The 57,671-nt window shown below is 45.1% G+C and carries 47 protein-coding genes and 1 pseudogene (2 of these 48 only partly in view); 26 read left to right on the top strand and 22 right to left on the bottom strand.

The genetic code is table 11. The annotated features are described in order from the left end of the window. From HC752_RS12995 to HC752_RS12980, 4 genes are all read left to right on the top strand, one after another. Positions 1 to 638, top strand: partial view of a DUF4123 domain-containing protein gene (locus tag HC752_RS12995; RefSeq protein WP_190335588.1) — the 3' portion only. Its footprint begins 157 nt before the window's first position; only the last 638 of its 795 coding nucleotides appear in the window; its start codon lies beyond the left edge, outside the window; it ends in the stop codon at positions 636 to 638. Further along, a complete protein-coding gene (locus HC752_RS12990; protein ID WP_190335587.1) occupies positions 635 to 2,746 on the top strand; it encodes a phospholipase effector Tle1 domain-containing protein in 2,112 nt (703 codons plus the stop codon). Before HC752_RS12995 ends, HC752_RS12990 begins: the two co-directional genes overlap by 4 nt. 1 nt (position 2,747) lies before the next feature. After that, positions 2,748 to 3,836 carry a DUF2931 family protein gene (locus tag HC752_RS12985; RefSeq protein ID WP_190335586.1) on the top strand — a complete coding sequence of 363 codons (1,089 nt, stop codon included), beginning with the start codon at positions 2,748 to 2,750 and terminating at the stop codon, positions 3,834 to 3,836. Between the two features lie 162 nt (positions 3,837 to 3,998). Continuing rightward, complete coding sequence (locus tag HC752_RS12980) at positions 3,999 to 4,283, top strand: type VI secretion system PAAR protein (RefSeq protein ID WP_190335585.1); 285 nt, start codon at positions 3,999 to 4,001, stop codon at positions 4,281 to 4,283. Between the two features lie 17 nt (positions 4,284 to 4,300). Here the strand turns inward: HC752_RS12980 and HC752_RS12975 are convergent, their stop codons facing one another. Next, the gene (locus HC752_RS12975) at positions 4,301 to 5,164 is read right to left on the bottom strand and encodes a hypothetical protein (RefSeq protein WP_190335584.1); all 864 of its coding nucleotides are present in this window, start codon (positions 5,162 to 5,164) and stop codon (positions 4,301 to 4,303) included. 154 nt (positions 5,165 to 5,318) lie between these two features. After that, positions 5,319 to 7,421, bottom strand: coding sequence for a sensor histidine kinase (locus HC752_RS12970; protein WP_342029473.1), 2,103 nt, complete (start codon positions 7,419 to 7,421; stop codon positions 5,319 to 5,321). Here HC752_RS12970 and HC752_RS12965 point away from each other — a divergent pair. From HC752_RS12965 to HC752_RS12955, 3 genes are all read left to right on the top strand, one after another. Beyond that, a complete protein-coding gene (locus HC752_RS12965) occupies positions 7,396 to 8,571 on the top strand; it encodes a Mur ligase family protein (RefSeq protein ID WP_190335583.1) in 1,176 nt (391 codons plus the stop codon). The genes HC752_RS12970 and HC752_RS12965 overlap by 26 nt on opposite strands. A gap of 62 nt (positions 8,572 to 8,633) precedes the next feature. After that, positions 8,634 to 10,205 carry a hypothetical protein gene (locus tag HC752_RS12960; RefSeq protein ID WP_190335582.1) on the top strand — a complete coding sequence of 524 codons (1,572 nt, stop codon included), beginning with the start codon at positions 8,634 to 8,636 and terminating at the stop codon, positions 10,203 to 10,205. Positions 10,206 to 10,217: 12 nt separating this feature from the next. Further along, positions 10,218 to 10,895 (top strand): tail fiber domain-containing protein, encoded by a 678-nt coding sequence (locus tag HC752_RS12955; RefSeq protein WP_190335581.1) that lies wholly within the window; start codon positions 10,218 to 10,220, stop codon positions 10,893 to 10,895. A gap of 52 nt (positions 10,896 to 10,947) precedes the next feature. On the opposite strand, the gene HC752_RS12950 is transcribed toward HC752_RS12955, so the two are convergent. Next, on the bottom strand, positions 10,948 to 11,574 hold the full coding sequence (locus HC752_RS12950; RefSeq protein WP_190335580.1) for a response regulator: 627 nt from the start codon (positions 11,572 to 11,574) through the stop codon (positions 10,948 to 10,950). 21 nt (positions 11,575 to 11,595) lie between these two features. Here HC752_RS12950 and HC752_RS12945 point away from each other — a divergent pair, with 21 nt between their 5' ends. After that, positions 11,596 to 11,823 carry a hypothetical protein gene (locus HC752_RS12945; RefSeq protein ID WP_190335579.1) on the top strand — a complete coding sequence of 76 codons (228 nt, stop codon included), beginning with the start codon at positions 11,596 to 11,598 and terminating at the stop codon, positions 11,821 to 11,823. Positions 11,824 to 12,135: 312 nt separating this feature from the next. Here HC752_RS12945 and HC752_RS12940 read toward each other — a convergent pair whose 3' ends face one another. Next, positions 12,136 to 12,939, bottom strand: a complete 804-nt coding sequence (locus tag HC752_RS12940) for a S1 family peptidase (protein WP_190335578.1) — start codon at positions 12,937 to 12,939, stop codon at positions 12,136 to 12,138. A gap of 650 nt (positions 12,940 to 13,589) precedes the next feature. On the opposite strand from HC752_RS12940, the gene HC752_RS12935 reads away from it, so the two are divergent. Continuing rightward, positions 13,590 to 14,915, top strand: coding sequence for a trypsin-like serine protease (locus HC752_RS12935; protein WP_190335577.1), 1,326 nt, complete (start codon positions 13,590 to 13,592; stop codon positions 14,913 to 14,915). Positions 14,916 to 14,956: 41 nt separating this feature from the next. Here HC752_RS12935 and HC752_RS12930 read toward each other — a convergent pair whose 3' ends face one another. From HC752_RS12930 to HC752_RS12920, 3 genes are all read right to left on the bottom strand, one after another. Next, complete coding sequence (locus HC752_RS12930) at positions 14,957 to 15,196, bottom strand: hypothetical protein (protein WP_190335576.1); 240 nt, start codon at positions 15,194 to 15,196, stop codon at positions 14,957 to 14,959. Next, positions 15,193 to 15,441: a nucleoside deaminase gene (locus tag HC752_RS12925; protein WP_190335575.1), complete on the bottom strand. Its 249-nt coding sequence runs from the start codon at positions 15,439 to 15,441 to the stop codon at positions 15,193 to 15,195. Before HC752_RS12925 ends, HC752_RS12930 begins: the two co-directional genes overlap by 4 nt. A 394-nt stretch (positions 15,442 to 15,835) precedes the next feature. Continuing rightward, entirely contained in the window at positions 15,836 to 17,134 is a 1,299-nt protein-coding gene (locus HC752_RS12920) for an aminotransferase class I/II-fold pyridoxal phosphate-dependent enzyme (RefSeq protein WP_190335574.1), read from the bottom strand. 166 nt (positions 17,135 to 17,300) lie between these two features. On the opposite strand from HC752_RS12920, the gene HC752_RS12915 reads away from it, so the two are divergent. From HC752_RS12915 to HC752_RS25285, 3 genes and pseudogenes are all read left to right on the top strand, one after another. Then, a complete protein-coding gene (locus tag HC752_RS12915) occupies positions 17,301 to 18,191 on the top strand; it encodes a dihydrodipicolinate synthase family protein (protein WP_190335573.1) in 891 nt (296 codons plus the stop codon). 44 nt (positions 18,192 to 18,235) lie between these two features. Next, entirely contained in the window at positions 18,236 to 19,441 is a 1,206-nt protein-coding gene (locus HC752_RS12910; RefSeq protein ID WP_190335572.1) for an MFS transporter, read from the top strand. A 67-nt stretch (positions 19,442 to 19,508) separates the two neighbouring features. Continuing rightward, positions 19,509 to 19,595: pseudogene (locus tag HC752_RS25285) on the top strand (hypothetical protein); the annotation flags it as partial. A 57-nt stretch (positions 19,596 to 19,652) separates the two neighbouring features. Here the strand turns inward: HC752_RS25285 and HC752_RS12905 are convergent. Then, positions 19,653 to 20,600 carry an alpha/beta fold hydrolase gene (locus tag HC752_RS12905; protein WP_190335571.1) on the bottom strand — a complete coding sequence of 316 codons (948 nt, stop codon included), beginning with the start codon at positions 20,598 to 20,600 and terminating at the stop codon, positions 19,653 to 19,655. A gap of 411 nt (positions 20,601 to 21,011) precedes the next feature. Here HC752_RS12905 and HC752_RS12900 point away from each other — a divergent pair, with 411 nt between their 5' ends. Both HC752_RS12900 and HC752_RS12895 read left to right on the top strand, forming a co-directional pair. Continuing rightward, positions 21,012 to 21,230, top strand: a complete 219-nt coding sequence (locus tag HC752_RS12900) for a hypothetical protein (RefSeq protein WP_190335570.1) — start codon at positions 21,012 to 21,014, stop codon at positions 21,228 to 21,230. Between the two features lie 120 nt (positions 21,231 to 21,350). Continuing rightward, positions 21,351 to 22,559: an acyltransferase family protein gene (locus HC752_RS12895; protein WP_190335569.1), complete on the top strand. Its 1,209-nt coding sequence runs from the start codon at positions 21,351 to 21,353 to the stop codon at positions 22,557 to 22,559. A 170-nt stretch (positions 22,560 to 22,729) separates the two neighbouring features. Here HC752_RS12895 and HC752_RS12890 read toward each other — a convergent pair whose 3' ends face one another. Continuing rightward, the gene (locus HC752_RS12890; RefSeq protein ID WP_190335568.1) at positions 22,730 to 23,251 is read right to left on the bottom strand and encodes a DUF2058 domain-containing protein; all 522 of its coding nucleotides are present in this window, start codon (positions 23,249 to 23,251) and stop codon (positions 22,730 to 22,732) included. A 129-nt stretch (positions 23,252 to 23,380) separates the two neighbouring features. On the opposite strand from HC752_RS12890, the gene HC752_RS12885 reads away from it, so the two are divergent. Beyond that, complete coding sequence (locus HC752_RS12885) at positions 23,381 to 24,766, top strand: multicopper oxidase family protein (protein WP_190335567.1); 1,386 nt, start codon at positions 23,381 to 23,383, stop codon at positions 24,764 to 24,766. Between the two features lie 251 nt (positions 24,767 to 25,017). On the opposite strand, the gene HC752_RS12880 is transcribed toward HC752_RS12885, so the two are convergent. Both HC752_RS12880 and HC752_RS12875 read right to left on the bottom strand, forming a co-directional pair. After that, positions 25,018 to 26,313 (bottom strand): hypothetical protein, encoded by a 1,296-nt coding sequence (locus tag HC752_RS12880; RefSeq protein WP_190335566.1) that lies wholly within the window; start codon positions 26,311 to 26,313, stop codon positions 25,018 to 25,020. 847 nt (positions 26,314 to 27,160) lie between these two features. Continuing rightward, positions 27,161 to 28,468 carry a hypothetical protein gene (locus HC752_RS12875; RefSeq protein WP_190335565.1) on the bottom strand — a complete coding sequence of 436 codons (1,308 nt, stop codon included), beginning with the start codon at positions 28,466 to 28,468 and terminating at the stop codon, positions 27,161 to 27,163. Positions 28,469 to 29,034: 566 nt separating this feature from the next. On the opposite strand from HC752_RS12875, the gene HC752_RS12870 reads away from it, so the two are divergent. Beyond that, positions 29,035 to 29,253, top strand: coding sequence for a hypothetical protein (locus tag HC752_RS12870; protein WP_190335564.1), 219 nt, complete (start codon positions 29,035 to 29,037; stop codon positions 29,251 to 29,253). 14 nt (positions 29,254 to 29,267) lie between these two features. Here HC752_RS12870 and HC752_RS12865 read toward each other — a convergent pair whose 3' ends face one another. Both HC752_RS12865 and HC752_RS12860 read right to left on the bottom strand, forming a co-directional pair. Beyond that, positions 29,268 to 30,593, bottom strand: a complete 1,326-nt coding sequence (locus tag HC752_RS12865; RefSeq protein ID WP_190335563.1) for a hypothetical protein — start codon at positions 30,591 to 30,593, stop codon at positions 29,268 to 29,270. A 792-nt stretch (positions 30,594 to 31,385) separates the two neighbouring features. After that, on the bottom strand, positions 31,386 to 32,684 hold the full coding sequence (locus HC752_RS12860; protein ID WP_190335562.1) for a hypothetical protein: 1,299 nt from the start codon (positions 32,682 to 32,684) through the stop codon (positions 31,386 to 31,388). 487 nt (positions 32,685 to 33,171) lie between these two features. On the opposite strand from HC752_RS12860, the gene yegD reads away from it, so the two are divergent. The 4 genes from yegD (at position 33,172) to cysS (ending at position 40,690) form a co-directional block, all read left to right on the top strand. Continuing rightward, positions 33,172 to 34,542, top strand: a complete 1,371-nt coding sequence (gene yegD, locus HC752_RS12855; RefSeq protein WP_190335561.1) for a molecular chaperone — start codon at positions 33,172 to 33,174, stop codon at positions 34,540 to 34,542. A gap of 549 nt (positions 34,543 to 35,091) precedes the next feature. Then, a complete protein-coding gene (locus HC752_RS12850; RefSeq protein WP_190335560.1) occupies positions 35,092 to 36,765 on the top strand; it encodes a PKD domain-containing protein in 1,674 nt (557 codons plus the stop codon). 423 nt (positions 36,766 to 37,188) lie between these two features. Continuing rightward, a complete protein-coding gene (locus tag HC752_RS12845) occupies positions 37,189 to 38,949 on the top strand; it encodes a hypothetical protein (protein WP_238930515.1) in 1,761 nt (586 codons plus the stop codon). 361 nt (positions 38,950 to 39,310) lie between these two features. Further along, entirely contained in the window at positions 39,311 to 40,690 is a 1,380-nt protein-coding gene (gene cysS, locus HC752_RS12840; protein WP_190335558.1) for a cysteine--tRNA ligase, read from the top strand. 33 nt (positions 40,691 to 40,723) lie between these two features. Here cysS and HC752_RS12835 read toward each other — a convergent pair whose 3' ends face one another. Both HC752_RS12835 and HC752_RS12830 read right to left on the bottom strand, forming a co-directional pair. Continuing rightward, a complete protein-coding gene (locus tag HC752_RS12835; RefSeq protein ID WP_190335557.1) occupies positions 40,724 to 41,641 on the bottom strand; it encodes a sterol desaturase family protein in 918 nt (305 codons plus the stop codon). A 33-nt stretch (positions 41,642 to 41,674) separates the two neighbouring features. Further along, the gene (locus tag HC752_RS12830; protein WP_190335556.1) at positions 41,675 to 42,703 is read right to left on the bottom strand and encodes a DUF2804 domain-containing protein; all 1,029 of its coding nucleotides are present in this window, start codon (positions 42,701 to 42,703) and stop codon (positions 41,675 to 41,677) included. A 225-nt stretch (positions 42,704 to 42,928) separates the two neighbouring features. On the opposite strand from HC752_RS12830, the gene HC752_RS12825 reads away from it, so the two are divergent. Further along, positions 42,929 to 43,963, top strand: coding sequence for an AraC family transcriptional regulator (locus HC752_RS12825; RefSeq protein WP_190335555.1), 1,035 nt, complete (start codon positions 42,929 to 42,931; stop codon positions 43,961 to 43,963). Positions 43,964 to 43,989: 26 nt separating this feature from the next. Here HC752_RS12825 and HC752_RS12820 read toward each other — a convergent pair whose 3' ends face one another. Next, the gene (locus HC752_RS12820) at positions 43,990 to 44,556 is read right to left on the bottom strand and encodes a histidine phosphatase family protein (RefSeq protein ID WP_190335554.1); all 567 of its coding nucleotides are present in this window, start codon (positions 44,554 to 44,556) and stop codon (positions 43,990 to 43,992) included. Between the two features lie 208 nt (positions 44,557 to 44,764). On the opposite strand from HC752_RS12820, the gene HC752_RS12815 reads away from it, so the two are divergent. After that, complete coding sequence (locus HC752_RS12815) at positions 44,765 to 45,340, top strand: TetR/AcrR family transcriptional regulator (RefSeq protein ID WP_190335553.1); 576 nt, start codon at positions 44,765 to 44,767, stop codon at positions 45,338 to 45,340. 16 nt (positions 45,341 to 45,356) lie between these two features. Here HC752_RS12815 and HC752_RS12810 read toward each other — a convergent pair whose 3' ends face one another. Further along, positions 45,357 to 45,794: a VOC family protein gene (locus HC752_RS12810; RefSeq protein ID WP_190335552.1), complete on the bottom strand. Its 438-nt coding sequence runs from the start codon at positions 45,792 to 45,794 to the stop codon at positions 45,357 to 45,359. A 304-nt stretch (positions 45,795 to 46,098) separates the two neighbouring features. Between HC752_RS12810 and HC752_RS12805 the strand changes: the two genes are divergently transcribed. Then, the gene (locus HC752_RS12805) at positions 46,099 to 48,348 is read left to right on the top strand and encodes a S8 family serine peptidase (protein WP_190335551.1); all 2,250 of its coding nucleotides are present in this window, start codon (positions 46,099 to 46,101) and stop codon (positions 48,346 to 48,348) included. 114 nt (positions 48,349 to 48,462) lie between these two features. On the opposite strand, the gene HC752_RS12800 is transcribed toward HC752_RS12805, so the two are convergent. Continuing rightward, complete coding sequence (locus tag HC752_RS12800) at positions 48,463 to 50,040, bottom strand: S8 family peptidase (RefSeq protein WP_190335550.1); 1,578 nt, start codon at positions 50,038 to 50,040, stop codon at positions 48,463 to 48,465. Positions 50,041 to 50,432: 392 nt separating this feature from the next. Between HC752_RS12800 and HC752_RS12795 the strand changes: the two genes are divergently transcribed. Next, positions 50,433 to 51,362, top strand: coding sequence for a bile acid:sodium symporter family protein (locus HC752_RS12795; protein ID WP_190335549.1), 930 nt, complete (start codon positions 50,433 to 50,435; stop codon positions 51,360 to 51,362). Between the two features lie 87 nt (positions 51,363 to 51,449). On the opposite strand, the gene HC752_RS12790 is transcribed toward HC752_RS12795, so the two are convergent. Next, positions 51,450 to 52,874, bottom strand: a complete 1,425-nt coding sequence (locus tag HC752_RS12790; protein WP_190335548.1) for a sensor histidine kinase — start codon at positions 52,872 to 52,874, stop codon at positions 51,450 to 51,452. Further along, a complete protein-coding gene (locus HC752_RS12785; RefSeq protein WP_190335547.1) occupies positions 52,852 to 53,532 on the bottom strand; it encodes a response regulator in 681 nt (226 codons plus the stop codon). The genes HC752_RS12790 and HC752_RS12785 overlap by 23 nt, the downstream gene beginning before the upstream one ends. Positions 53,533 to 53,692: 160 nt before the next feature. On the opposite strand from HC752_RS12785, the gene HC752_RS12780 reads away from it, so the two are divergent. Further along, positions 53,693 to 54,190 carry a GlcG/HbpS family heme-binding protein gene (locus HC752_RS12780; RefSeq protein WP_190335546.1) on the top strand — a complete coding sequence of 166 codons (498 nt, stop codon included), beginning with the start codon at positions 53,693 to 53,695 and terminating at the stop codon, positions 54,188 to 54,190. A gap of 198 nt (positions 54,191 to 54,388) precedes the next feature. After that, positions 54,389 to 56,083, top strand: coding sequence for a S8 family peptidase (locus HC752_RS12775; RefSeq protein ID WP_190335545.1), 1,695 nt, complete (start codon positions 54,389 to 54,391; stop codon positions 56,081 to 56,083). 420 nt (positions 56,084 to 56,503) lie between these two features. Here HC752_RS12775 and HC752_RS12770 read toward each other — a convergent pair whose 3' ends face one another. Next, the gene (locus tag HC752_RS12770) at positions 56,504 to 57,253 is read right to left on the bottom strand and encodes an HpcH/HpaI aldolase family protein (protein ID WP_190335544.1); all 750 of its coding nucleotides are present in this window, start codon (positions 57,251 to 57,253) and stop codon (positions 56,504 to 56,506) included. A 15-nt stretch (positions 57,254 to 57,268) separates the two neighbouring features. Then, positions 57,269 to 57,671 carry the 3' portion of a TRAP transporter large permease gene (locus HC752_RS12765; protein WP_190335543.1) on the bottom strand. Its footprint extends 1,004 nt past the window's final position, so 403 of the gene's 1,407 nt are visible here — the last part of the coding sequence; its start codon lies off the right edge, out of view; it ends in the stop codon at positions 57,269 to 57,271.

Raw genomic sequence — 57,671 nt, 5'->3', positions numbered from 1 at the left:
CGCTTTCACCTCGGATGATTCCCATTAGAGATAACATCCTATCTCTACCAGAAGACATTTTGCATTTAGGTATAATTATCGCCTCAAGCGCCGAATATCATACACTCATTGAGCATTATTCAAGTTTGTTTCATGCCATATTGGATGGAGAAGAGGTTTTGTTTCGATACCATGACCCAATGGTTATTGCTCCAATGCTCCCTACGATGAGCCAAAGTGACATGAACTTATTCTTAGGCAATGCTGAAAAAGTCGCTGTTTATTTTGAAGAAAAGGTAACTCAGTTTCAAAACTCATCGGAACAATTGTTTCAACCAAAAACTTCACCTTGGTGGGTAATGAAAGATACTCACTTAAAGCCGCTTTATAAAACAGCCATTCACGCCAAACATTTGGAAAGGCACCTATGGCGATTTGTTCCAGAACTCATTCGACAACATGACGACCCAGCTCACCAAATTGACCAGTACTTACAAAGCACACCACACCCCCAATGTACGGAAAGTGACAGGGAAACTTACGCACTCGCGAATCTTCTTGCCACGAGTAAAGACATCACACTAAAAGCATTGACAGAAAAGTTGCACCTCTCAGCTCAAGAAGTCGAAGGTATACGTAAGTGGGGATCCCTATTATGAGCACGTTAGCCTACTGCGCACCTTGTGAAAAAGAATCTAACTGGATTGAAATTGTTGTCAGGGATGAGCACAATCAGCCATTTTCGGGGATAAAAGGAAAACTAGTAGAGGCTACAGGAGTCGAGCACCGGATTACACTTTCAGAAAAGCCCATATTGGTAAAAAACTTGCAAAACGGCCGAGTGACGATAGAACTTGAACACGAGAGTTGGCTAAAAGAGGCTCAAAAGCGCACTCGCCGAGAATCGGATGAATCAGAAGTATTAAAAGAGTGGCTGGGTACTGAAGGCTATTCAAATAGTTGCTTCCAGTATTTGCAAGGCACCGTATCCGATCTGGTGTCTCTAGAGCAAACTCAAAATGAAAAGCGGCTTTCTAGCTATAATTACCTGACTGGACGAATAAAATACATAGAAACCTATGCCTATAAAGAAGAGCAAAAGAGAAACAAGCTCATTAGAGATCTAGGTAGATTCAAACACCATAAAAAAGGCAGCCAAAACAACATTCATCTGGAAGTCAACAATAGTTACGCGATTGAAATAAAAGGCTTCAACTTTTTAAGCTTGCGCATCGGTATGTTTTTTGATGGCACATTAAATAATTCATACTCCGCAACGTGGGGTAAGCAACAGTTCGAAAAATACTACCCGATTTGGAAGTCCTTCTATTTAGTGGAAGGCAATAAAAACCCGACCTATTTATCCCCTCGCTCCTTAAAATACCCTGATGCACTGGAGCCAGGCACCAGTGCCGAAAACGAGCACACGAATATACAAAAGTTGTTCGATCTTTATTTAGATGGCGAATTTTTGGATCATGACCTAGTTGAAAGGGTGTACATTACCGGTATTGGAACCAGTAATGACATTGATATTGCGAGGCCTGCGGAAGAATCAAAGCTAGGATATGCAACTGGGACGGGAGACTTTGGGATAGAGAAGAAGGTTGAAACTGGTATTGATAGCCTGTTAGAACACATACAATTCAACTGGTCACGTTATACAACTGAGTATGGCGTAGATGGACTTGGCTGCTTAAAATTTGATGTCTTGGGTTTTAGCCGAGGGGCGGCGGCGGCACGGCACTTTGTTAATACCGTACACGAAAACACCAATATCCCTTTCTTTAGCCTCCTTGATAAAGCATGCACGGAAAAACGTATTCCTCTGAAAATTGGGTTTAATGGTAAGGAGGATACAGCCATAAAATTTGTCGGTATCTTCGATACTGTGGCGGCCGTAGTGAATGGCTGGTCAGTTCGAAATGGTTTTGATATTTCTGCCGACAATACCGACAATGGCGACGTGAAGCTGTGGCTCGATCCAGAGCGAATTGAGCAAGTCGTCCACCTTGTGGCCGACTCTCAAACGGAATATCGGCTTAACTTTACGCTAAACCAACTCAACGATAACCACAGCCCTCATTTTTCTGAATACACTCTTCCTGGGGCCCATTCAGACCTTGGTGGGGGATATCACTCTCGTTTAGGTTTCAGTAAGAAAGACTACCTGCTGCCAAGAATGGAAAAGAAGGCGCTAAGAAAGGTGAAAATCTTTGGTACAACCAAAGAGAGAAGCGAGAATAAAGCGCTAGCGCGACTTAAGGCGTTCAAGAATATCGAAAACGCATTGGGATGGGGTGACGTATTCAAACACGAACTGCGCACTCAGCCAGTTTACGATAAGTACGGTTTGATTATTATGGGCTATAAAACAACAGGGACGCTGTATATACAAAGGGCGGTCGAAGGGGATCTTTCTCGGCTTTACCTGCGGTTAATGGTAGGTTTGGCGCAATTTCACAATGCCCCGTTTATATTTGATGAATACCTCCTTGAGGATGATGCGTTGCTCGCGGTTGAAGATCACCGCATTGCAAACCTCAGCTTTAAAGAAATATGCCAACAGTGCTATACATTGGCCAAAGACTCAGGGAAAGTACTGCCTTTGTTAAACCAAAATCAAGCGTTTAAGCAAGCGCTGATTTCAGGTGGGCTAGTGCACCATTCCTCGGACGTAGCAAGCGTTGCCTATGGGGCAATTGTTCCTAACCAACCCAACAATGGGCTGATTAGAAAAGTGCTGCCTACTCGAAAAGGGTATTGATATGATTAAACACGCTCTCTTCCTTCTTGCGTTGCTCCTGTTCCCAATGAACTTGCTAGCACAAACGCCTCAAGACAATGACGAAGGCTTGGCTCCGTGGAAAATATCGGTGGTCACTTCGCCATTTTATGCCATATCAGCCAGAAACATTATTGGCATTAACTATCAAGAAGACTGGTCGTCACCCATGATGCCTTTTAGCCAGCAACTGTACCGACGGTTTCGTACTTATGAAAGCGTCACCAAAAAGCGGCTTCCAAACTACGACGGGCTGGGGCTGCCTTTAGACTATCTAGCGGTATCAGGAACTCATCCATTTTTGGAGTACGTTTCTCTGCCAGATGAAATTGATATTCATTGGAATTCCACATTGGAGAGGCGCTCCTTCTTTTACAGTTTTAAACTGACCAAAGAAATCAAAGCGATCATGAGAACACCCAGAAAAAGCCCCAGAAATACCAAATGTTATTACAGAAGATTGGTCTTTGGGCTTATCCCTGGAGGGAGCATTAAAGTATGGTTGGATGGGTGTGGCAAATACGAATATCTGTCGTCTTATACATCAGAAGAGCTCGATACGTATGTCGTGCATGGTAAGTACCAAGAAGGGTTAGCGAAGCGCATTAAAAAGAAAGCGGACGAACTTGGGATCCCGCTGTTCCCTATAGTGAAAGAACGCGTTGAAAAAGTGTATCGCTATCAACCACCTGTTAAACCCTCGAAGCCTGTCAAAATGGTGAACCGATGTTGGGACAATCGACCTACAGAGCCTCTACCCAGTTGGGAATACAAAAAAGAAGGAAAAGTGTACGAGTTTGAAAGGCTGCTTTGGCAACGCATCAAGGAACTGCCTTCTAAGCTGGGGAAAGAAGAACGGCTGCTGGACCTCAACGATGTCATTCGCTATGCCTATCAAGAGGCTGAAGAAAAGCAAACCACCGATGATCGCATCACACTTTGGGCTTTGGCTCGTTTAGCCGCCGCTATTGATTACCCCATAGCCAAAATCATCCAAGCGTTCGAACTTTCGCCTGAATACACGAAGCTCATTCACCAATTTAATGAAGAGATCTGCAGAGCAAATAAATAGATCCACCTCGGAAACACCCCAGTGCTTGTAGCGATTTTTGTGAACTTAATCTAGTAGAAAAATCGCTTTATAAGCGGATAATTGCCTAACTCGCACTCAAACTTGACGGGCATCATTTTCGAGAATATAACCCATACAAAGCATCACAAAAGCGAGGAAACCATGGGTAACGCAGTAGTTTTAGGAAACATTGGCACTGGTCACGACGGTTTCCCTCCGACACCAGTCTGTGGCGCATCTCCCGACGTAAAAGCCGATGGCATTCCCATTGCGCGAGTCGGTGATCCGCTCGTTCCCCATTCAAAGCCTAAGCATCCGCCTCATGGTCGCAGCATCGCGGCAGGCTCTGGTACCGTGTTTGTAAACGGTAAACCTGTTGCCCGCTCTGGAGATGCCGTCAGTTGCGGGGGCTCTGTTGTGGGGGGAGGAACCGTCACCATTGGGTGAATAATAAGTGGTTGACATCAGGTGCCAAAAATTGTCTTGATAGATGCCACAATACCAACGACAAACACAATCCCAAGTAGCACTTGTATATAATTGTTTTCTTTGCATAAGCTTGCCCACTGACTGAATGAAATATCGCCCTGAAGGATACGTTTGAGCAGATTTTTCAAGGTCGTGTTTGGGTTTGCGCCATTGTTGATGTGAGACGCTCGCACTTGAGCCGTCAGTGAAATCAACTCAGAAAATGGCCTGGTGTTCGCTTCTAAGTTCAACAAATAAACGGTGTCTCCGCCTGTTGTGATCCCGACGTCGTTGAAGCCATATTTCGATAAGATGTCTTTAAAATGCCTGTCCCCCGAACAATCCTCGAAATCGCAGCATATCACTTCCTTCAATGCCGGGTTTTGCTCCCTTAATTGATTGATTTTATCGGCCACCCCCGCAAGCAAACAAAACAGTGTGTTGTCTTTCAAGGACGATGGAAAGTTTTTTGAGACGATGGATCCGATATGAATGCAATTGTCTTTGCTGGTGGGGTCAGGCGAAGGACTTATCGAGTTTTCATCCAATTTTCCAAGCTTAAGATTTTCGGCGTCGATTTTTCGAATGATCTGAACATGCACAAAGCCTTGAACACGCCATTGCTTATCCTTACAAAACATCCAAGATGAGGGATTTTTATTCACCACGGCATGCAGTTCATCGAATGAAAGTGTTTCTGGATTGAGTGACTCCGGCTGTGAATAGGCGTTTTTTGCCAACTCATTGATTTGAGTCACTAGCCCACCACGCTTGTCATGGGTGAACTGCGAAAGTTCGTACAAATACGGGTACGGCAATGTTTTTATTCTTCGAATCAACATAGGGGCAATCTCACGCATGGCATTTCCTATCAAATGAATATTAAGCGATTGATTATATGGAATATGAATTCAAATATCAGTCCAATTATTTCATTCGTAAAGCGCTCAAAGACATGACGGCCATTCTTTAACTCTCCGATTCTTTATCTATACCTGATTCTTCATCTCTGCTCTATGTTTCATTTCCACTCTGTTCTTCCCCCCTAGATAGGTACACACTGTGTGGCAGGCTTACCTCCGCCATTCCTCCTTCTTCTCCGAGCTCCAGCTTAAACTTAGCGTTCATCTTTTTTGCTCTTGTTCCGATGGAGGCAAGCCCATACCCACTCGGTTTCGTTTGAACCCTACTGTTTGAATTTTTTCCATTATCCCGAATCTGAATGATGAGTTCTGAACCCAATTGGGTGCAACGAAAACGGACAGAAGAGGCCTGATTGGCGTGTTTGATCACGTTGGTCATGAGCTCTTGCAAAATGCGGAGTAAATCCAGTTTCGTGTGTGGTGAAAGGAGGACTGCGCTGTCTTCACATTCCACCGACCATTCCAGTTTGATATCGGCAGCTTGAAGAATCGGCTCTATGCGCGCTCGCCACTGGCCAAGTAGCACGCTAAACTGCGCATCAAATAGCGGGTTTCGCGAATCCAGAATCAGCCGAAGGTCATTCAGGCATTGTGTGGCCTTTAATTGAATATCGGTTTGATTGGTGGTGGGGGCTCTCAGCAATGTAATCAGCTCCACCAACTGGCTGCCAAGACCATCGTGCATGTCAGAAAGCAGGCTTTGCCGCTCATCCATTAATGCTTGCTTCTTTTCAAACTCGTGGGCAACCGCCTGTTCTTTTTTGTAGAGCGTAACCGCTTCCACCACTTTTTGCTCTAAAGTCTTTTGCAGCTCTTCACTTCGGTTCAGTGCACTGGCATAACGATAGATAAGAAGCACGCACAGTGTTAAAAATATCAGCAAGTTTGCATGGGCGCTCAAAGGAAAATGCATCGACAAAAGCTGCATCCCATCCAAAGAATCCAGCACTCCAGATATCACCCCCATCATCCCTGTCGTCGCAAGCAACAAAGCGCTCCTACTGCGATTGATTAATGCCTGAGCCACCAAGACATAGCCAATGTACACCGAGCTCAACGCCACATAGCCGCGTAAAACGCTCTCGTTAAATCGCCACCAGAGCCAAGTTGGTTCGTATTCGTAGAGCACAAAAGACGATACCGCCACAATCCCTGTTGCAACCCCGGCAACCCACTCGATTGAAAGACGTTTCAACTGATACCAGCGATGCACAAACAACGTCATAAACAAGGTTAGAAAAGGCTGTACCGTGACGGTGGTCATCCAGTAAGTTTGCTGAGAAATCGGCAAGGAAGACACCGTAAACGTCATATTACTCAATGCCCAACACGCAACACCCAATGCGAAGAATAGGTATTCGGTGTTGTTACGCCGGAACCACCACAGCAACAGGTAAAATAGGGTAATCAGCGGAGTGAGCCACTGCATCACGATGTGCAGCCCTATCTGTGACCAGTACTGAAACTGATAGTAAGGCTTCACTTGTGCTGGCGTGCCGTAAAAAATCTCGGGCATTTGCAGCCCGCCGCTGGACGCAATTTTTACAGTGAGTAACCGTTCTCCCCCATCAAATAACGCATTAGGCAGCTCATGATAAGAAGGACGATAGCGAAACCTTGGCATCATAGAATCGCGAGAATGGGCAATTGGCGCAGTCTGCCAGATCAACCGGTCACCCAAATAAAACTCGGCAGTGTCACGAAAAGGCGGCAGAAAGAGCGCCGTCGTCGCGTTCGACGCCTTCTCGACTTTGGGAAGCGAGATCCGATACTCGCCATAAGAAAAGTTGAGGTGCTGGCTGTAATTATGAGGTAGCGCAACATCTATCATCTTGGTGGTTTCATTGTCTTTAAGAACCAAAACGCCCGACTGCACCGAAGGCAGCGACACCTGATCGCCATACTTCAGCAGCGACACTAGGGCATAAATGACCACAACTGGCACCAAAACGATGATCGCCAAGCGCACAAATCCTTCTCGAAATGCGTTTTTAGCCCAGCATGGCGATGTCCTTTCGCTCGATTGCATACCGTTCACTATTTTATAAAAACTCAGTCTACTGCCATTGCTGTCCACTCTGCAACCAAGCCCCCCTAAAACTGGGGATGGTGAATCCCCCCCATCGGCGTAACGTAAATACCCGTCAATTAATCGAAAGGATTCAACGATGAAATGGGCAGCGGTGACCGGCACCAACGGCAAAACCACCAGCGTAGAGTTAGCACGACAGTTGCTTTCTAAACTGGGCATCCATGCTGCCAGTTGGGGCACGTTAGGGGTCGGCTTGGAGGGGGAGTTTGAAGAGGTTCCTTGGTATTGCAATTCCAGCAAACGAGTTCACGAATTTATCCAAGATCTCGCTACTCAGAACCAAGTGGACGTTTGCTTGATGGAATGCTTCAGCCGCTTGATAGAGATTGGGCAATACCAGCATTTCACATTTGATTGCGCCGCGTTTACCAACCTGACGCACGATCATCTCGACTACCACTCCACCTTAGAAGGCTACCTCAACGCCAAACTCAAACTGCTTCAGCATTGCAAAACAGGCGGTGAAGTATGGATAAACCAACAAGATCCCATGCATACAACATGGGTCAAAGCCAGCCAAAGCGCTGGATTGCGCGCTAAGTTGTTTGCCCATTCCACATCCACTCCAGCATGGTTTGGACAGCCAGAGGGATCCGATATAACGCTCAACCTTGACGGCTATGTATGGCAGGGAGAATGCCCGTTCTTTGGCGAGCATAACGTACAAAATCTGCTGACTTCGCTCGGCATCGTCCAGAGCCTTTACGGTAAGGAAGCACTCACACAAGCTTGCCAGTACATTCCAGCACTTTCCCTGCCTCCTGGCCGGTTAGAACCCATCATCACAAAAGGCAATCGACAGGTGTTTGTCGATTTTGCCCACAACCCAGACGGGCTGATCAAATCTCTGAATTCACTGCACCAAGCGTTTGGTAAAAAGCTGGTGGTGGTGTTCGGCTGCGGTGGTGACCGAGACAAAACGAAACGCACACCTATGGCAGAAAGCGTCAGGCAATTTGCTGAGCGAGCCTTTATCACCAGCGATAACTCGCGCAGCGAACCGCCCGAACAGATCTTCGCGCCGCTCAAAAAAGTGCTGCCGGACGCTTTAGTTATCCAAAACCGGACGGACGCCATTTACCAAGCCCTAAAAACACAAAAGCCCGATGAAATCGTAGTGGTCGCGGGGCGCGGCCACGAAGGCATTAACGTGGACACCGCCACCGAACTGATCGCGCCCATTAAAGGGACTCAAAACGTGCGGGACGCCGACATTATCCACCACTGTCTCGCGCAGTTGCCGCGCTGGTAACGCACACGCGAGACGAAGCACACCCAGCAAAATAACCGTCATCGAAACTCAAGGAGGACAGAATGCGAATAGCCGTTATTGGTGATTCCGTGATGTGGGGACAAGGCATTCCCCGTCACTTAACCTATGCAAATCAACTCGTCAGTTGGCTTCGCCAAAACGTGAATAGTGGCGCCAACGTGCGGGATCTTCACCAACCCGTCACGGGCGATCACAAAGCCCATTCCGGCGCCATCATCGGGCATGACAACGAGCACCACCGACGCCCGAGTTACGACACCCACTTACCCCAACCCATTTACTTTGGCGAACTGCCTTCATCGTACCCAACCATTACCAAGCAACTCACCGAGATCGAGCAACCCGACACGGTCGACTTGCTGCTGATGAATGGTATTGCGAATGATGTGGGATTTAAGTCTGCCGCCACCGATTTTGAAAAGACGGTGCAAAAGCTGGATGGGCTGATCGACGACCGCCTGATTCCATTTCTAGTGAAAGCCAGAAACCAGTGCCCCAACGCACTGATCATCTATACGGGTTACTTCCCAGCCGTCTCCCCACATTCAAAATTTGAAAGTGTTGAGCAGGTATTGGATGTGATGGAACAAGCGGGTTCCGTATTGCAGGAAGTGGCCAATTTTCGAACCGGAAACCGTTTTGCCGATACCCTCATCGAATTTGCTGAAGCACTGACCCCTGTGGATGACATTCTTGGTTGGATGGGCAACACGCTGACTGTGCCCGCCAACCAACTCGACATCATCAAACTCAATGCTTACCTGTTCTACACCGCCATGGAACTGGGTGCCATGCGCGCAGCGACCAAAGTCAACCAACGGCTGACTTCCAGCGGCAAAGCACCCATCTGGTTTGTTCACCCCGGTTTGTCGGCCAGCAAAGCCATGTTCACACGGCAATCGCAGGTATGGGGGCTGAGGGGCGACCCTTTGGTCACGCGTGAGCGCGTCAAAATGTGCCCGACATATCAGGCAACATTAAGTTTTTCATCATCGAAAGGCTTGGATTTGGGCCAAAACCTGATCTCTGCCGTGTCTTGTCAAAAAGCCCATATGCTTCACCCCAATAAATCAGGGGCAAACCAATACTTTGCGCGCCTAAAATCCATGATGACCGACCACCATACTTTTAGCTTGCGTAAGGTGATGGGGCAAATCGCGCCGAACTACCGCATTCGCAAAGCGGCAGAGGAACTTGGGATTCCTTTCAATGGTTCGCTGCGAAACCTGATCCCTCATCAAACTCTTGACATGCTGGGTGCAACGCTGACGGTACAGGCGAGAAGCAACGCCAAAAAGCTGGTGTTCAACCTCCATTATGGGGATCGCAAGTTCCCGTTGGTGGTGAAACCACTGGTGAATCAGGGGGCGATGAAGCTCTACGCCTCCGAACAAGTGGTATTGGATACCGAAGCACGAATACCCATGAAATCCGTGAGCAAACTGCGCCTTCGCTGCGCGACATCAGGGGTAAGCAAAGTCGCCAACGTGAATCTGCAAGTGGTGATCAATGGCGCGACCTTCTCATTCGATTTAGAAGAAGCCAACGGCACCCTCAGCAGCTCGGGAACCCCTTTACCATTCGGGCTTTTTTCAACCCCCATTCATAACTAAAAGGACGGAACTATGACTACTGACATCAAACTCGGCACTCGCCGGATCGACAACATCGCTAACCACTTTCGTTTTGGTCAGAAAGCCGAAGAAAATACAGGTCCAGGTATTGAAATTTTAAACGACAATTTAATCATTACTTCGGAGTTTTCTCGCCGCACCAATCGTACGATCATCACGCCCACTCAAGTTCGCACCAAGTCAACCGTATCCGACAAAGTGTTCAGTGAAGAGCAGGAATGTCGGAAAGAAATCCGTGTGGGCAGCTTGGCGGAGGTGACGGAACGTACCGACAACGAAACGGGCTCCATTAAAGTCATTACACCTAAAGACACGCCCGATATCCATGTCGATGGCAACACCGGAGCGATCATGGCGCGTAACTTTCGCCGAACATCGGATGAAAGGCTGAAGAAAAACATCCACCCTATCCTATCCCCGCATCAACTCCTCAACCAATTAAATGGTGTGACGTTTTTGTGGAAAGACAGCCACAGCAACACCCCAGAATACGGGTTGATTGCACAGCAAGTTGAAGCGGTGCTCCCATCTTTGGTGGATGAAGATGCCGAAGGCATGAAAAGTGTCGACTATGAAGGGTTGATTCCTTTACTACTGGAAACCACTAAACAACTGCACCAACAAGTTCAGAGATTGGAAGAACGCATTATGGTGCTGGAAGCAAAATAACAAGAGTAAAGACAGGGGCTTGTGAAGCCGACGTAACGTGACTCAGCGTTCGTTACTTTATCAGCCCCTGCTGATTGGCTTCATACACCGCTTCGCAGCGGCTGTTGACTTCCAGTTTGCGATAAATGGCTTTGATGTGATCGTTCACTGTGTAATGAGAAATCCCCATTACATTGCTGATTTCACTGCTTTTTAACCCTTTTGCCAGCAACGTCAGCACCTCATTTTCCCGTCCGGTTAATGGATTAGGTAACGGCTCTTTTTGCCCAGCTTGAATTTGGTTCAACACATGGGCAGCCACGGCGGCACTCATAGGTGCTCCCCCTGCCAATTGGTTGGCTATCGCCTGCTCGATCTGTTCGAATGGGGTGTCCTTTAGCAAGTAACCTCGTGCGCCTGCTTCAATCGCCTTGAGCACGTTGTCTTCGTCGCCAAAAATGGTCAGCACCATAATTTCGGTTTTCGGGGACTGAGCTCTTAAATGCGCAATAAGCTCTCGTCCGTTTCCATCGGGCAAGCCCAAATCAACCAAGGCTAAATCGTATTGATGTTCTTTAACCAACTCGAAAGCTTGCTCTAAGCAGCTCGCGCTGTCGCAATGACCGATTTGCTCAGACGACGACAATTGCGATAAAAACTGCCTGTAAGCGGGAATGTCCTCTACAATGAGCAAGCGCATATTCAAACAGACGCCTTACTATTGCCAAAAGCCAAAACGCTGCCAAAAGCCAAAACGCTGCCAAAAGCCAAAACACTGCCAAAGACTAAAACTTCGCTAAAGACTGAAACCTCGCTAAAGACTGAAACGCTGAACAATGCCAATGCGTGTTCCATTCATAACCTCGATATTGTTGACCTCATCCAGCGCAACCTTGCTGTTGTTTTCCAACCTATTCATACGTTTGTTTTACGTGATCACCCAAAATAAAGGCATGATGCACACTGACCGATATAAAATAAATCTCATAAATAACCAACACTGTTCGCGTCTAATTTATAAGTTAAATTAATAACTAAAATAATTTTAATCAAAACATATTTATCAATTCCATTAGAAAAGCCGCCAAGTGATGGTCAGCTGACCAACGCCCATTAAGCAAGATATGTATTTTAGAGAGCAATACGCCAACATCAGAGTCGACTCATAGAAAGGACAACGTATAGCCGCGAGCCCTTTCTATGTTCTTTAATGATGAAATGAGATAGGAGGTTGACTCCTAAGAAGGAATGAGTCTAGTGACTATCTTGTTGTTGCCGTCACCGAGTTAATCCAACTTACCATTTTAGGAACGTCTGTATAAACACCATATGTATTAGGCTTCGCGCAGCCGATTCCAAAGCTAACAATACCCAGTTGCATTGATTGAGTTCCACTGCGCAAAATAAGTGGCCCTCCGCTATCACCTGTACAAGTGTCTTTCAGCCCTGCTCCTGTCGCGTCTCCAGCACAGAAGTTCGTTACCCCGATATTAGTTTCATTTAAGAATTCCTGAGAATTAATGCAAGTCTCATTCGATACATACTCTATTGAAACGTGTTGCAGTTTAGAGGGTTTAATGTTGCCAATAACTTTTGTGCCTAATCCAACGGCTTCAAGTGATACTCCTGGAACAACATATTGATTTAAAGGCAAGGTCGGTAAGGTAACCGTTTCTACGCCCTGCAAAACATTGTCTATCTTCAATACAGCAACATCATAAGATTGATCCCCTTGTTTGTTATAACTAGGGTGCAAAATGATTTGTGTAACAAGGACGGTTTTCTCAGGTTCAGACGAATAGTTGTTTGGACTAAATTTAACTCTTATCGCATCTGGGGTTTGATATCGGCTCACACAATGCGCCGCAGTTAACATGTAATTATTACCTATATAACTTGCACCACAACTGCTTTGATCAGTATTTTCACCAATGATTTGTCCAAAAAATCTCCAATTGTTGTAATCGGCGTCGGTTCCACCAACAACCCTTAAATTTTTTGCCTCAACAGCCCCAGATACCAACGACGTGACCAAAACAAAGACTGACGTAGAAAGACATTTCATAGATTATCCTCAGATATAGAATGAGCCGAGAAAATACGTTCGATCGTTTTACATGAATAGCCCATAAGTCAAAACTTAAGAAATACATTCCTATTCATATATCGGAAGGTGTCAATAATTACTAATAATAAGATTTATCCGTAAATAACTCAGAAGAAACAAGCTCTCCATAAGAGATCAACAACGCCTGTCATCTTGTCTACGTAGCAACATTCGTCGGGTTGGTGTGCTATTTAAGGGCTACCTGCCCCTAAAAGGATAAAATGGAGCCTTGAACAACAAACCATCCATATCCATACCTCACGTGTCTAGACAATCAATGCATAATCCATCACGACTAGGATCCCGTCGCGTAGTACAGAGCGAAAGCGCTTAACGATACGTAAAACATGACGAAATTAAGTGAATATTATTAAAATTCAGTGCATTAACTATCGATAATTTCGAATGAAAATCACCCTAACATGTCTGTTCACTGTATTGTTTCAGCTAGCCTTTTGATACCCAGTGCATAATATTTATTAAATACCAATTATTTTCGAAATTTATTTGTTGATGAAAAAACAGGCGACTACCATACCGATTCTCAAAAAAGCACATACCCGAATAGATAAGGGTTTGAGGCAAAAGCAAATAAAAAAGGATAATAAATGAAATCACAGATGAAGCTCAGCTTGATAGCGGTAGCCACCAGCTTTTTGCTGCCTATGACGGCAAACGCTTTCGAAATCACCCCAAGAATTGTAAACGGCATCGATGCGAATCCTGCCGATTGGCCATTCTACGCTCAGCTTATTTACCCTTACCGCGAGCGGACGTTTTGTGGTGGCTCGTACATTGGTAAAGGCTTTATACTCACAGCCGCTCACTGCGTGCGAAATCGAGGGCCTTCCTTTTTTGAAGTGAAACTGGGCGGGTATAAGTATGGAAGTAAAGAAGGCACACGCTTTAAAGTAAAACGCGTGTTTATGCACCCAGATTATGTGCATGAAAAATTTATAAATGACATTGCCGTGATTGAGTTGAGCACCATACCCACAGGCTTTAGTAGTGTAAACTTGGCGCAAAACAGCTTGAACCAGTACGTCCGAGAGGGCGACCCACTGACTGTTGCAGGGCTTGGTCTCTTACAAGAGAAAGGAAAGAATCCAAAAGTATTGCAGGAAGTGGATTTGCCTTTTGTATCGAAAGAAACCTGTAATGCCTTAGGTGGCACTTTCCAAAAGGGCGACATTGGCACATCGGCATTCTGTGCAGGCTATATTGAAGGTGGAAAAGATGCTTGCCAGGGCGACAGCGGCGGTCCTATTGTGGTAAACCAAGGTGGTCAAATCACCCAGCTCGGAGTGAGCAGTTGGGGAGTCGGCTGTGCTCGACCGAATACATATGGTGTGTACAGTAACATCGCACACTTCTACGATTGGATCTCTGGAGTCATAAATGCCCCAGATGACCAAGTGTTCATCAACTTCAAGAACTTGGTTCAGGCTCAAGGGTTCGAGCTTGGGCAAACCAAAAAACACTTCTTTACTATTCGTAATACTGGCACAGCGGAATTTAACATTACTTCCGCAACACTAACTGGTTCAGGTGTCGCCGAAACCCCAGTCATGACCATCGATAAATGTACAACAGCACCACTTCTCCCTGGCAAATCATGTTCTATTCAGGCGACCTTTGGCGCTACCGCGGCGGGCACCGCTGAAGTGAAATTAAACTTCACCGTCGATAGAACAGATAACACAGTTTATACTGCCATATTGAAAGCAAAGGTGAAGGATCCTTCTACCTCTACAACCCTAGAGAGCGACTGTCCAGTAGCGTGGCAAAGAGGAAAAGATTATAAGACCGGTGAATTAGTCAGCTGGAAAGATCGAATCTGGAAAGCAAGACACGGAACCAATGAAGAGCCAGCAGACACAGGCAAATATGGTGCATGGCTAGATCAAGGATCGGCTACTTGTACTGGGGCTTAAAAAATTAATACCTTAGGAACACTAAGCGCGTACCAACGCGCTTAGTTCAGTAGGCTTACCTCCATTTCACCACCAGCACGCATTGCTGAGAAGAAAATCCGGCTAGCATGTACCGTGATGTCACTCGACGCCATTGCTTGGATGTCAACTTCGGGAACAACATCTGCTTCGGGACCAACATCTGCATGAAGAACAACCACTCCAATTCGAATGCGTCTATTCCATCCATCGGGCTTGAACAACCGTTTTACATCATCAGTCACTATAATTTGATCATTCATCCTAGAATTCTCTTGTCTACTAACATTTTAAAAGGCTCAAGTGCACCTTCTGTTTGGTGCTTGCTAATACGCATTGGCCAGCGGGTTGGGAAATCAACCAACATTGAATAAGTACTGCGGTAGTCAAATCCATGATTCGCGGCTTCATTTGAGTCCGCAGCATAAAGAACCTTACTTGTTCCTGAATACATCGCGTTCAAATAGCACATAGCGCACGGTTCACCAGACGCCAGTTTGGAATCCATGGCTAAAATCATCGATTTATTAGTATTAGGTCATAATCGGAATGAATCTTTCATTTTATAGATACCCAACAAAAGGTGGGGAAACATTTCACCACATACTTAAACGATGCACTCGATGCTGCCTTAGAAAACGATAATAAGCTCATAGTGGATTGCCTTTAAAGCATCACAGAGGAACGATAATCGGTTATTTATTATTGAGTTAGACACCGTTCTTTAACTACATCTAAAGAATGGTGTCTCCCTTTTATCCGCTGTTTTACGCAGTGTTAGTATGACCTTATCAAAATTTCCAAATCAAATTGCCGACAACTTAGTTCACGCTTTCTAATGAGGAGCGGCTCTTCCTGCATTTGCATTTGCATTTGCATTTGCATTTGCATTTGAAGGCTATTTATAGGCATACCGAAACAATATCTTTCGCCAATTTCTGAGCCTGCTGTTCATCCAGCTTAACCGTGGTAATCCGTAACCCGTTTGATAGGCTATCAATATCATACAGGCTGCCCGGTCTGACTAACCACCCCAGTTTAGACAGTTCATAGGCGCACGCTTGGCTGTCACCTTTCACGGGTACCCACACATTCACCCCGTCACTATCCTCTGGAACGGTCAGCCCATATTTTGCTAACGCTTGGATCAACCATTGTCGGCTCTGACGGCATTTCTCGCTGGTATCAACAAGCTGCTTTTGAACCGTGTCGGACTGTAAAGCCGTGAACACCAGTGACTGAAGAATACGGCTTACCCATGTCATCCCTGGAATCAAACGACTTTGCAGCCGCTTTGTCGTTACCAAGTCTGCGGCAACACATGCCAACCGGAGATCCGGCCCCAATCCTTTGGAGACCGAACGGTACACCGCCCAATGTTGCGTGTTGTCCGCAATCAAATTTTGGTACGTCTGCGTAGAAAGCAAGGCATAGTGGTCATCCACCAACACCAGTACATTAGGGTATCGAGCCAGCACATCGCGAATCTCTTTGGCTCGTGCTTTACTGTAACAGCATCCCGTCGGGTTTTGAGCGCGGGGGGTAAACAACACGGCTCGCGCCCCTTGTTTTATCTGAACGTCGAGTTCGCTAGGCAGCATTCCGTTACTGTCCATGCGGGCTCCGACTGCCACCATTCCAGCCAGTTTTATGGCATTGGACGATCCGAGATAACACGGATCTTCCACCACAATTTTATCGCTCGGCAGTAAATGGGTTGCCAATAAACGTTCCAACGAATCGACGGCTCCGCCTGTTAATGAGAACCCCATTGCTTTAGGGCAATCCGCTTTAAACCACCTCCTGCCATAGTCTTCCATTTCCGGCAAAATCGGCGATTCACCGTAAAGACACTGCCTAAAATCGCTTTGTTGGGCAAGGTGGTTGAGATCGGGCAGCCATTCTCGTTTTACGTTTCCATCCGCCAAATCCACCAATTGGGTTTCGGTTATCCCGTCATGTTGGCCCGCAGCTTGTCGAGCTTTTACCCTTGTACCCAATCGACCTTTGGTTTCCGCCAAGCCTGATTTTACTAGGCGTTGATAGACACCAGCAACCGTGTTTCTGTTCACGCCCACTTCCTGAGCAAGCTCCCGTACTGGGGGTAACGCGCTGCCTTCTTCCAACTCTCCAGAGGCAATCAGCGATCGGACTGACTCAAAAATTTCTTGGCTCGTTTGTCCTTTTATCTTGATCTTCATCTTTGTCCTATGACAATATGTTTATCGAACTATGACAATAAATGTTTTACACTATGACAATAATACCACTGTGACTTTCCCTTTGCAGGATGGCGTGTATCCCCTTGTGCATGGCTTCAAACATTTAGCGTCCCTTACCACCTCTTTGCTTGAAGGAATACGCGATATGTTTACTGGATTAAGTGGCTTCCCTATCACCCCTTTCACTCACGAACGGTTGGATCACACGGCCTACGCCAATTTGATTAACCGCTTAGTCGACGCCAATCTCGATTCCATTTGTGCGCTCGGTTCGACGGGGCTGTACCCTTACTTGAACACTGAAGAAAAAGAACAGGCTATCCGAATTGCGGTAGAACACACAGAGCATGTGCCAGTGTTAGCGGGGATTGGCTCACTAAGGCTACGGGACGTGCTCGCCAATGCCGAGCAAGCCGAAAAACTCGGAGTTAAAGGGCTGTTGCTCGCACCTCTTTCTTATCAGCGCTTAACCGAAGACGAAGTGTATGAATTGTACCGACGTGTTGCTGAGCAAGTGTCGGTGCCGATTTGTGTTTACGATAACCCACCCGCGACCCACTTCACGTTCACCGACGAGCTTCACGCCGAAATCGCGAAGTTGGCAATGATCAAATCCATCAAGTTCCCGGGTATGCCTTTTGAAGACAATGGTGAGCAACGAATCCAACAACTCAAAGCCATTCTGCCGCCCGATGTCACGATTGGTGTCAGTGGTGATGCCTTTGCCCCTTCGGGCATCCAATCTGGCTGTGATATCTGGTATTCCGTACTGGCGGGGCTGTTCCCTCGCACTGCTCAGTACATCTTCCAGCACGCTCAACAATGCACGGCCTCACAAGCTACGGAGCTTTCATTGAACTATGCGCCGTTATGGGATCTGTTTTCTCAGAACCTAGGCGGAATGCGCGTCATGGCAACCGCTGCGGAAATATTAGGGTACACCGAAGCTCCTTGTTTACCCGCTCCCCTCACTGGGCTTGATCTTGATTCGCAAGCCCGCCTTCACACGCTGATTTCAGAGTTAGAACTGATATAAAACTCAAGAAAAAAGAAAGAAGAAAAGAGAGTAGGAGCAAGAGTATGGGCAGTATCAGCCACCATCACCCTAAGCTTAATCACACGTCTGCTCTGCTTACCCTATTCGCTATTCTTGCCAGTTTTGCACGAACGGCAACAGGTGCCGCCACGGTTGGTATCTTGATTTTAGCGGCGGAAAAGGGAATGAGTGGCAATCAGATTGGCATACTGGCTGCGTGCCTTACGGCTCCGCATTTATTAGGACCCATTTGGGGGCGCTGTCTGGATACGGTGAACGATTCTCGCAAGTTAATCGCCTACGCCGCCTGCTGCTACAGTGTGTTTTTGGCGCTGGCCGCCCTCTTTTTCCCTACACTTCCTTACCTTGTGCTGGTCGCCATTTTAGTGGTTTGCGGTGGTTCTGGTCCCTTTTTGATGGGCGGCATCAGTGGGCAACTTACTCACCTGTTCAAAACCCATCAGCAATTAAGAAGAAAAGCTCAGGGGTGGGATGTTGCTTGCTACGCCATAGGCACAACCATAGGTCCCATGCTGGTGGCCTTTCTGACCAAAACCCTCAATGCTCAGGTCGCCGTGGCAACCATCGCAATGCTGCCTTTGATCACCGCCTTTTTGGTGATGAGGCTGCCCAAACATGAGCACAAAGCCAGCAATAACCAAGCCGTGCCATCCGTCGCTGTGGTTGCAAAGCAGCTCCTTCGAAACGGCGCGTTAAGCCGCACGCTTTACCTCACCATGGCCACTTCTTTTTCTTTGGCGGCGTTGCCAATTTGCGCCATCTTTTTAGTGTCGGGCTGGCAGCAAGACCCAGCCAGCGCTGCAACACTCGTGAGTGGATATGGCATCGGGAACTTACTGGGGTCGATATGTTTAATCCGTTGGCCGAATCAAAAAGAAGCCGACCCGAGCATGACGATCACCGCTCTCGGTGTCGCGGTGGGGATCTTACTTATCGTAACTGCCACGTCCTATTCGCTTGGGCTCGGGGCATTTCTGGTTTGTGGTATCGCTAATGCTTTTTTCTTTGCTGCAACTCTAGCGGCAAGAACGGAATACGCCCCTCCTGAAAGTGCTTCTCAGGTCTTTATGTGGATCGCCGCCATGAAAATCGGTGCCGTCTCGGCTGGCAGTTACCTCGCGGGTGTGTTGGCAGCACAGTCTCCCCAAGCCACATTATGGATCAGTTTGCTTGTTATACTGGGGTTCGCGGCGATTAGCCAAATTCACCGATATTATGGTCAGAGTTAGCCGCGCTGCCACCAACGCCTGTCAGTGGTTTTACGAATGTGAGCACGACCACCAGTGATTAAAGCCGAAACAAGGGGACTGCTGCGTATATTGCTCGTATGGCATCGCACCTTGCCCTCCACAACAAAGCCCAAAGACATGCTGTAAGGGGTAGTTAGGGAGACCAATAACTAACCTCCCTTGATTTGACTATGCAGAGAAACGCTAAGACCTAGTGCTCTTCAGCAAACGACAGAAACGATTGAGCCGTGGCAGAAGGGGTTTCTACCATGGGTAAATGACCAACATTAGGAACGATATCCAGTTGAGCGTGTGGGATGATTTGTTTTAAAACCGATGCTCCCGAAACGTGCAGCACTCTGTCTTGCTCGCCCCATGTTATCAGTACAGGACCACTATAATTTACTAAGGTGCGATCCAACGGTAAATCGGGGTGAGGCTCGCCATTTTTCATTCGATGTATTTGTTCGAAGATTTTGGTGTTTATCTCAACCCTTTCTTTCGCTTTACTTGCCAAATGCTTCACGATAGGAGAAGGGATAAACGGCGGGTCAACAAACAGAAAATCGAGCAGATCCAAAAACTCAGCTTCTGTTCGGGGCAAGACCATGGGATTTTCCCCCTTCTTGGTGGCAGTAAACATCTCGCTTGCCTCTGAGTTTTCAACACCAAAGGGGCTGATAAGCCATAAATGTTCAATCGCATTTGGGTACTGAGCCGCAAAGTTCCCCGCTATGTATCCCCCCATTGAGCTGCCAGCCAAACTAAATTCAGCTAGGTTTAGTGCTTCGGTTATCTGCTTTACCCTTTCAACTTGAGAGCGCACATCGTAATCTAATGCCATGCTCTGCGTGCTGTTCCCAAAACCCGGTAAATCCAACGCGATGACGTCAAAATCCTTTACTAATTCGCCAGAGAGTCGTATCCAGTTATCTTTATCTGCACCAAATCCATGGAGTAAAACCAGCGTAGGACCACTCCCCCCGCGAAGGTATTCGATGTCTAGCTCGCCGACGTTAACTTGCTTTAGCTCTAGACCTGCCATGCTCCGTTCAGCACTCGCGATATACCGAAATAGTGTCGGAACCGGTGTCACAGCATACGCAATAATGGTGATCACTATGAACCCTGCTAGCGAAAGACTAAGGATTGTTTTCATGTCATGGTTCCTTTTTCACATTACTGCTAATTCTATGTTTGACACAACCAAAATCACTGACTCAATCTTTGCCATATTAAGGTACCGTCTCGGCCCTCCATCCTATTGATTTAATAACCATATTTAACAATAGCATAACAATGTCTGGCGGTCGTATAGGGGCCGATCACGGTTCTTTGATTTAGTGGCACCTACTTTAAAAACCAGCGTCGTTGAACCAACTTATTCCCATCTATTCATCTACACACCCATCATTCTTAAAAATGAAAACAATAATTATTCCCATTTTATAAATGTAATGTTTTGCGTAATAAGGTTGCATTTTTTGAGAGTAGGATGAATTCAATGTTATTAAAATGGCGTTTTAAAAAAATAGCGTGTGCTGCAATTCAATAACGCTAGGAGGTCATCATGATTGATCGAAAATGGAAATGGATAGCTGCCGCTGCAATACAGATTAAGGATAAAGCGGGAAGGTGTTTAACCTACAATACCAATTCAACAGAAACATATTATAGCTCGGACTCCCATTATCAATTTCAAGTCGGGTATAGGCGCTCAATCAAAAACAACACATTAGAAGAAAACCGACATATCTCTTTAAAACCCATGCCCGACAGTTTTCTGTAAACTTTATCAAAATGCGAAGCAACACCAAACATTAACAAAGCTTAACCAAGCTCCACTGGTATTCTTTTTCTTACGTGTAAGACACTGATATTACATTATCAAAACACAATCGGTGTCTCTATGGTTACGTCATCCTTATCTTCGTTACCCTTACTGACTCCACTGCGAGGTTTTGCAGCCTTGTTTGTGGTGCTCTACCACGCGCGGCTTGTTTTATTTCCTCAATGGAAATCTTCGATTGCGGGCTACACCTATTTTCTTGAACGAGGTTACATCTGGGTCGATTTGTTCTTCATTCTTAGTGGGTACGTGATGATTCATGTCTACCGGAATACCTTCAAGGATGGCGTTACGCTCACCGATTGGCGACAGTTTATGTGGCTCCGTTTCAGCCGTATTTATCCTTTATTCCTCATTACCCTATTAACGCTTATTGCGTGGGAAAGCTTTAAAGCCAGTGAAGGTATTCTATTTTATGCGGGTCCGTTGATGGAAAAATGGAATCTCGCTGGGCAAGCACCATTTGAGGGGCCATATAACCGTGGCGATGCCATTCTTTCAAACCTGCTGATGCTGCAAAGCATGGAAACGTCTGGTGGTCTCAGTTGGAACATATCGTCATGGTCTCTCAGTATCGAATGGCTGGTGTATTTGTGCTTCCCTGCCATAGCGCTTACGCTGCTGAAACCTTTTGGTCGGAGTTATGTTGTCCCTGTTATTGCTTTGCTAATGGTGTACGCCTTAGTGGCGCAATCCAATAGTTTGGATCACACCAAGTCTGCGGAGGCATTAATCCGAGGTGCAAGCGGATTTATGTTAGGCGCTTGGATGTGCAGCAATGTCAGCCACGGTTGGATGGCGAAATGTCAGGGCGGATTCTGGGTTTGGGCAATGGTTGTGGGCGTGGTGTTTTCGATGCACTTTCGTTCAAGCTCGCTTTCTTTAATGTCCACTTATGTCTTTATGACCTTATTGGTGGGGATATCTGCCGTTCAGATGAAGCCAAAGCAAAGGTTGATTCGAATATTGGACAACCGAGTCACTCAGTTCCTTGGCGACATATCTTACTCTGTCTACCTATGGCATGCCGTACTGCTGCTTGCGGGCACAGAGCTGATTCATTACGTCGCCCCTGAAAAACTGGCGTGGTGGTATGAACAAACGACTTGGAGCGCAGGGCTCATAGGCATCACCGTATTCCTTGCGATGACCATTATCGTGTCGACTTTGAGTTATCACGGTATCGAGCGCCCAGCCCAGCGATGGCTGCGAGGCTTGTTTCAAGAAAAGCCCCAAAAAAAATCCAATACAGCGACCAATATTCCCTGATGGCACCAGTTGGCGTGTGTGTTTTTTGGCAGCGAATCGAGCTTGGTAAACGGAAAAAAAGCTGACGTCGACGTCGGTATCATCGCCTCACTTTGGGAGAATAAAGCTTCAAAAAAAAGCAGCGTTTCCGCTGCTTTTAAAAGGTCGATATATTGCAAAAATGTGGGAAATCACCACATCAAGTCATCCGGTACAACGAAATCGGCATATGGATCGTCCTCCGCTGGGATCTCTTCTTCTGTCGACTTGTTCTCAATAATGGATTCTTCATCACGCATTGCTATCTTGGTCGCCACCACGCCGGGAATCACGGCATACCCGTCTTCATAACGTGCCACAGCTAGAATACCTTTTAGCAATTGGTCACGTACAAGCGACTCCACGTACAAAGATTTAATTCGCTTACCGTCGGTAAAGTTGTATTTGATGTCGCCCTCTTTCAGATCAAGCTTGTTCATTTCGATCAACTGCTTAACCTGAGCGCGGATCTCTTTGGTTAACTTCAGTTCCTTTTGCTGCTGACTGAGTTCTTTGTCTTTCGCTTGTTGCGCCGCTTTTGTCGCCTCTGCAGCCGCTTTCGCTTCACGTGCTTGCACACGAGATTTCTTTGAGTTTTTTTTCGCTTTCTTCAGCTTCTTTTCATTTACCAAGCCAGCTTTCAGCATCTGCTCTTGAAGAGTTAATTTAGCCATTACCAATCCAATTTAATTAATCTGCTGCCAGTTTAACGAAGGCATCAGGGGATTTAAACCAAATGTGTTATGGTTTCACGCAAAATTTAACCACGAAGACCAACACGCCCTAATATCAGGAACGAAATTATGGATATCCGTCGACGCAGGCTGCTTCAAGCAGGGCTGGCTATCTCTTCTCTGTTTGCGCTTCCAGCTTGTACCGTAACCAAAGCAAGTCACAGTAAAAAGAAAGGTTGGATCTACGAACTCACCGCGGAAGAAACCACCACCGAATTAGTGAATGGGTTTCAAACCGATGTCATGGGTTTCAATGGACGCATCCCCGCCCCTACCCTTCGCTGCCGCCAGAACGAACCTGTCACCATTATTTTCACTAACAAACTGAAAGAGCCGACAACTCTCCATTGGCACGGGCTGCGCATTCCCATTGAAATGGATGGCGTCCCTTTCCTAAGCCAGCCCCCGATTCTGCCGGGTGAAACCTTTACCTACACCTTTACCCCCCCAGACGCCGGTACTTTCTGGTATCACCCCCACGTCAACAGTGTGGTTCAACTTGGTAAGGGGTTGGTCGGTGCCATTATTGTTGAAGAGGAACACCCCGTTATCTTTGATGAAGAACATACACTGCTTCTCAAGCACTGGCACATAAACAAGCAAGGGCAATGGAAAAAGCTCATCATCCCGCGCTACAGTGCCAGAATGGGCACCCCCGGAGAATGGGGCACCGTGAATGGTCAGCATGAGCCGCTTTATCAACTGAAAGAAAACGCCACTACGCGCCTACGCATAGCGAATGTGGATAACACGCTCACCTACCCGATTATGGTTGAAGGGGCAGAAGCTTGGGTTATCGCCATCGATGGCAATCCCATCAAAACCCCCTACAAATTAACCGCGCATAAGATCAGCCCTGGAATGCGAGTGGATTTAGTGGTGCACGCGCCTAAACAAGGCGAGCGATTTTATGTGCGTTTTTTGAAAGGACAATCTCCATTCCCACTGTGCGAGTTCGAGTCCATTGCTTCTGATATTGTTGAAAGAAAGCCTTTTCCTATTTTGCCTCTCAACCCCATTCCCGCACTTGATTTGGACAACGCAACCGAAATCGATTTTGTCTTTGAGTGGGAAGGGGCAATCTCTCCCACCAAGAAAAATGGTGAAGTCAACACAACATTCTGGCTTATGAACAAACGGGCTTGGGAAGGCATGAGCAAAGACACCATTCCAGCGCCTCTCGCCACGCTGGAATTTGGAAAAACCTACCTATTCAATTTAAGGAACGTTACCCAATATCACCACCCTATTCATATACACGGGCATACCTTCACTGTATTGGAAATGAACGGCAAAAAGTTAGATGAACCCTTCCACACCGATACCGTTTTGCTCGGAAAAAATGGGAATGCACGCGCCGCATTTGTTGCCGACAATCGCGGAAGGTGGATGTATCACTGCCACGTTATCGAACACATGAAAACGGGGTTGATGGGGTACATTGAAGTGGTTTGATGTTTGTTTTACTGAGTGTGCCATATAACTGAGTGTGCCATATAGACGCAAACAACCTTACATCTGCGCTGTATTGAGACGTTGTTCGGGGGCCATTTGCGAGTTACCAGATCTTTCTGTAGTTCGTTTGTACGAATACAGCGATCGAAAGCTTGTCGCAAATGCTGCGTGATCTGGAAGTCGCAGCCGAAAAAGCCCAATCGTTGATTCGATTGGGCAATCGGAGGGCTTGGTTAGCCGAAAAAGCGAATTTAATTAAAAATGATAGGAATCGACGCGCGTTTCTCTGTCAGCGAGAAGACTTCAGTTTGTGTAATAATATGAAGCTTACGGTTATTCGCGTCAGAGTAATCCAGAACAACCGATTTCATGTCTGGTAATGCGTTGTTCAGCGTTGTTACCAAAGCATGCTGGCTGATATCACTCACAACTTCCGCTTTATGAAATGAACCTCTGTCGTTTGCGTTCAATTTCACGAGGGTTTCAGAATCTACCCCTTTCACGCTCAGGATAATCTCTTCCAAGGAGTGTTTTGTAAACTTCACCGTTACGTTCTCACTGGCTATATTTCCCACCCATTCTGTATGTTTGAGGTCTTCGATTTTCGCCGATTTGAATAACCGATTAAACTTAACGTCGTCCTCAGAAGTATCGGAAGACAGCGTTAGCGAATCGCCATTCACTTGAAAACGGTTTTTAGATCTCAGTACATCAGGCCAAATAACATTTATGCGACGTGACCAACTAAAAGGACCAAATTCAATAGAACCTTGGGTAAAACCATGTGTATTATCAAACGAAAACTTAGTCTGTGAAGTTTCGAATAGCTCACCAGAGTCTGGCCATCCATTGCCAATACTCCCCGCAGTGACCAGATAGGTTTCTGCGTAGATACCATTGGGGTTATAGCCTTCAAAGATGCGTAATGCGAAATTGTGAACCACTAAAAATGGGAAGTCTGCTGGAAGTTGTTGAACTGATTGCAAGTATTTATCAACCGGATATTCTTTCGTTAAGTAATACTCCGGTGCAGTGTCGACTCCTCTTGCCCAATAGGAATCGAGTATCGCCTGTCGAGCACGTTGCTTCTTTATGTCTTGTGTAACATCAGCAAATTCTAACTCAGAACCAGTGGCTTTAGAAGACAGATAAAATTTTACGCCAATCTGTCTACGACCCTGAAATCTGTCTGCGGTTTGCAACGTTCGGAGATCATCAAACTCCTCCGTGCTGCATTGACGAGTACGACCAAACTTATTGATTTCGATATTTATCTCATCACCCAAAACGCCGGCATGATCATTCAGGTTTAGCGTCCCCAAAACATAACCACACGTATGGTCAATGCTAAATGCGATGGAATTCGCTTGGGAGTGCTCTTCAAATGTCATCAACATTTTTCGGTTTAATTTATTATCGGCAAACTTCGAGTAGGACAAGACGCGCCCTTCGAAGTTTTCTAGAAGTGACGATTGAGCGAAAACTGGCGCCGTAGACAGAGTAAATACTACTGCAAGCGACAATTTAGAAATATTCAAGGTGTTCATTATGTTCTCCTGTATTATTTTTCAACGTCAGAGATTCTGTGTGAATCTTCACTGATGATGTATGGAAAAAAATAGATAACTGGCATGATTAAATACTTAAGAAAATAAGAATTTAAACAACAGAAATTGGAATTCGATTAGAAAATCATTCCAAAAATTAAAACATCCACACCTTATACTCAGCAGGTTCATATAGGACTGCATCCCTTATATTCATTGCCATTTCGAAGTTTCGGTGGTATTCACAAACTATTGATTTTGAATTTCACCGTCAATGAGAACATCTTATTTCATTGATCTTTAGTCAGATTTTAAATAAATATTTAAGCTCATAAAATTTATTTTACACTGCTATTTTAAATAAAAATAACAATACACTGCACAGTAACAATTGAAGCCTTAAACATTCCCAAATAACTTAAACATACCCAAATAACTTAAACATACCCAAATAACTTAAACATACCCAAATAACTTACATATGCCCAGTAACTTAAATATGCGGGTTTCAGAACGGTATATCTCATTTATTAGGTGGAGCTGTCATTCATGAAAATATTTGAAGTTTCGTCATCACATCCTTTCATGTAGAATCACCGACCTTTTTCACTCAAATACGGAAGGTGACATGCACATAAATTTTAATGAAAGCATCCGCAAATTGCTCGGTAGCGTCCATAGTAAAATAGCGGTTATGTTAAAAGACACAACATCAGGAAAAGATTGGTCAATATCGCCAAAAAATGGGAATATCATGACCACTTATGTTAAAAGAAATAAAACGAAAAAAGCCCAATCGTTTATTCGATTGGGCTATCAGAGGGCTTGGTTAGCCTAAAAAGCGAATTTAATTAAAAGTGATGGGAGTCGATGCGCCTTTTTCAGTCAGTGAGAAGATTTCATTTTGCGTAACAATATGAAGGCGACGGCTATTCGCATCCGAGTAGTCCAAAACCATCAACTTCATTTCTGGTAATGCATTGTTCAACGCTGTGGTCACAGCATGCCCACTGGGTGCAATCACAACTTCCGCTTTATCAAGCGAGCCGCTCTTATTCTTCGCGCTCGGTCTCAAATAAGCCTCGAAATTTTTACTTTCCAATTTCAGTAGCATCTCGTCCAAAGAGTGGCTTGTAAACCTCGCCGTAATCTTTTCGTTTCCTATGCTACCAACCCAATTTGTATTTTTTAGGTCTTCAATCTTGGCCACTTTGGTAAAACGTTTAAACATTATTGGATTGCTAGACGCATTATCAGAAGTCAGCGTTAACGAATTGCCATTAATTTGAAAACGGTTTTGAGATTGCAGCAGCACAGCCCATGGATAAAATATCTTATGAGGCACATTCAATTTACCAATATGAATAGACCCTTGTGTCAAATCGTATTCATCTGCATCTGTCCTCTTATCGAAAGAAAATTTAGTTCCTGGACTGTTATTTGCGAACAGATCCACCGATTCATTTGAGATCTTGTGCGAGCCGCCCAAAAAGGTTTCTGTTGAGATACCTGTATCTGTTCTATTGCTTTCATGGATTCGTAGCCCGCGATTGTGAGTAACCAAAGCTCCTGTTCGTGGCAGTTGCTGTATTCCCTTTAAGTACGTATGAACGGCAGCGGAGCCCAACTCCTCGGCGTCCGTGTCCGTGTGTACCCAGTAAGAATCGAGTATCGCCTGTCGAGCATGTCGCTTGTTTACGTATTTTGTCACATCAAGAAATTTCAACTGAGAACCAGTGCCTTTAGAAGACAGTACCACTTTCGTGGTGAGCGGCCCACGATCACTCTCAATGTTGTTTGCGGTTCGCAACGTTCGAAGATCATCATTCTCCTCAAGGTTACACCCATGGGGACTACCAAACTTGTTGAGTTTGATATTCACTTCACCACCCGAAACACTGGCAGGATCATTCAGGTTTAGCGTACCCGAAACATAGCCACACGTATGGTCAATGCTAAATGCGATGGAATCCGCTTGAGAGTGCTCTTCAAATGTCATCAACATTTTTTGGTTTAATTCATTATCGACCAAGTCTGCATAGGCAAAGATGCGCCCTTCGAAGTTTTCTAGAAGTGACGATTGAGCTAAAGCTGGCGCCGTAAACAGAGTAAATGCAACTGCAAGCGACAATTTAGAAATATTCAGGGTTTTCATTATGTTCTCCTGTATTATCTTTTAAAACGTCAGAGATTCTGTTTGAATTCGCACTGACGTATAACAAAATGGGCATCTGAAGTTATTATTTGCTTAAGAAAATAAGAATTAAAACAACAGAAAATGGAATGCGATCAGAAAATGATTCCAAAAATCAAACCACCAACACCTTCTACTCAATCAGTTCATATAGGACTCCATCCCTTATATTCATTGCCCTTTCGAAGTTTCGATGGCATTTTGAAGCTATTGATTTTGCATTTCATCGTCAATGAGAACGTTCTCTTTCATTGATCTTCAGCCAGCTTTTAAATAAATATTAAAATTAATGAAATTTATTTTGAAACACCATTTCAAATAAATATTACAATATGATACACAGTAAATAATGGTTCCTTATATACCAAAATGACTTAAATACACCCAAGTGACTTAATTAGCCTTATTTCAGAACGGTATATCTTATTTATTAGGTGTGGCTTTCATTCATAATAATATTGAAGGTTTCGTCATGACATACTTTCATGTAGAATCGCGACCTTTTTCACTCAAATAAGGAAAATGACATGTGCATAGGTTTTGACTATGGCACCGAAAATTGCTCGGTAGCCTCCATAGAAAATAACGATCATGGCAAAATAGCGATCATGGTAAAAGACACAACATCAAGGAAAGATTGGTCAATATCGCCAAAAATGGGAACATCATGGTCACTTACGTTGAAAGAAATAAAACGAAAAAAGCCCAATCGTTTATTCGATTGGGCTATCAGAGGGCTTGGTTAGCCTAAAAAGCGAATTTAATTAAAAGTGATAGGAGTCGATGCGCCTTTCTCAGTCAGTGAGAAGATTTTACTTTCTGTAACAATATGAAGCTTACGGTTATTCGCATCGGAGTAATCCAAAACAACCAACTTCGCTTCTGGTAAAGTATTGTTCAACGTTGTGGTCACAGCATGCCCTCTGGATGCACTCACAACTTCCGCTTTATCGAGCGAACCGCTCTTATTCGCGCTCAGTTTCACAAGAGCTTTAGAGTTTGCACTTTCCACATTCAGTATCATCGTGTCCAAGGAGTGGCTGGTAAACTTCGCCGTAACCTTTTCGTTTTCTATGCTACCTGTCCAATCTGTATTTTTTAGGTCTTCAATAGTGGCCGATTTAATAAAACGTTTATACTTAAATGGTCTGCTAGACGCATCATCGGAAGACAGCGTTAACGAATGACCATTAACGTTAAAACGGTTTTTAGATTGCAGCAGACCAGGCCAACTCAAACCTATCCTCGAAGCCCAGAAAAAATGACCAAATTCAATAGACCCTTGTGTCAAATCGAAAGCATCTCTATCTGTCCTCTCGTCGAAAAAGAACTTAGTCCCTGCTCCAGCCTTCCCACCCACTGTTTCATTTGAAACCTTGAACGAGTAAACAAGGGTTTCTGTTGCGATCCCTGTAGGTGTTTTATCGCTGCTAAAGATTCGTAACCCCTGATGGTGAACAACCGAACTTTCGGGGCCCACAAACTTAGAAAGGTCTAGCGGGTGCTGAATTCCTTTCAAGTACTCATAAACAGAAGCGGAGGTCGGCTCCTTGTAGTTAGTGTCCGTTTCAGGATCGTATTCTTTTATCCAGTAAGAATCGAGTATCGCCTGTCGAGCACGTTGCTCCTCTGCGTCTTTTGTCACATCACTAAATCTCAAATTAGAACCAGTGGTTTTAGAAGAGAAGTATGTTTCCTGAGTAAAGAGCCTAAGGGAGAAAACGTCGTCTGCGGTTACCAGCGTTCGAAGTTCATTAAAATCCTCCGCGCTGCATGCATGGGTACTACCAAACTTGTTGAGTTTGATATTTATCTCACGACTATCCGAGTTGGCAGGATCATTCAGGTTTAGCGTACCCGAAACATAGCCACACGTATGGTCAAGGTTAAATGCGATGGAACCCGCTTTAGATTGCTCCCCAAATGTCATCAACATTTTTTGGTTTCGTTCATTATCGACAAACTCCGCGTAGGACAAGATGCGCCCTTCGAAGTCTTCTAGAAGTGACGATTGAGCTAAAACTGGCGCCGTAGACAGAGTAAATGCAACTGCAAGCGACAATTTAGAAATATTCAAGGTTTTCATTATGTTCTCCTGTATTATCTTTATTTAGATGTCAGAAATTCTGCGATAATTCGCAATGACGTATATAAATAAAATAAATTACTGGCACAGTTAAACGCTTAATAAAATAAGCATTTAAACAACAGATAATGGAATACGAGTAAAAAATAATTCCAAAAATTAAAACATCGAGATCTTATACTCAGCCAATTCATATAGGACTCCATCCCTTATATTCATTATCCTTTCGAAGTTTCGATGGCATTCTGAAGCTATTGATTTCATATTTCATCGTCAATGACGGTGTTCTCTTTCATTGATCTTCAGCCAGCTTTTAAATAAATCTTAAAATTGATGAAATTTATTTTAGGCTTCCATTTCTTCAAGTAAAGATAACCATACGTTGCACAGTAACGATTGGTTTCTTAGATATACCAAACGACTTAAATACACCCAAGTGACTTAATTAGCCTTATTTTAGAACGGTATATCTTATTTATTAGGTGTGGCTTTCATTCATAATAATATTGAAGGTTTCGTCATGACATACTTTCATGTAGAATCGCGACCTTTTTCACTCAAATAAGGAAGATGACATGTGCATAGGTTTTGACTATGGCACCGAAAAGTGCTCGGTAGCCTCCATAGAAAAATAGCGATCATGGTAAAAGACACAACATCAAGGAAAGATTGGTCAATATCGCCAAAAATGGGAACATCATGGTCACTTACGTTGAAAGAAATAAAACGAAAAAAGCCCAATCGTTTATTCGATTGGGCCATCAGAGGGCTTGGTTAGCCTAAAAAGCGAATTTAATTAAAAGTGATAGGAGTCGATGCGCGTTTCTCTGTCAGCGAGAAGATTTCACTTTGTGTCACTATATGAAGCTTACGGTTATTCGCATCGGAGTAATCCACTACAATCGATTTCAGGTCTGGGAATGCATTGCTCAGCGTTGTAGCCAAAGAATATCGACCGAGTGAGCTCACCACTTCTGCTTTACTAAACGAATCACTCTTGTTGGTATTCAGCTTAACGAAAACTCTTGAGCTTCTACCTTCCACAGCAAGTATCATCTCTTTCAAGGAGTGGCTGCTATATCTTACCGTCACATTCTCGTTTGCAATACTACCGACCCACTCTGTATTTTTAAGATCTTCAATATTGGCGAGTTTAACCAAACGATTAAACGTAAAGCTTTCATCAGAGGTATCGGAAGACAGTATTAGCGAATCACCATTCACTTGAAAGCGGTTTTTAGCTCTCAACTCCCCAGGCCACGTCAAAAATATCTTTTGCAACCAATAAAAATCATCAAACTCAATAGATCCCTCAGTAAAATTAATACCATTTGAATAGTGGTCATTTATATATTTTCTGTCAAACGTCAATGTCGTTCCTTTATTTCCAGACAATGGCGCTAAACGATTCTTGATGCTGATACTGCCTACAAGAGTTTCTGCGGCGATACCTGTATCCGTTCTATCGGTTTCAAAGATGCGTAATGCATTATTGTGAACCACCAAAAACGGGTGGTCTGTTTGAACTCTTTCCAAATAAGGAGCAACAGAAGGTTTCTCATCGGACTGGCTGTCGGATGTAGCGTCATTTCTTACCCAGTAAGAGTCGAGCACCGCTTGTCGAGCTCGCTGCGGCTTTATGTCATCGGTAATATCAGTAAATAATATCTTAGCGCCAGTGACCTTGGAAGATACTTCCATATGAAAATAAGCCAACCTAAAATTACTGATTTTGTCTGCGCTGACCAATGTTCGAAGATCTTCAAACTCTTCCGCTGTACATTGACGAGTACCGCCAAACTTATTGAGTGTGATCTTCGCATCAGAATCCAAACTACCAGGGTTAATCGCTTTCAACGTACCCGTAACGTAGCCACAAGTGTGGTCAAGGTTAAATGCAATGGAGCCCGCATGAGATTGCTCTGCAAAAGTTATCAACATTTTTGGGGATTGGCTATCCGAAGAATTTAAGTAGCTTAGAGTACGCCCTTCTACTATATCCAAATAATCTGGTGATTGGGCGAATGCTGCTGTAGAGCACAGAGCAAATGCAGCTGCAAGTGACAGCTTAGAGAGATTTAAGGCTTTCATTATGTTTCCCTATATATTTTTTATATAAACGTCAGAAAATGATTCCAACACCAAAGGCATCCGTATCTCTTGGTTAGCGAGGTTTATAGTTAACAAAGTACATAAGTTAACAAAGTTCATAAGTTAACAAAGTTCATAGTTAGCAAAGTTTACTTAGCCAGAAGCCAGCTCACATAACACTGCATCCCTTATGTTTACTGGCTCCCCAACGTACCGATGATCGGATAGAAACTATTAACTTTGCATTTTTTCGTCAATGTCGATATTCCCTTTCATTGATCCCCAGCCAGCGATTAAAATATTTTTTAAAAACCTGAAATTTTCTAGCTCTCCCCCCTATTCTCTTAGCGTTGTCCTATATAGACCTCACCATGCGCTCCACAGTAAATGATTTCCCACTCGATAGAAAACGTGAACTCATCTCATATATTTTCTCAACCATTTGCTGTAGTATCGCTGACCTTTTCACTCAAATACGGGAGATGACATGTACATAGGTTTTGATTATGGCACCGCAAATTGCTCGGTAGCGTCCATGGTGAAAGACACAACATCTGGAAAAGATAAGCCCGTATTAATCCCATTAGAAAATAACAACGAATTCATTCCCTCCACTCTATGTGCCCCAACACGCGAAGCAGTATCGGAAGCGTTGTTTCGCCATCACGGTATCTCACCCAGCGATTCGATTGGCGAACAAGTGCTCAAACGCTCCATCGCTTTTAACCGCGAAGAAGGTATTGAAGTCTTGCCAGAAGACATTGTGTTTGGTCAAGCAGCGTTGGATTTATACCTCGAAGACCCGCGGGAGGTGTATTACGTTAAGTCACCAAAGTCCTTCCTTGGTGCCAAAGGCTTGCATGATGTCCAAATCCGATTTTTTGAAGATTTGGTCTGTTCAATGATGGTCAATATCAAAAACAATGCCGAGCACCGTACCAATCAAATGATTAACGATGCTGTGATTGGCAGACCAATCAACTTCCATGGTCGTGGCGGCGAAGATTCCAACCAGCAAGCCGAAACCATTTTGCGAAAAGCGGCAACGCGAGCAGGATTTCGCAACATTGAATTCCAGTTTGAGCCTGTAGCGGCCGGTCTTGATTACGAAAACACGTTGAGTGAAAACAAAATCGTTTTGGTGGTCGATATCGGCGGTGGTACCACCGACTGTTCCTTGATCGAAATGGGACCCGACTGGGCACGCCAAACCGACCGAACCAACAGCTTGTTAGCGCACAGTGGTCAGCGAGTCGGAGGGAATGACTTCGACATATACCTTGCCTTCAAGCAGCTTATGCCAGCATTGGGTAAAGGATCGAAAACGAGTGCGGGCATCGATATCCCGTTAAATCAGTTTTGGAACCCTATCGCCATCAACAATGTTGAAGCGCAGCGCGACTTTTATGGCAGAGACAATCACAAAATACTCAAACAGTTAAAAAAAGAAGCACAAGAGCCAAACAAAATCGCACACTTGTTGCAAGTGTACTTGGAAACACTTGGGTACAGCATTATCCGCCAAGCTGAGCAAGCCAAAATTGCACTTTCTGATGCACCGCTATTCACCACCCAACTGAATTTGATGTCTGCAATGTTGGAAGTGGATATCTCGCAAGCTCAGATGGCTGAAGCGGTCTCGACACCCCAAGAAAAAATGATGGATTTGGTCACCGAAGCCGTGAAATTAGGTGGAACAATGCCAGACGCCATTTACTTAACCGGTGGTAGCGCCCGCTCTCCGATTTTACGAAAAGCAATTGAAGCTCAGCTACCTAATATCCCGATGGTTAGCGGTAGTTACTTTGGCTCGGTAACGGCTGGGCTAACGTATTGGGCAAAAACCTGCTTCCAGTAACACACCACTCACTAGAACATTGATTACCAAGTTATTTTTAAAAGCACTCTCTTTTTGAAGGCATTCGATCTTTAATGGCATCATTCAAAAAGACGGTGCTTTTTTAAATGGTACAACAAAATACCTTCATAAATAACGTCTTATCCCTAGTTCAGGTTAACTATGCCAGCGTATGCCTCGACGGTGATCGGAATTCGCCGTTAGCTTTAGCTTTAGCTTTAGCTTTAGCTTTAGCTTTTTAAATGAGGATACGTGATGGCGGCAGACACTTCATCGCCTCTGGTTTGAGCGAAAGGCATCCACAATTTAGAACGCAGTCACTAATTCATTAAATGTGCAATTTGTTAATTTCACTTAACCCGAACTCTTCTCATAACTTATTAATATAACTTGAATTTATTACGCTTATTTAAAGCGAAACCATCAATTCCAACTAGATTTTGAGTGCCTCGAAGAAAAGGGCAGTTTCATTATTTAGGGACTTTTGCACTTAGATAGAGAGATACCTGCGAGGCTGAACTTTACAGATGCATAAAATGGAATTAAAAAATGAACCATACCATGACACAAATTAAGAAGAGAAAGTCACAACTTATTGCCATCAGTACTCTGGCAATCGGTATAGCAACCGCAACGTCAAGCTTCGCGACGAACAACCAAATTCCGGATGTTTTACCAACCATCTCAGAGAAAGTAGTCGCACAATTGTCTTTATCTGCCACGCAAGGTCATGAAGAGAACACAAACCGACTCTACTCCCCAAATGCCAGCTTCATTAAAGTCCACTTCTCGCAATTTCAAGTGCCGGAAGGCATGGCGATTGAACTTTCATCACCAGACAGAAGCGAAGTGTTGCACTACGGACCGGGGTTAAATACGGCAAAAACCTACGATTCCAATGCCGGAGATGATGGGGTAAACCGCTTCTCGGCGATGTCGATTCAAGGGGACACCGTGCAAGTTAACGTCATTGGTAAAGCGAAGGATCCAAACAGCGTATTCAATGTGGTGATCGACCAATATCAGAAAGGCAAAACGCAAGCCGAAATCGATACCATCATCAACGTGAACCCAGATGGTACAGAATCCATCTGTGGGACTGACCAGAAAAAAGCTGCCGTATGTTATGAGGGTTCTCACCCAACCGAATACGCTCTGTCACGCCCTGTGGCTCGATTACTGATCGGCGGACGCAGCTTATGTACCGCATGGCGTGTCGGTCCGGATAATTTGATGATGACCAATAACCACTGCGTTGAATCAGCGGCAGAAGCGGCGTCAACCGAAGTGTGGTTTAACTACCAACAAGCAAGCTGCGGTGGCGCCAGTGCCACTACCGTAAAAGTCCAAGCTAACCAACTTCTTTCTACGGATTACACGCTCGATTACACACTCTTTAATGTCAAAGATTTTGCCAGAATCACGCAATTTGGTCACCTAGGCTTGGATCCGAGAATTCCTTCATTGTCTGAGCGCATATTTATTCCTCAGCACCCAGGCGGGCGTAAGAAAGAGCTCGGCATCGAAACAGACTACACGGGTGTTTGTCAGGTCGATCGCCCCGTTGTGAATGGCCGTGGAACCAATACCGATGCCGGTTACTTGTGCGATACGGAAGGCGGATCTTCTGGCTCCCCTGTTTTAGCGGCATCAAGCAACCGTGTTATCGCACTGCACCACCTTGGTGGCTGTTACAACAAAGGCGCGCACATCAGTAAGATTTGGCCAAAAGTCTCTTCTTACTTCCCTGCGGGCGTTCCGAACAGCTACGTAGACATTATTGATGTGAACCGCCCTCCTGTTGCCGATTTCACCTTCAGCTGTACTAAACTCGCCTGTACGTTTGATGGCTCTAAGTCGTTTGATCACGAAGGGGCATCGCTGAATTACAGCTGGGACTTTGGAAATGGTAGCCATGCTAGCTCAGCCAAGCCTTCGCATACCTACCTAGCTGATGGTACTTACACGGTAAAACTCGTTGTCACTGATGATGCGAACTTATCGGATGCGTACACTCAAAGTATTACAGTGAAAAAAGATTCAACCGGCGGCAGTTTGTGTGCAGGCTTAGCCATTTGGGATGAGAAAACGGTTTACCTAACGGGAGATTCCGTACAGCACAACGGTGTGAAATACCAAGCCGCTTGGTGGACGCAAGGCGCAAACCCAGAGCAAAACTCAGGTCCGTGGGACGTTTGGGCAAACTTAGGCGCGTGTAAGTAACGCATGTAAAGTGCCATTCCAATCATAGCCGGAGCCATGACTCCGGCTTTCATGGTTACAGTCAGTCACTTCTCGCTCAGACTTTCACCGGATCTTGTGGTTATTCATTTCCTCCCAATACCGTATCTCCCAACGACCCTGTACCTATACTGCACCTTAAGACTAAGATTCATACTGACCCTCGATAAAGTCTATTTAAATCAATAGGCTGATAAATCATCAATGCCAGAAAGATGTCAGAAAAATGTCAGAGAGTGACCTTACTTCCTTTTAAAAAAGGATTATTTTATAAAATATTCAGGAATGCTCTTTTGCTGTGTTAGGAATGAGAAACTTTTTGAATTCTATGGAAAAAAGGACATTCTCGTGAAAAAAAAACAGCTCGCACTCATTATTAGTGCTCTAGTGATATCCGGTAACGTAATGGCCAACCAAGCCATCATTTATCCGGGAGAATCAAGCAATGAATATCCTTCTGTTCATACTGGGTCTATTAATGCTAATAATGTGAAACAGTCGCAATCCAATGTTGAGCTAACCAGCGATGACTTATCAAACAAAGTCCGCACAATTTTACTCCCAAAGCATTACTCGATTGAACCCGAGCTCGAAGCAGAGCTACGCGATGTTGGTGCACAACAAGGATTTATGGTTGAGATTAACGATAATATGCGTTTATGGGCGGAAGACAACATGTGGTCTTCGAGAGATGGAACTAAAATATTTCGACCTAAGAAATCACTTGGGGACAGGAAAGACCCATTTTTTGCGTTTGTGGTGGCCGCAGGGAAGTCACCAATAGCAACAATTGAAGGTCACCATAGTTTAGGTATCAAGACTTCGCAGGGAGTCAAACCGTACTCACTATCACAAGCGGACTCTTACGCTAAAAGCTCCGGAGCAGAGCTTATCAAAACGTTCTCGATTATTGATGGCGGCAACATGCTTACTGGTAAACGTGAAAATGGCACACTATATGCTCTTGTTGGACGAGATGCGGTACTGCAAACAGCGTTACGTCACACACGGTTTAGTAAAGAGCGCATTGAGGCAAAAAGACAGCAAAAAGAACAAGCAGGAGAATACTCTCTTTCCATCATCCCACACACATTTAAGGGCCTGTATTTTCAGTTAAACAATGACCCAGAAATAGATAGACTTTTGTTAGAAGCAGCCAATCTATTACCCGTGGGCAGTACACTGGAAGAGCAACTTCATTTTGCGAAGCTCATGGTAGCGAAGTCTGAGATTATGAGTGCCCCTTATGATCAAGTTAAAGCGGCGACAATCAATATGGATGTGAGTCATGTCAAAGCCAAAATTATAAATCGCTATGAAGAACTCCATGGCGCTCCATTGCCTGAGGGCTTTGATTTAGATTACCATTTAAATACGGCTTATGGTTATTTAGTCACTGCAGCAAATCAAACACCCGAGTTTGATTTCTCCCTGATCGATACCATGCTTGAGACGCTGCCCACGGATCGAATTAAAGAGAAGCACTATGCAGCTATGCTAGAAGCCGGTGGTTACATTCGAACTGGACTAACAGACGCTGAGGCTAGCATACAAGCACGCCGATTTATGGCAATGATGGAGATTGTTAACAATAAAATGGCAGAGGAGCTGGGTGTCACCCGCGAAAACTTAGTCATTCTGACTCAGCCAGGATTCCATATTGATATGCACCTTCGCCCGCTCGAGAACGGTAAAGTGCTCATCAATGATTATGAACAGAGTAAGCAGTTTGTTGAAAACGTGATTCAAAATGACACTGCCATCAGCGATGCAGATCGCACAGAGTTGCAAGATACCGTCACTCAATTACAGACAAAAGCTGCATATTATGCGGATATATACCAAATGATCCATCAGCAACTTATCGATGCTGGTCTTACTCCAATCAAAGCAATTGGTGAGTTTGATATTGGTCAACGAAAGGTTAATTGGCTAAATGGTATAATGGGGCATGGAAATTCCAAATTCTATGTGACTAATGCATCCAGCATTCCATCGCTGAATAACGCTTTTGCCGATTGGCTTAAAAATATTGTTCCAGAAATTTCGGTTTATTTCGTAGGGCATGCCCCTGCAACCATTAGCACACATAAAACGCATAACCAAGCTGAAGCTCTGCTTCGTGGATCCGGCGGACTGGATTGTGTAACGATTCATTTTGAATAAAAGAAAGAATTAAAGTCTCAAAAATTAAAACACTTAATATCGTCATCTAAGATCAATATTAAGTGTTTTTTGCAATCCCCCTACGCATTGCAATTCTGCCTCATCTCGATTAACTTAACCGCATGACTTCAATATTCGCGATGGCTCACCAATCTTGTTGTTGCTGTAGATCTTTCATCTACGGCCGCTTTCGCGTATTTGCCACCGAGTCATCACTAAAAACGGGGTACCACCAATAACCCGTTGATACAAAAAAGACTCCCACGAATTCCAAGGCCGTAGATGATTCCATCTACGGCCTTTTTGCATTTGTTTATTTATTAGGGTCTGTACTAATAAAACCCGACACAAGGATTGAATTATGGCTCAGCCAACACTGGAATTGTTTAACACTATGAACAGGGAGCTCATGCCTTTTACCAGCATCGAGCAAAAAAAAGTTGGGCTGTACGCCTGTGGTCCAACGGTATACGACTACGCCCATGTAGGTAACTTGCGCACGTATTTGTTTGTGGATGTACTGCGCCGCGTGCTCTACATCAATGGGTACGATGTTCACCACGTCATGAATATTACCGACGTCGGTCATTTGGTGTCGGATGGAGACACGGGGGAAGACAAAATGGAGAAAGGGGCTCGCAAGCAACAAAAGTCTGCTTGGGACATTGCGACCTATTTCGAAGACGCCTTCTTTCAAGATTTTAAACGGTTGAACATTCTTGCCCCTTCCACTACTTGCCGAGCAACCGAGCACATCCAAGAGCAAATAGCCTTCATTCAAACTCTGGAAGAAAAAGGGTTCACCTATCAAACTGGCGATGGTGTCTATTTCGATACAAACAAGTTGCCTGATTACGGCAAACTGGCAAAGCTGGATAAACAAGGTTTAGAAGCCGGTATCCGAGTGGATATGGGAGAAAAGAAGCGACCGACCGACTTTGCACTATGGAAATTCAGCGGAAACAAACAAAGACAAATGGAGTGGGAAAGCCCATGGGGAAGAGGCTTTCCAGGTTGGCATATTGAGTGCTCTGCCATGGCAGAGAAATATCTAGGTGAAGTGTTCGACATTCATATTGGCGGGGAAGACCATATCCCCGTTCATCACACCAATGAAATCGCCCAATGCCAAGCGAAAAATGGTCACGTTCAAGCCAACTTTTGGCTACACGGTTACTTTCTAAAAATAGACAACGAGAAGATTTCCAAATCCGGAAAATCTCTGCGTTTAGAGAGCTTGCTAGAGCAAGGGTTTGATCCATTGGCTTACCGATATTTGGCACTCACTAGCCACTATCGTAGCCATTTAAGCTTCACTTGGGACAGTTTGAAAGGCGCGCAAAAAGCCCTCAATCGATTGAGAGCAAAAGTCGCCGCTTTACCTGAGGGTGGTCACGTCGACGAGTCATTCAAAAACGCATTGTTTGAGCACATCAACCGTGACTTAAATATGCCGAAGGCATTGGCTCTGGTATGGGAGGTATTAGATAGCTCAATCTCGCGTAGCGACAAGAAAGCCACGTTGCTGTATTTCGACCAAATCTTCGGCATTGACATAGACAAAGTGGAAGAAGTCGCCATACCCAAACACATTCTAGAGCTGGCAGAAAAGCGCACAATACTTAAAAAACAGGGGAAATATGAAGAGGCAGACGCTATTCGAAACCAGATCTGGGCGCAAGGGTATCAGGTGAAAGATACAGGACAACAATCAACCGTCACCAAGCAAGATCCGAAGTAGCCTAAAGTGTGGGGTCACCTGAGCGCAAGCGAGCTAATGCTCTGCACGTTGTTTCTTTGACTCTGCTTTCTTTGGCTCTGCTCTCTTTGCCGACGCGATGGGCGTATCGCTCGGCGGAGAAAATAACGCCTTGAAACGTTGCTGTACCGACAGGTCTTTTTGGCTGGCTTCTTTAAACATGTCTCGCCATTCATGAAACGTCACCACCAGCGGATTAAAGCTGTTTACGGGTTTAGAAATACCATAGCGCACCGTTTCAACTTCAGGCTCAAAAGTGCCGAACAGCTTATCCCAGATGATCAATACACCCGCATAGTTTTTATCAATATATTGCGGGTTTCGACCATGATGCACACGGTGATGCGATGGCGTATTAAATACAGACTCCAATATGCCGAGCGTACGTACCCATTGCGTATGAACAAAGAACTGTAAGCCTAAGTTTAACAACACCACAAACACCACCCACTTAGGATCAAACCCGATGATCACTAATGGCAACCAAAATACCCACATTCCGGCTAAAGGGTACATAAAGCTTTGTCGAAAAGCCGTACTGAAATTCATCCGCTCCGAACTGTGGTGTGCCACATGCGCTGCCCACATCCATCGAATTCGGTGGCTTGCTCGGTGAAACCAGTAATAACAAAAGTCCTGCAATACCGCTAATACCAGAAAGCTCGCTAACCCCATTTCAATATCCAGTAAACGCCAACCAAACAGCCACAAGTAAAGCTGAGCCACCATTAACCCGGTCAGCAAGTCGGCAAACTGGTGCATCCCCGCAAGGGCAACATTGCAGGCGACTTCCGGGAGTTTATAGGCCGCATTGTCTGGTAACTTTCCTTTTTTCTGACCGATAACATATTCCACCAAAATACAGACAATAAACAAAGGCGCTAATGCGATAAGCAACCATTCTGGATGGTGAATAAGGGAGTCTATGTCCATGAGTTCGTCCTTATCTGCACTAGCACATCGAACCTACCAGCGCGCGAAATGGTCTTCCGTTAATCCAAGTACCTCATCGAGATGATGCACTTGCCCGTGATTATCTTTAATAGATCCAGAAAATTGCCCAACAAACTGCCTAAAATTGCTTTTTAGTAGCCAAAGATCCAGCTTCTCGCTGCGTTTGTTTAATGGTTTAAAAACCAAATCCACACAGCCATCTTCAGAGAAAACTCGCCAATGTTGGTCGATGTTGTCTTGATCAGAACTATCGCGGTCAAACTCAAAATGCACATTCGAAAGAAAATGCCTCTCGCCGTTTCGCCACAACACATTTTCGCAGCTTCCCGTTTCATTCACCCCTGCCGCGAGGTTTAAACCGAAAGTGGCTTCACCCAAACAAGCATTGATACTTGCCCAACGCCAACTGGTTTCACGCCGCATATACCCTGCAGAAAAGTCGTACCCTGCCAATGCAGAGTCCAAAGGCACTGACTGACCATCTACCGCCAAGGATCCCTGAACCGATAGCGCGTTGTGTTTTTGGGTGTATGTCCAACCGGTGTAACCCGTAGGCGTACACATCGCCAAGGGTAAGCTTCCACTGGGGGCAGACAAGGTTAAATCGGCTTTGATGTTTTTGGTGTTCAGCTTTACCTGCCAACTGCCTTCAAAAAGATGGAACTGAATCTGCTTAGAAGCTATGTGAGCAAAGCTCGTATAAGGCGACGATGCCGTTGCGTAGCCACAATTCAATGGACGTAACCAGTTGTTTTCTATCAGTTCATTTTTCTCGATATCGTAGACATAACAAAACGCCGATCCTAGATAGCGAATATCTGCAATCGCTACCCCAATAACGTAGCGATCGGTAATCACACTGACAAACTGAAACTGCTTATAGTGGAAATACCGCCTCAACGCCGACGCTTTTCTATCCATGGTGTTACGGTAATCAAACTCCTCGATTGCGAGTTGTTTGGGTATGCCATCAAACTGCCCATATTGAGGCTTACCATTCGCGGCAATAAGTGTTTCAGGTGCAAGGCGCGTTACGATCATTTTCAAACCAGCATAGTTTACATACTGTTAACAGTTTGGCGGGAAACGCCCTTTTATAGGAGGTTAATTTCGGACATGTTCCACATTCGCTTCACAGTTTCAGCGTGCTATCGTCTAAATCCACCAAACCTCACTATTCCGAGGAGGCAATGTAAGAAAAGGCACACTCCCAAATGGCAGCGTTGTTTGTGTATACTGAAGAAAACACAACAAAGTTCAATCCTAATGGCCATTATTGCCGAATACTTTCCTACTGATCACCGCTACCAACTGGGCACGCTGGATGTTGCCTTGTTACTTAGTGTGTTGAACGAACGCGGCATTAACACCACTCCACTCTTGAAAAGCACTGGGCTGGAAAAGCTGGATTGGCAAAACCCGCAATGCCAGATTACGTATTCCGATAAATTGGTGCTGTTTGGCAAAGTGAACCGCATTTGGGGCAATGATGGGCTCGGATTAACGCTGGGGGAACTCGCCAAATTTCGCCACTTTGGTGTTCTCGGCTACGCCATATTAAGCAGCCAATCCGTTGAAGAGGCAGTGAAAACAGGCTTTAAATACTTAAGATTGAATGGTCCCGTTTTTGCGGTAAAAGTGACGAATGACGACGATATTGCGAGTATTCGCATTAAAAACACCTTAGATATTGGGGAACTGCTGCCATTTTGTACCGAATATTTTTTAAGTGCCATTGCCTCCTTATTTGAAGAAATGACCAACGTTAAACTGGACACTATTGATTTGCACTTACCTTATGCCGAGCCTACCTACGCCGATCAATATCAAGATCGATTCCGTTGCCAAACTCATTTCAATAGCACTCAATTTGAGCTTCGATTTGATGCCAGCATCTTGCAACGCCCTTTAAAGTCGCACCATTCTGACACGCTAAAGACATGCCTTAAATCGTGTGACGCCATCATGAATACACTGGAATCGCCTCACTTACTCACGAATCAAATTAAGGCGATGTTGTACCAGAGTGCGGGGGGCTTTCCCTCTATAGAAGACATCGCAGCCCACTTTGGCTGTTCTTCAAGAACCCTTCGCCGAGACTTAGCCAAACACGACACTGGCTTCCAAGCCCTGCTCAACCAAGTCCGCTGCGAATTGGCGAAAGAGTATTTGATTCATACCGAATTATCCGTCGATGAAATTGCCCATCGGCTGGATTACAGCGACGCCACCAATTTCAGACGAGGCTTTAAAAACTGGACCGGAAGAACACCGCAAACGTTCAGAACATCAAAGCGTTAAACGCCTTGAATCCAACACGAACAAATTCACTCCAAGTCTTTAACCAACCGAGTGACTCCCCAATAACCCGATCCACTGGATAACAATGTCCAGCCACGACGTTTTAGCTCCGCAGCGACAAATCTGTTCGCCAGCCCATGCCCAAATATTGCCACGCTAGGTTGTTCTCGTGATTTTTCTTCGATGAGATCGACAGCTTTCGTTAACCGTTTCTGACCAGAACGTCTCGATTCGCTCTTTCCCACAATGTTCATATACCAACTTAGGCGAGAAAATAATAACCACTTATTCACGGAAAACCTGAATGGCCAATCAAAACAAGGAATGTCAAACTCCCTTAATTCCTTTAGAACACAATCGGCTTCTTTGTGGGTACAAAGCCTAGCCGAATGCAAGGCTCGATTAAGATCGCTGCTTACCGAGTAACTGTTTTCTATCTCCAACTGTAACTCTGTAGTCGGCACGCTTTTGGTATCCACACCAGATAAATCATAATCACGCACCCATTTTTTAAAGCCTAACGCATCCACAACAACATTGGATGCCGAACTCGGCTTTCCATGCCTAACCATCACTATTTTCAATTGTTCCATCCTACTTTCCACTTTAGTTGTTACCCGTAAACACAGGTACTTCAGTAGGAACCACTACCCAGTGAGCTTTCTCTTGGATACACACTTGTATTCTTTGGCAATGACATTTCTCTTTATAACTGCTCACGTTTATCTCCCAATTAACTTGCTGCAAACGGGATACTAGGTAGCATATAAAATATGTTAAAGAACATATTTAAAAGAAACGATGCCATATACCAAAGCACATAAGCAAAAGAGCCGAGAAAAAATACTCAAAAGTGCCTTCCACCTTTTTTCACAAAAAGGGTTTGATTGCGTCACCATTGATAGGGTGATGGAAGATTGTGGCTTAACGCGAGGCGCATTTTATACCCACTTTTCAAGTAAGGCGGAGCTCTATAGCTGCGCATTGTCTCAAGGGGCAAGCGAAACACATTTGGTGCAGAGAAAACCGGATCACCTTTCCCCTCAAGAATGGGTCGAGTTACTGCTCAACACCTACTTCAGTATCGAACATGTAAAAGGCGAAACTCCTTGTCCTCTCGCGTTTTTCGCTACCGATATTTCGACAAAAAATTCTGAGGCGAAAACGACCTTTTCGGGTATCTATCAAAACATGAACCAGACGATTCTTAATTATGTTCGACGATACAAAGAGTGTGACGAAAATAAGGTGTTCGCCATTACGGCGTTGGCAATAGGCACTGTCGCCATTGCTCGCACCATGGAAGATGAACAAACCATTTTGGCACTCTTGTCTTCCAGCCGAAAAGAAGCGCACGACATGCTTGTCGCCATTTAACCAGTATTTAAGTTATTCAGTCCGTTGCAAACAGTTGGCTGTCAATGTCCTTAAACGCTTTGAATTCCAGTGCATTGCCGGTCGGATCATAAAAAAACATCGTAGCTTGTTCACCGGCTTGCCCCTTAAATCGCACATAAGGTTCAATCACGAACTCAACACGTTGTTCCTTTAAGCGAGTGGCAAGTGCCTCCCAATCCGCCATTTCCAGCACAACACCAATATGTGGAACGGGCACCGAATGGCTGTCGACTGAATTGTGATGCAAGCGTAATTTTCCGTCTTCGCCAATTGAGGGATCGAGATGGATCACCAATTGGTGACCGTACAAATTAAAATCCACCCAACAGTCGCTGCTGCGACCTTCGCTGCAATTTAATACCTCTCGGTAAAACTGGCGGGACTCTTCTAAATGACGAACAGGAATCGCAACGTGAAATGGCGTGAGTTTCATAAAATGTCCTTAACCCAAATCCTCAGTGAAGCATCATTCTATCTCTATTCTCTTCCCACAAACTTGAACAACCTATTCTTTTAGAAAAACAATTAAAATAATAACAATTATAAGTAATAAAAATATCAGAAGTAAAATAAAAACGACCGAGAAATATTAATAATATTTTTAATAAATCAATAAGTAAAAAAGTATAACCATTAAATATTATTACATATTTACTTACATCGAAGTGCTTTTAAAATAAGAAAACAAACTCATAATAAATACCAAATCATCGATACCTAAACAAATGACTTAATTTATGAAAAAAAACATTATATTGGTTTCATTAATAACAGGGGCTATATCGCCTAATGTTGTTTTTGCGGAAACACATTATGGTTTAAATGAAGAGTTCTTGAGCCGAATGGGCTTTATTTCCATGTGGGAAGATCCCAAGTTCAGCCATATTAAAGGGAAAAATGCTGTAATAGGAATGATGGAGACTGGGGTGCCGATTGAAGGGAGCCTCGCTTTCAACCCTAAGGTGATGCACACCTATCCAGGGGCATTCGAGGGGACATACCATGCATCTCACGTGGCTTCAACGATGATCGGGCATCAGAATGTAGACAGAAATGGCAAAAAGTCTGTTTTAGGAGCGGCACCTGAAGCTTCTCTCTATGCAACTGGCGTCGCCATCGTTGATGCTCATCAAGCCTTAATCAATCTGAGTAACACCACCAATATCTCCACACAGAATTTTTCTTGGGGGTATTCGGCAGGGGGAAATAACAAAGATGAAGAGGTTCAAGGTTTATATCAAAAAATATCTCATATTTATGATGATATCACTCATGCCAATTCAAACTTATTAGTGGCGATTGCATCGGGCAATGAATCTGGGTATGTCGCATCAGATGGCGCATCCAAAAATATCTTAAGTGTGGGTAACGCTCAAATCGCTGGAGAGGGGTTTACCATTTGGCACGACTCCAATGTCGGACCAACACGCGACGGCAGAATAAAACCAGAGCTGGTGGCATTTGGTACCGACATATGGGGAAGCACTTTTTATAAAGAAGACTACGCGAAAAGTATGGGGACATCGCATGCGGTTCCTTTTGTTTCGAGTGCCAGTGCCCTCGTAAAAGAGTATTCGAAAGAGCTTTATCACTCAGAAATTAATTCTGCCACCGTTCGAGCGCTTTTAGTTCATTCTGCTTCAGCACAAGAAACACAAGGGCCAAAATACCAGTCGGGTTATGGTTTGCTTAATACGCATCGCGCAATGCAAATACTGCACGACACCCAAAGTGGACATTCGATCATTATTGAGCAAAAAGACATGGGCGATGCCTTTGAATTGAACGTCACCAGTAATGGAAACCAACCCATCAGAGCAACACTCGCATGGGTGGATCCTGCGGGGCCAGTACAAGCACCAGGGGAAACGCATTCCGTACTGGTGAACGATCTGGACATTACGATCATCGACCCCGATGGAAACGCACACTACCCTTGGGTGCTTAACCCATACAATGAGACAGCGCCTGCACACCGAGCTCGAAACTCCAGAGACACATTAGAGCATGTCTTCATCCAAAACCCCGTTGAAGGTGAATATACCATCCGCTTAAATCAGCGCCTCACAGAGGGGGAGTTCCAACCATTTAGTTTGGTGGTGTCGGGCATTCAGCCCACGACCAATGCAGCGCCTGTCGTTAAACTGAACAGCGCTTCGAGTGTTGTCTCTAGAAGCGCCGCCATCAGCGAATTCAACATTTACAGCAGCTCGAACACCATTGCTCAAGACACGCTTTCTTTCAAGATCAATGATCGTACTGTTCACCACGTTCAATCTGGACTGCACCGATACCAGCTGGATTACCGAACACCCGATCAAGACTTCGTCATTGACGTTTTTAATAATGGAGAAAAGATTGGTGAAGAAAAGATCATAGTCACCAGCCCACGAGGAGCGGAAATTACCGTCAATACCGACACCATTCATAATGGCAATAATGTTCGTATTGGTTTTTCGGTAAACAACCTGAACAACGCGTTTGAATCCATGTCTGTCAGTGCGAAAATCAATGATTCCGTTGTCAACCTGACTCCTGTAGCACTGAATGATAACCGTTTTTTTGTAGCGTTGGATAACGTTTCACTCAACGACCATATTGAACTGTTTATTGAAATCCGAAGCAACGGTGTTCTAACGTCGTCACACACGCTTATTGATGTCGCTCCTAGTCGCTTGGGAGAATGGAAAAGCAGATTGGAGGATGGGATACTCTATATAAACGACGACAATACGTTGCAGGCGAGCGTCTCTCCCCTAGCTGAGCAAGTCACCTTGCACTATAGAAACAAACTCATGCAGATGCATAGCGTAGAAGGTCAAAGAATTGCGGGCACCGATGGTATTGTTTTTGATTTGAATGACCATCTAGACAACATCTGGGAGAACTTCATCGTATCGGTCACGATGAAGATGGATGAAAAGACCCATTACCTTCCAGCCGGTTATCTTCAAAAGAATGTCAACTTACCAGCTGTGTCGGACTAAGCGACGAAAAGCACCGTTCTAACCGAACGGTGCTTTTTTTATAAGTGAACATGTTTATAAGTGAACACGTTTATAAGTGAATGCGTTTATGAGTTAACTCTCGGTCTATTGACCTTAATAACTCGCTTTCAAGGTTACCCCCGTGGCTGAACTGTACCCTCTTAACATGATGTAGTAGCGGCCGCTATTCGTGTTAGAAACGGTGCACGTTTCGCTGTTGCCACTGCGGTATGGACGACAATCCCAAGAACTGGTCGTCGGTTTCGCACCAAAACGAGTGTACAAGTCAGCATCGCCCGTACCACCGCTTATTGTCACCGATAAGTATCGGCCAACAGGAACATCAATATAGTAGTGTTTTTCTTCACCACGATTCACACTGATATTGGTTACTGCGCTACCGTTTGTTAACTTGCCATCCCCTGGATTCGCGCAATCGGGTTCACAATTGCTGCCACTGAGACTATAAAGCAGTTTATTGACCGATCCTTTGGTATCTGTCACCTTACCTACTGTCGCACGTTGAGTGATTAAGTTAGAGACCTGAGCAGGAGAAAGGTAACGGTTTGCTTGTAAGTACAGTGCTGCTACACCCGCTACGTGTGGTGTTGCCATGGAGGTACCACTAATTGTTTTGTAGCTGCCGTCAAACCAAGCCGATTTAATACTGGAACCCGGTGCGAAGACATCCACACAGCTACCCCAGTTTGAAAAACTTGAGCGAGAGTCGCTGCTGGTCGTGGATCCAACCGTTACGCCACTTGCTACACGCGCCGGAGATGTATTACAGGCATCGGAATTTTCGTTACCTGCGGCAAGCATAAAGCTCACACCGGATTGAACGGCACTGGCCACGGCCTGATCTAATGCCAAGGAAACACCCCCCCCCAAACTCATGTTAGCCACAGACGGACCAGACGCGTTTGCCGCGACCCAATCTACACCCGCGATAACCCCAGAGGTAGACCCCGAACCTGTACAACTTAATACGCGCACACCCACAATATTGACGTTTTTCGCGACACCATATTGCGACCCCCCAATGGTGCCCGCAACGTGTGTACCATGACCATTACAGTCTGTTGCGTTTCTATCATTATCAACAAAGTCATAACCTGAAACGGCGCGACCACCAAATTCTGGGTGCGTGACGGTCACCCCTGTATCGATAACGTACGCCGTCACACCGGTTCCATCGTAGATGTAGCTGTAATTGCTGTTCAGTGGAAGGCTGCGCTGATCAATTCGGTCTAGCCCCCAAATTGCATTCCCTTGGTTGGCGTTGGCGGAAACCACAGGATCAATCGAAATGATGCGGTCTTGTTCAATAAATTCCACTCGCTGATCGGCACGCAGTGAACGGAGCTGCTCTTCCGATAGCGTTGCCACGAAACCACTTATTGAACGGTCGAACACTTTACCGACTTCCACGGCTTGCTCACTCACCAAACTGGAAACCGTTTGTTGCGTAAACAGTGGGATTGATTCAGGGTTACTCGCCACAGAGAAAGGCTGTTTCAGTACCACAATGTACTGGTTTTTCACCCCTTGGTTTTCAGGAGCAAACACCAATGGTGCCAGTGTTTGACCCTCCGATGTGAACCCTTGTTCTTCATCATTTTGCGCATGACCTGACGTTGAAATCACCGCGAACGAAGCGGCAATACAGTAACCTAGTACTTTCTTTAACATACTGTTTTCCTGTGGTTATTATTGATTATATGATTGATAAGTGCTTGTTATTGCTAACAGGCTTGAGAGTTCGAACACCATATGAATATGGTTTCATTTCAAAGTCCAAACTATGTGATAATGAAACTTATTGCACATTTAAATTGGAAGGAGCAGTAAAGTTTGGGATTCCTTTACCTTATTTTGTGGAAGATTTTCGGTCGGTTTCTATTACGATGAGACCGTTATCTAAAATAAAATTTATTACTCCACCAATGAAGAAATACGTGCTAATGCGTGAGAGAAAAATCAATAAGAGAGGCATTGCCACTCTGTTTTCAAATACGACCTATAAAAAGCACTTAATTCATTGAATTATCAAACATTTAAGTAAGATTACACCTATATTCACTATGCTTAACACAATCATCCATTGGTTTCCCTTATGGGCGACCTTAGGCTCCGTAGCGGCTTTTTTTGCGCCTCACATTTTCGTTCCACTGAAAAGCCAAATAGTCCCCTTACTGGCGATCATCATGCTTTCCATGGGGCTAACGCTTAAGTTTGAAGATTTCTATCGCTTGGCTTCTAACCTAAAAGCGATGAGTGTGGGTGTTTTTCTTCAGTTCTCGATTATGCCTCTCGCAGCATTCATCATCGCGTTAGCATTCAATATGAATGATTCACTAACCATAGGTATGGTGTTGGTAGGCAGTGTGGCGGGGGGCACCGCTTCGAATGTGATTTGCTATCTTGCAAAAGGGAACGTCGCGTTATCGATCACCATGACCACGGCCTCAACCTTGCTCGGTATGGTAGTCACGCCATTTCTCGTCGATCTGTTTTTGGGGATCAAAGTCGATGTGCCTGTGACTCAAATGGTATTGAGCCTTGTTAAAAGCGTACTCGTGCCCGTTAGTATTGGCATATTGCTCAATCACCTATTCCATAAACCCATCGAACAACTCAGCCCAGTATTACCCCTAGTTGCCATGGCGGCGATTGTGCTCGCGATTGCGATCATCGTTGCCTTAAACCGACATCAAATTGCCAATGTTGGTGCAGGGGTGTTATTCGCGGTAGTGATTCATAACAGCATTGGTCTGATTGCGGGATACAGCGCTTGTCGGTTGTTAGGGTTCGACAAAAACACCTGTAACACCATTGCTATTGAAGTGGGGCTACAAAATTCTGGGTTAGCCACTGCCCTCGCGCTCAAGTTCTTTACGCCGCTTTCTGCACTGCCCGCTGGCATTTTCTCGATTTGGCACAACCTTTCGGGGTCCGTTCTGGCGTATTTTTGGTCGCAAGAACACCGGCACAATCCAACGACGAAAGTTTGAAGGGGAAGGAATCGTCCTAATTCATAAAAACATCAACCGCTAGTGAGGGTCTGTTGCTAGCGGCTGACGCACTTGCTAACGCATCATTTACGCTTCTGCTGTTTCTAACACAATCCTAAAGCAGCTCCCTTTGCCGGCTGCCGACTCCACAGAAATAGACCCATTTAGGCTATCTATCATGGCTTTGGTTAATGACAGCCCTAGCCCATAGCCTCGGGTTAAGTTTCGGCTTTCATCAACGCGGAATAAGCGCTTAAAAATCAGCTCGTGGAATTCAGGCTCAATACCAATACCGGTATCTTGAATGGAGATTTGGTATTGCCGCTGAGTATTGATGGACGTAGAGAGGGTGACTGTTCCCCCTTCTGGCGTGTACTTCAGCGCGTTATCTAACACGTTAACAATAATCTGAGTCAGCTTATTGGCGTCCGCTTTGGCTAATTGGCTATCCGCCAGTTCCAGAGTCAACGCAATGCCGTTCACCTCGGCGATGTCTTCATACCAACTGGCGACTGTTTTTACGATGGTATTGGGGTCAACGCTTTCCAATAAGGTGGGCTTTTTCCCTGTCAGTTCGTCATTGAGCTTCATCAATGCAGTGAGCAAGTTATTGGCTTGAGTCGAATTCTCAGCACAATCACTCAAGGCTCTAGTCAGCAGGGTATTCGCTTTTGTCAGCTGTTCTGGCATTGGATCCGGATTAGGAAGAGACAGCGCTTGTTCCGCCGTTAAATGAATGCGAGTCAGGGGGGTACGCAAGTCGTGTGCAATGGCGTCCAAGGTTCTGTCGAGCGTAGTGATGCAGGTCGTCAGCTTGCTCAACATGTTATGAACACTGCTGTAAAGCAAAGAAAATCCACCGCTGGCAGCGGCTTCTTGAGTTTGGGCAATCTCACTCAAATTGCCTTCATCTAAACGTTGAATGTCCTTGGCTAAATGAGACAACGGGCGCAGTGTTTTGGTTAACAAGCGATGCACCAACAACGCGGTGATCAACGCCATCAGCACCACGGAAAAGCAGGTGATCAACCAATTTTTGAACGCCGAAGCATAACGAGAATTCAAATCCACAATCAGCCGAAACACCTGTTGTTTACCCTTCAATTGAATGGCTAAATGTGGCTGAGTAAGAAAATAGATAAAGCCCTGAGCATCCCAATCCACAACGGCTTTGTCTAGCCCGTACATGGGGAATTCATCCCCCGCTAAATAATTCAGTACGCCTTGTTCATCCGACAGATACACCGCGATATGGTTTTCAAACAACCGTTGTTGGTTGGATTCGATCACATGCACCAGTTTTTCGTCCGACTCGTAGGTGAGAATGCGTTGGTACTCCGTTGATAAACTGTGCAAGTATTTCTTTTCTTCTTTGTATGAATCAAAGAAAAACACCACACCGATCAGCAATAAGATCACCACTAAGCCCCCAAGCAGCAAGCTCATAAACTGGGCAAACAGCTGCTTTTTGGCTTGTTGCAGCGCTAACTCAATGTTCGGCTTTGAGGACATAACCCACCCCGCGAATGGTATGAATCAGCGACGAATCAAAGCCTTTATCCAACTTAGCGCGTAAACGGCACACCAACACATCCACCACGTTGGTTTGAGGGTCGAACTGATACCCCCAAACCGATTCCAAAATATTGGTTTTCGATAACACCCTTTCTGGGTTCTGCAACAGCAAATACGCCAGTGCGTATTCCCGTTGATTGAGGGTAATCGCTTTGCCACTACGTGTGACATTTCGCTTGAGCGGGTCAAGCTCCACATCGCGATATTTTAGGGTGTTGTTTGGCGTGGTAGAGACCGACATTCGGCGCAATAGCGTTTGACAGCGCACCAGTAATTCACTGAACGCAAACGGCTTTATCAGGTAATCGTCTGCGCCTGCTTTTAGCCCTTGCACCCTCTCTTCTACTGAATGTTTGGCACTTAATATGATAACAGGCATGGTGTGCCCTTCGCCGCGCAATTCCGAAAGAATCTGAAAGCCATCTTTCCCAGGGAGCATAATGTCGAGAATCAGAATATCGAACGGTTCGCTCTTAGCGAGATGCGCGCCATCTAATCCATTGGCGGTGTGAGTAACGCTGTACCCTTCCTGCTCTAAACCTTGAATCACAAATTCAGCGATAAAGCTGTCGTCTTCTATGAGTAACACTCTCACACTGGCTTCCTTTTTCTTGCCCTACGGGGAATATTCTAACCGTTTTTTTGCGGATAAATTGAACATTACAAGTTTGTAATCTTGGTGAAAGCATTCCGTAATCCCCCTTTTTATATGATGGCTTCGTCAAACAAAAACCGCCAATAATGAGGAAGAAAAAATGAACATCAAACACACTGCTATCGCTGCTGCACTTACCGTAACTGGGCTGATGAGCGCGAATGTTTTCGCCGCAGAAAGTAAGACCGTGAACGTCGCTAATATTGCTTCACAAACCGCGTTTAAATTAGCGATGGAATCGGTGAACCAATGTCATTCACAAGGTTACCGCGTGAGCACCACGGTTGTTGATACGGCGGGGCGCGTGGTCGCCCAGCTGCGTGCAGACAATGCAGGCACTCACACGCTAGAAAGCTCACGTAAAAAAGCGTTCACCGCAGCCAGCATGAAACAACCAACAGCGAACCTAATGAAAACCATTTCAGAAAAACCCATTCTGCAACCGTTAAAAGACATGGACGACAACTTGTTGCTGTTAGCAGGTGGCATTCCACTCAAAGTGGATAACCAAATCATCGGCGCAATTGGCGTAGGTGGTGCACCGGGTGGTCACCTTGATGTCGCCTGTGCAGAAGCCGCGATTAAGAAAGTTCTGTAACATACTGAGCTCCCGATAACCATGATGGTCATCGGGAGATACCCATCTCACATTTGAGACTTGGTTATATTTTTATATAAAATACATAAAGTTATGGAATCGTATGCTCATTTTATAAATTTAACCAATGAAATTCTGTTTTATTCTGATTATTTTCTGTGCAGTGATTGGCCACATGATTAATAAGAAGGATATAACATGAATAAAGGATATAAACATTCAGTGCTCATCGTCGCCGTTACCGCTTGCTGTAGCTTTTCCACCTTTGCTCGTAACGGGGAAGACCCTACCAACTCGCCTTTTATCCAACGTGCGAAAGGCACCATCGTTGAAAATTACGATTCTCAAATCGTCCAACCTACTGAGCGTTATCGCAACCGGTTCAGCGACCCAGAGGATCACCGCAACGATTGGTTCAATGCATCGCCAAACTCTTCAGAGATTCATGGTTCTGGCATCGATTTTGTTTACGGCCACCTTATGCCACAACTTAAACCACAGCCTATCATCGTCGCGGTATTGGATACAGGCGTGGATATAGAACACAAAGACTTAAAAAATAAGCTGTGGACAAACGAAGATGAAATTCCAGACAACGGCATAGATGACGATGGCAATGGCTACATTGATGACATTCATGGTTGGAACTTCTTGGGGAACTCATTTGGGGCCAATATCATTTACGACACCAAAGAAGTGACCCGAGAGTACAAAAAATACCTCAGACTTCAGGCGGCAGGGTACTGGATCCCGCCGTATATGAAAGCCTATTACCAAAACGTGGAAGCCAACTATTTATACTCTGTCGCTTACAACCAAGAAGCAATAGTTAGGCTTTATGACGTCATTGATCAAGCAAATCAGCACAAAGCCAATATCTTAGCCGTCATCGAGCACACCGATTTCTCGAAAAAAGGGCTTAAGGAATTGCTGACTCATTCCGACCCTACAGTGGTTACTGCTGCGCAAGAACTGATTACCTTATTTGAAACCTTTTACTCTTTTGATGGTTTAAACAGGCTTGAAAGCGACATTCAAGCAGCCATTAACTACCACTACAACTTAGACTTTGACCCTCGCAGAGACATCGCTGTAGACAACCCATACAACCCTTGGGAAAGAGTATACGGTAATAACGATTTATTAGGTGGTAAAGAAGATCATGGCACGAACGTGGCAGGTATTATTGCCGCAGAGCGTGGAAATGGTGTAGGCATAGATGGTATCGCAGATTACGCGCAAATCATGGTATTACGCGTATCACCACATGGGGATGAGCGCGACAAAGACGTCGCCAATGCGATTCGTTATGCGGTCGATAACGGCGCAAAAATCATCAACATGAGCTTTGGTAAGGGCTACTCACCTCGCAAGTACCTTGTTGATAACGCGTCCCTCTATGCTGCCAGTCAAGACGTATTGCTTGTTCACTCTGCGATGAACGATAGTAAAGACCTCGACATTACAGTAAGTTATCCAACCCGATTCGTGCCGCACTATGGCGCTATCCCAACGTGGATTGAGGTCGGTGCTTCTTCAAAGTTTGCCGATGAAAACTTTGTTCTTGATATCAGTAACTTCGGGCAAGAAACGGTTGATATATTCGCACCTGGTGACGATATATTATCTACCGGGGTGGACAACGATACCTCCAAGTTTGATGGCACAAGTCAGAGTGCAGCGGTTGTTTCAGGCGTGGCGGCATTGGTTTGGTCTCGATACCCAGATTTATCGGCAATAGAGCTGAAAGAATTGCTGATGAACCACTCAACAAAGTATCCAGATCTGTTGGTTAAGAAACCCTCCGCTCCGGAAGAGCTTGTCCCATTCAGTAGCCTGTCTATTTCAGGTGGCGTAGTGAGTGCTGAAGCCATTTTCGCAGAATTGAATTAAACGGGTGTGGAAAGCCATTCTTAAATGAGTTGATGTATGGAATAACAACGCCCGATACGCTGTATCGGGCGTTGTTATTTTCACTTTCGGTCAAGCTTTTTGCTAGGACGCAGGATGCGTAAACAAACGAGAAAAAGCTCACCGTCTTTGTCGACGGTTACGTAGTTCAATACTCCAAAATCAACGACTGACAATTCAGCAAACAGAACGTATTGAGTTCGTTAAACGGACATTAAGTCGGAGCGCCAGTGGGCTGTCATTAGATAAGTGGGTTGTCATTAGATAAGTGAATTGTCATGGGATAAAAGAAGTGATGTTAACCATACTTACCAGCAGGCAGCTCGTATACAAATAAAAAAAAAGTCCGCAGGGGCTGCGGACAAATATCGACTAAGTCAATACCAAAAACCACAGACAATGTTATCTGAAGTTACCTACCAACTGTTGAGCAGAATTCACGAGTAAAGAAAGGTCGCCTCCAACGCCAACTAGCTGGCATCCAGACTGAATACATTTCTGCGCGAATTGTTGATCGAAAGTCAGCAAACCATTGGCTTTACCAGCTCTTTCTATTCGGGCAAGAGCGTCTCTCACCTTAGCTTGAACTTGCGGATGATTGGGTTGACCAAGGTGTCCCATATCAGCAGCCAAATCGGCTGGACCAACAAACATGCCATCCACACCCGGCACTTTCGCCATGCTATGAATGTGTTCGATGGCAGACACCGTTTCGATTTGGATAATGATGCCAATCTCATCATTAGCTTGCCGAGCATAATGAGCTCGCATGCCGAACCCACTTGCACGGGTGCAGCCAGACACCCCTCGAATGCCTTCTGGTGGGTAGCGAGTTGCCTGAACCAACTTTCTGGCTTCCTCTTCTGACTGGACATAGGGGAACAAAAAGTTGGTTACCCCCAGATCCAAAAGGCGCTTGATCTGAATGGGATCGTGACTATCTGGGCGAACAATCACATCGACATCTCCGGCACTGGCTGCTTGCAACAGCGGAACCATGTCTGAAAGAAAAATCGGTGAATGTTCCATGTCAATTAGCAGCCAGTGATAACCACAAGACGCCAGCGCTTGCACTTGATAGGCATTGGGAATGGATACCCATAGCCCTAAAAGTACGTCTCGGTTTCTGAGTTTCTCTTTAAGTGTACACATCACTCTCTACCTACTTTATTTCAATACTTCGGGGAGCCAAGTGGCTAGCGCTGGGAACAAGGCGATCAGCGCCAACCCGGTTAACTGCAACAATACAAATGGAACAATGCCTTTGTATATCTGCAGCAATGTAATTGATTTAGGGGCGGAAGCCTTGAGGTAAAACAGAGCCGTACCAAAAGGAGGCGTAAGGAAAGAACTCTGCAAGTTCACCGCCATCAAAATCGCAAACCAATATAGAATGTCGTAACTGTCGATGTGCTCGCCAAAATCCAAGCCCGCCACGATGGGACCAAACACGGGTAACAAGATAAGGCTGATCTCAATCCATTCTAAGAAGAATCCCAGCACAAACGTCATCAACATAATAATGCCGAGCACCTGCCAAGCACTTAACCCCGATGACTGAATCAGATTG

Source organism: Vibrio sp. S9_S30, assembly GCF_014694455.1.
In the GTDB taxonomy this organism is placed as follows: Bacteria; Pseudomonadota; Gammaproteobacteria; order Enterobacterales; family Vibrionaceae; genus Vibrio.
Note: the sequence above shows the minus strand (reverse complement) of the source record. Positions and strands in the feature narration are given on the sequence as shown.

What these genes read in the sequence shown, in the direction of transcription:
- HC752_RS12990 (WP_190335587.1), top strand. Translation starts at nt 635, where the DNA reads ATGAGCACGTTAGCCTACTGCGCACCTTGTGAAAAAGAATCTAACTGG.
- HC752_RS12985 (WP_190335586.1), top strand. Translation starts at nt 2,748, where the DNA reads ATGATTAAACACGCTCTCTTCCTTCTTGCGTTGCTCCTGTTCCCAATG.
- HC752_RS12980 (WP_190335585.1), top strand. Translation starts at nt 3,999, where the DNA reads ATGGGTAACGCAGTAGTTTTAGGAAACATTGGCACTGGTCACGACGGT.
- HC752_RS12975 (WP_190335584.1), bottom strand. Translation starts at nt 5,164, where the DNA reads ATGCGTGAGATTGCCCCTATGTTGATTCGAAGAATAAAAACATTGCCG.
- HC752_RS12965 (WP_190335583.1), top strand. Translation starts at nt 7,396, where the DNA reads ATGAAATGGGCAGCGGTGACCGGCACCAACGGCAAAACCACCAGCGTA.
- HC752_RS12960 (WP_190335582.1), top strand. Translation starts at nt 8,634, where the DNA reads ATGCGAATAGCCGTTATTGGTGATTCCGTGATGTGGGGACAAGGCATT.
- HC752_RS12955 (WP_190335581.1), top strand. Translation starts at nt 10,218, where the DNA reads ATGACTACTGACATCAAACTCGGCACTCGCCGGATCGACAACATCGCT.
- HC752_RS12950 (WP_190335580.1), bottom strand. Translation starts at nt 11,574, where the DNA reads ATGCGCTTGCTCATTGTAGAGGACATTCCCGCTTACAGGCAGTTTTTA.
- HC752_RS12940 (WP_190335578.1), bottom strand. Translation starts at nt 12,939, where the DNA reads ATGAAATGTCTTTCTACGTCAGTCTTTGTTTTGGTCACGTCGTTGGTA.
- HC752_RS12935 (WP_190335577.1), top strand. Translation starts at nt 13,590, where the DNA reads ATGAAATCACAGATGAAGCTCAGCTTGATAGCGGTAGCCACCAGCTTT.
- HC752_RS12930 (WP_190335576.1), bottom strand. Translation starts at nt 15,196, where the DNA reads ATGAATGATCAAATTATAGTGACTGATGATGTAAAACGGTTGTTCAAG.
- HC752_RS12925 (WP_190335575.1), bottom strand. Translation starts at nt 15,441, where the DNA reads ATGGATTCCAAACTGGCGTCTGGTGAACCGTGCGCTATGTGCTATTTG.
- HC752_RS12920 (WP_190335574.1), bottom strand. Translation starts at nt 17,134, where the DNA reads ATGAAGATCAAGATAAAAGGACAAACGAGCCAAGAAATTTTTGAGTCA.
- HC752_RS12915 (WP_190335573.1), top strand. Translation starts at nt 17,301, where the DNA reads ATGTTTACTGGATTAAGTGGCTTCCCTATCACCCCTTTCACTCACGAA.
- HC752_RS12910 (WP_190335572.1), top strand. Translation starts at nt 18,236, where the DNA reads ATGGGCAGTATCAGCCACCATCACCCTAAGCTTAATCACACGTCTGCT.
- HC752_RS12905 (WP_190335571.1), bottom strand. Translation starts at nt 20,600, where the DNA reads ATGAAAACAATCCTTAGTCTTTCGCTAGCAGGGTTCATAGTGATCACC.
- HC752_RS12900 (WP_190335570.1), top strand. Translation starts at nt 21,012, where the DNA reads ATGATTGATCGAAAATGGAAATGGATAGCTGCCGCTGCAATACAGATT.
- HC752_RS12895 (WP_190335569.1), top strand. Translation starts at nt 21,351, where the DNA reads ATGGTTACGTCATCCTTATCTTCGTTACCCTTACTGACTCCACTGCGA.
- HC752_RS12890 (WP_190335568.1), bottom strand. Translation starts at nt 23,251, where the DNA reads ATGGCTAAATTAACTCTTCAAGAGCAGATGCTGAAAGCTGGCTTGGTA.
- HC752_RS12885 (WP_190335567.1), top strand. Translation starts at nt 23,381, where the DNA reads ATGGATATCCGTCGACGCAGGCTGCTTCAAGCAGGGCTGGCTATCTCT.
- HC752_RS12880 (WP_190335566.1), bottom strand. Translation starts at nt 26,313, where the DNA reads ATGAACACCTTGAATATTTCTAAATTGTCGCTTGCAGTAGTATTTACT.
- HC752_RS12875 (WP_190335565.1), bottom strand. Translation starts at nt 28,468, where the DNA reads ATGAAAACCCTGAATATTTCTAAATTGTCGCTTGCAGTTGCATTTACT.
- HC752_RS12870 (WP_190335564.1), top strand. Translation starts at nt 29,035, where the DNA reads ATGTGCATAGGTTTTGACTATGGCACCGAAAATTGCTCGGTAGCCTCC.
- HC752_RS12865 (WP_190335563.1), bottom strand. Translation starts at nt 30,593, where the DNA reads ATGAAAACCTTGAATATTTCTAAATTGTCGCTTGCAGTTGCATTTACT.
- HC752_RS12860 (WP_190335562.1), bottom strand. Translation starts at nt 32,684, where the DNA reads ATGAAAGCCTTAAATCTCTCTAAGCTGTCACTTGCAGCTGCATTTGCT.
- yegD (WP_190335561.1), top strand. Translation starts at nt 33,172, where the DNA reads ATGTACATAGGTTTTGATTATGGCACCGCAAATTGCTCGGTAGCGTCC.
- HC752_RS12850 (WP_190335560.1), top strand. Translation starts at nt 35,092, where the DNA reads ATGAACCATACCATGACACAAATTAAGAAGAGAAAGTCACAACTTATT.
- HC752_RS12845 (WP_238930515.1), top strand. Translation starts at nt 37,189, where the DNA reads ATGGCCAACCAAGCCATCATTTATCCGGGAGAATCAAGCAATGAATAT.
- cysS (WP_190335558.1), top strand. Translation starts at nt 39,311, where the DNA reads ATGGCTCAGCCAACACTGGAATTGTTTAACACTATGAACAGGGAGCTC.
- HC752_RS12835 (WP_190335557.1), bottom strand. Translation starts at nt 41,641, where the DNA reads ATGGACATAGACTCCCTTATTCACCATCCAGAATGGTTGCTTATCGCA.
- HC752_RS12830 (WP_190335556.1), bottom strand. Translation starts at nt 42,703, where the DNA reads ATGATCGTAACGCGCCTTGCACCTGAAACACTTATTGCCGCGAATGGT.
- HC752_RS12825 (WP_190335555.1), top strand. Translation starts at nt 42,929, where the DNA reads ATGGCCATTATTGCCGAATACTTTCCTACTGATCACCGCTACCAACTG.
- HC752_RS12820 (WP_190335554.1), bottom strand. Translation starts at nt 44,556, where the DNA reads ATGGAACAATTGAAAATAGTGATGGTTAGGCATGGAAAGCCGAGTTCG.
- HC752_RS12815 (WP_190335553.1), top strand. Translation starts at nt 44,765, where the DNA reads ATGCCATATACCAAAGCACATAAGCAAAAGAGCCGAGAAAAAATACTC.
- HC752_RS12810 (WP_190335552.1), bottom strand. Translation starts at nt 45,794, where the DNA reads ATGAAACTCACGCCATTTCACGTTGCGATTCCTGTTCGTCATTTAGAA.
- HC752_RS12805 (WP_190335551.1), top strand. Translation starts at nt 46,099, where the DNA reads ATGAAAAAAAACATTATATTGGTTTCATTAATAACAGGGGCTATATCG.
- HC752_RS12800 (WP_190335550.1), bottom strand. Translation starts at nt 50,040, where the DNA reads ATGTTAAAGAAAGTACTAGGTTACTGTATTGCCGCTTCGTTCGCGGTG.
- HC752_RS12795 (WP_190335549.1), top strand. Translation starts at nt 50,433, where the DNA reads ATGCTTAACACAATCATCCATTGGTTTCCCTTATGGGCGACCTTAGGC.
- HC752_RS12790 (WP_190335548.1), bottom strand. Translation starts at nt 52,874, where the DNA reads ATGTCCTCAAAGCCGAACATTGAGTTAGCGCTGCAACAAGCCAAAAAG.
- HC752_RS12780 (WP_190335546.1), top strand. Translation starts at nt 53,693, where the DNA reads ATGAACATCAAACACACTGCTATCGCTGCTGCACTTACCGTAACTGGG.
- HC752_RS12775 (WP_190335545.1), top strand. Translation starts at nt 54,389, where the DNA reads ATGAATAAAGGATATAAACATTCAGTGCTCATCGTCGCCGTTACCGCT.
- HC752_RS12770 (WP_190335544.1), bottom strand. Translation starts at nt 57,253, where the DNA reads ATGTGTACACTTAAAGAGAAACTCAGAAACCGAGACGTACTTTTAGGG.